The sequence below is a fragment of the Halomonas sp. ATBC28 genome (genome assembly GCF_005937175.1).
GTDB lineage: Bacteria > Pseudomonadota > Gammaproteobacteria > Pseudomonadales > Halomonadaceae > Vreelandella > Vreelandella titanicae.
Genome location: NZ_VCQL01000010.1, coordinates 1 through 57,671, shown reverse-complemented (window position 1 = coordinate 57,671; position 57,671 = coordinate 1). Strand labels below are relative to the sequence as shown.

At 55.6% G+C, this 57,671-nt stretch carries 48 protein-coding genes and 3 tRNA genes (1 of these 51 running past the window's edge); 25 read left to right on the top strand and 26 right to left on the bottom strand.

The annotated features are described in order from the left end of the window. Together E0L35_RS13005 and E0L35_RS13000 are read left to right on the top strand one after the other, a co-directional pair. A protein-coding gene (locus E0L35_RS13005) for a cryptochrome/photolyase family protein (protein ID WP_138800492.1) crosses the window boundary here: on the top strand, window positions 1-1,263 show its 3' portion. It extends 327 nt beyond the left edge of the window; 1,263 of the gene's 1,590 nt are visible here — the last part of the coding sequence; the start codon falls outside the window, past its left edge; its stop codon occupies window positions 1,261-1,263. Beyond that, the gene (locus E0L35_RS13000; RefSeq protein ID WP_138800491.1) at window positions 1,260-1,658 is read left to right on the top strand and encodes a DUF393 domain-containing protein; all 399 of its coding nucleotides are present in this window, start codon (window positions 1,260-1,262) and stop codon (window positions 1,656-1,658) included. Before E0L35_RS13005 ends, E0L35_RS13000 begins: the two co-directional genes overlap by 4 nt. A 15-nt stretch (window positions 1,659-1,673) precedes the next feature. On the opposite strand, the gene E0L35_RS12995 is transcribed toward E0L35_RS13000, so the two are convergent. The 9 genes from E0L35_RS12995 to rnr form a co-directional block, all read right to left on the bottom strand. Next, on the bottom strand, window positions 1,674-1,976 hold the full coding sequence (locus E0L35_RS12995) for a DUF6482 family protein (protein ID WP_022522726.1): 303 nt from the start codon (window positions 1,974-1,976) through the stop codon (window positions 1,674-1,676). Window positions 1,977-2,161: 185 nt separating this feature from the next. After that, a complete protein-coding gene (locus tag E0L35_RS12990) occupies window positions 2,162-2,455 on the bottom strand; it encodes a hypothetical protein (RefSeq protein WP_022522725.1) in 294 nt (97 codons plus the stop codon). Window positions 2,456-2,562: 107 nt separating this feature from the next. Beyond that, on the bottom strand, window positions 2,563-3,951 hold the full coding sequence (gene dnaB / locus E0L35_RS12985; protein ID WP_009287667.1) for a replicative DNA helicase: 1,389 nt from the start codon (window positions 3,949-3,951) through the stop codon (window positions 2,563-2,565). A gap of 276 nt (window positions 3,952-4,227) precedes the next feature. Beyond that, the gene (rplI, locus tag E0L35_RS12980) at window positions 4,228-4,674 is read right to left on the bottom strand and encodes a 50S ribosomal protein L9 (protein ID WP_022522724.1); all 447 of its coding nucleotides are present in this window, start codon (window positions 4,672-4,674) and stop codon (window positions 4,228-4,230) included. Between the two features lie 15 nt (window positions 4,675-4,689). Further along, entirely contained in the window at window positions 4,690-5,541 is an 852-nt protein-coding gene (locus tag E0L35_RS12975) for a hypothetical protein (RefSeq protein ID WP_133730237.1), read from the bottom strand. Between the two features lie 12 nt (window positions 5,542-5,553). Further along, window positions 5,554-5,781 (bottom strand): 30S ribosomal protein S18, encoded by a 228-nt coding sequence (rpsR, locus tag E0L35_RS12970; protein WP_008958980.1) that lies wholly within the window; start codon window positions 5,779-5,781, stop codon window positions 5,554-5,556. A 33-nt stretch (window positions 5,782-5,814) separates the two neighbouring features. Next, complete coding sequence (rpsF, locus tag E0L35_RS12965; protein WP_007113338.1) at window positions 5,815-6,192, bottom strand: 30S ribosomal protein S6; 378 nt, start codon at window positions 6,190-6,192, stop codon at window positions 5,815-5,817. A gap of 219 nt (window positions 6,193-6,411) precedes the next feature. Further along, complete coding sequence (gene rlmB, locus E0L35_RS12960; RefSeq protein ID WP_009287665.1) at window positions 6,412-7,197, bottom strand: 23S rRNA (guanosine(2251)-2'-O)-methyltransferase RlmB; 786 nt, start codon at window positions 7,195-7,197, stop codon at window positions 6,412-6,414. 2 nt (window positions 7,198-7,199) lie between these two features. Next, on the bottom strand, window positions 7,200-9,617 hold the full coding sequence (rnr, locus tag E0L35_RS12955; protein WP_138800490.1) for a ribonuclease R: 2,418 nt from the start codon (window positions 9,615-9,617) through the stop codon (window positions 7,200-7,202). A 249-nt stretch (window positions 9,618-9,866) separates the two neighbouring features. Between rnr and E0L35_RS12950 the strand changes: the two genes are divergently transcribed. The 6 genes from E0L35_RS12950 to E0L35_RS12925 all read left to right on the top strand — a co-directional run bounded on the left by E0L35_RS12950 (window position 9,867) and on the right by E0L35_RS12925 (window position 15,117). After that, a tRNA-Leu gene (locus E0L35_RS12950) sits at window positions 9,867-9,953 on the top strand. Window positions 9,954-10,017: 64 nt separating this feature from the next. Beyond that, window positions 10,018-10,104 (top strand) — tRNA-Leu (locus E0L35_RS12945). Window positions 10,105-10,149: 45 nt separating this feature from the next. Continuing rightward, a tRNA-Leu gene (locus E0L35_RS12940) sits at window positions 10,150-10,236 on the top strand. Window positions 10,237-10,556: 320 nt separating this feature from the next. Continuing rightward, on the top strand, window positions 10,557-12,107 hold the full coding sequence (locus E0L35_RS12935; protein WP_249362138.1) for a BCCT family transporter: 1,551 nt from the start codon (window positions 10,557-10,559) through the stop codon (window positions 12,105-12,107). After that, complete coding sequence (locus tag E0L35_RS12930) at window positions 12,104-14,128, top strand: CocE/NonD family hydrolase (protein WP_138800489.1); 2,025 nt, start codon at window positions 12,104-12,106, stop codon at window positions 14,126-14,128. The genes E0L35_RS12935 and E0L35_RS12930 overlap by 4 nt, the downstream gene beginning before the upstream one ends. Before the next feature lie 83 nt (window positions 14,129-14,211). Continuing rightward, window positions 14,212-15,117, top strand: coding sequence for a LysR substrate-binding domain-containing protein (locus tag E0L35_RS12925; RefSeq protein ID WP_138800488.1), 906 nt, complete (start codon window positions 14,212-14,214; stop codon window positions 15,115-15,117). A gap of 35 nt (window positions 15,118-15,152) precedes the next feature. On the opposite strand, the gene E0L35_RS12920 is transcribed toward E0L35_RS12925, so the two are convergent. Further along, a complete protein-coding gene (locus E0L35_RS12920) occupies window positions 15,153-15,998 on the bottom strand; it encodes a DNA/RNA non-specific endonuclease (protein ID WP_138800487.1) in 846 nt (281 codons plus the stop codon). 105 nt (window positions 15,999-16,103) lie between these two features. Beyond that, window positions 16,104-16,379, bottom strand: coding sequence for an Lrp/AsnC ligand binding domain-containing protein (locus E0L35_RS12915; RefSeq protein ID WP_008958975.1), 276 nt, complete (start codon window positions 16,377-16,379; stop codon window positions 16,104-16,106). A 348-nt stretch (window positions 16,380-16,727) separates the two neighbouring features. Between E0L35_RS12915 and E0L35_RS12910 the strand changes: the two genes are divergently transcribed. Further along, window positions 16,728-17,042, top strand: coding sequence for a high-potential iron-sulfur protein (locus E0L35_RS12910; RefSeq protein WP_022522716.1), 315 nt, complete (start codon window positions 16,728-16,730; stop codon window positions 17,040-17,042). An 80-nt stretch (window positions 17,043-17,122) separates the two neighbouring features. Here E0L35_RS12910 and E0L35_RS12905 read toward each other — a convergent pair whose 3' ends face one another. The 5 genes from E0L35_RS12905 to E0L35_RS12885 all read right to left on the bottom strand — a co-directional run bounded on the left by E0L35_RS12905 (window position 17,123) and on the right by E0L35_RS12885 (window position 25,702). Further along, window positions 17,123-18,691 (bottom strand): SpoVR family protein, encoded by a 1,569-nt coding sequence (locus E0L35_RS12905; protein ID WP_009287656.1) that lies wholly within the window; start codon window positions 18,689-18,691, stop codon window positions 17,123-17,125. 44 nt (window positions 18,692-18,735) lie between these two features. After that, window positions 18,736-20,022, bottom strand: coding sequence for a YeaH/YhbH family protein (locus E0L35_RS12900; RefSeq protein WP_138800486.1), 1,287 nt, complete (start codon window positions 20,020-20,022; stop codon window positions 18,736-18,738). Between the two features lie 38 nt (window positions 20,023-20,060). Continuing rightward, the gene (locus E0L35_RS12895) at window positions 20,061-21,983 is read right to left on the bottom strand and encodes a PrkA family serine protein kinase (RefSeq protein WP_009287654.1); all 1,923 of its coding nucleotides are present in this window, start codon (window positions 21,981-21,983) and stop codon (window positions 20,061-20,063) included. 293 nt (window positions 21,984-22,276) lie between these two features. Further along, the gene (locus E0L35_RS12890) at window positions 22,277-23,323 is read right to left on the bottom strand and encodes a low specificity L-threonine aldolase (RefSeq protein ID WP_027960137.1); all 1,047 of its coding nucleotides are present in this window, start codon (window positions 23,321-23,323) and stop codon (window positions 22,277-22,279) included. Between the two features lie 357 nt (window positions 23,324-23,680). Continuing rightward, complete coding sequence (locus E0L35_RS12885; RefSeq protein ID WP_138800485.1) at window positions 23,681-25,702, bottom strand: NADPH-dependent 2,4-dienoyl-CoA reductase; 2,022 nt, start codon at window positions 25,700-25,702, stop codon at window positions 23,681-23,683. Window positions 25,703-25,882: 180 nt separating this feature from the next. Between E0L35_RS12885 and E0L35_RS12880 the strand changes: the two genes are divergently transcribed. Both E0L35_RS12880 and E0L35_RS12875 read left to right on the top strand, forming a co-directional pair. Further along, window positions 25,883-26,797 carry a DMT family transporter gene (locus tag E0L35_RS12880; protein WP_138800484.1) on the top strand — a complete coding sequence of 305 codons (915 nt, stop codon included), beginning with the start codon at window positions 25,883-25,885 and terminating at the stop codon, window positions 26,795-26,797. Between the two features lie 42 nt (window positions 26,798-26,839). Continuing rightward, a complete protein-coding gene (locus E0L35_RS12875; RefSeq protein WP_022522713.1) occupies window positions 26,840-28,408 on the top strand; it encodes a bifunctional GNAT family N-acetyltransferase/carbon-nitrogen hydrolase family protein in 1,569 nt (522 codons plus the stop codon). Window positions 28,409-28,625: 217 nt separating this feature from the next. Here the strand turns inward: E0L35_RS12875 and E0L35_RS12870 are convergent, their stop codons facing one another. The 4 genes from E0L35_RS12870 to E0L35_RS12855 form a co-directional block, all read right to left on the bottom strand. Further along, window positions 28,626-28,925 carry an MGMT family protein gene (locus E0L35_RS12870; RefSeq protein WP_022522712.1) on the bottom strand — a complete coding sequence of 100 codons (300 nt, stop codon included), beginning with the start codon at window positions 28,923-28,925 and terminating at the stop codon, window positions 28,626-28,628. A gap of 41 nt (window positions 28,926-28,966) precedes the next feature. Then, complete coding sequence (locus E0L35_RS12865) at window positions 28,967-29,575, bottom strand: NAD(P)H-dependent oxidoreductase (RefSeq protein WP_022522711.1); 609 nt, start codon at window positions 29,573-29,575, stop codon at window positions 28,967-28,969. 202 nt (window positions 29,576-29,777) lie between these two features. Further along, window positions 29,778-31,226: a sodium:alanine symporter family protein gene (locus E0L35_RS12860; RefSeq protein ID WP_022522710.1), complete on the bottom strand. Its 1,449-nt coding sequence runs from the start codon at window positions 31,224-31,226 to the stop codon at window positions 29,778-29,780. 104 nt (window positions 31,227-31,330) lie between these two features. After that, complete coding sequence (locus tag E0L35_RS12855) at window positions 31,331-32,194, bottom strand: LysR substrate-binding domain-containing protein (RefSeq protein ID WP_022522709.1); 864 nt, start codon at window positions 32,192-32,194, stop codon at window positions 31,331-31,333. A 137-nt stretch (window positions 32,195-32,331) separates the two neighbouring features. Between E0L35_RS12855 and E0L35_RS12850 the strand changes: the two genes are divergently transcribed. The 3 genes from E0L35_RS12850 to E0L35_RS12840 all read left to right on the top strand — a co-directional run bounded on the left by E0L35_RS12850 (window position 32,332) and on the right by E0L35_RS12840 (window position 35,317). Further along, a complete protein-coding gene (locus E0L35_RS12850) occupies window positions 32,332-33,513 on the top strand; it encodes a TauD/TfdA family dioxygenase (RefSeq protein ID WP_022522708.1) in 1,182 nt (393 codons plus the stop codon). 63 nt (window positions 33,514-33,576) lie between these two features. Then, window positions 33,577-34,515, top strand: a complete 939-nt coding sequence (locus E0L35_RS12845) for an ABC transporter substrate-binding protein (RefSeq protein ID WP_138800483.1) — start codon at window positions 33,577-33,579, stop codon at window positions 34,513-34,515. A 97-nt stretch (window positions 34,516-34,612) separates the two neighbouring features. Next, the gene (locus E0L35_RS12840; RefSeq protein ID WP_171051150.1) at window positions 34,613-35,317 is read left to right on the top strand and encodes a TVP38/TMEM64 family protein; all 705 of its coding nucleotides are present in this window, start codon (window positions 34,613-34,615) and stop codon (window positions 35,315-35,317) included. Here the strand turns inward: E0L35_RS12840 and E0L35_RS12835 are convergent. Both E0L35_RS12835 and E0L35_RS12830 read right to left on the bottom strand, forming a co-directional pair. Next, window positions 35,299-37,545, bottom strand: coding sequence for a glycosyltransferase (locus E0L35_RS12835; RefSeq protein WP_138800481.1), 2,247 nt, complete (start codon window positions 37,543-37,545; stop codon window positions 35,299-35,301). The genes E0L35_RS12840 and E0L35_RS12835 overlap by 19 nt on opposite strands. A gap of 77 nt (window positions 37,546-37,622) precedes the next feature. Further along, the gene (locus tag E0L35_RS12830) at window positions 37,623-38,051 is read right to left on the bottom strand and encodes a secondary thiamine-phosphate synthase enzyme YjbQ (RefSeq protein ID WP_022522705.1); all 429 of its coding nucleotides are present in this window, start codon (window positions 38,049-38,051) and stop codon (window positions 37,623-37,625) included. A 162-nt stretch (window positions 38,052-38,213) separates the two neighbouring features. Between E0L35_RS12830 and E0L35_RS12825 the strand changes: the two genes are divergently transcribed. Then, window positions 38,214-38,717, top strand: a complete 504-nt coding sequence (locus E0L35_RS12825) for a lipocalin family protein (protein WP_249362141.1) — start codon at window positions 38,214-38,216, stop codon at window positions 38,715-38,717. An 11-nt stretch (window positions 38,718-38,728) separates the two neighbouring features. On the opposite strand, the gene E0L35_RS12820 is transcribed toward E0L35_RS12825, so the two are convergent. Continuing rightward, entirely contained in the window at window positions 38,729-39,670 is a 942-nt protein-coding gene (locus E0L35_RS12820) for a LysR family transcriptional regulator (protein ID WP_138800479.1), read from the bottom strand. Between the two features lie 170 nt (window positions 39,671-39,840). Here E0L35_RS12820 and E0L35_RS12815 point away from each other — a divergent pair, with 170 nt between their 5' ends. After that, a complete protein-coding gene (locus E0L35_RS12815) occupies window positions 39,841-40,914 on the top strand; it encodes a tartrate dehydrogenase (RefSeq protein WP_138800478.1) in 1,074 nt (357 codons plus the stop codon). 160 nt (window positions 40,915-41,074) lie between these two features. Beyond that, entirely contained in the window at window positions 41,075-42,103 is a 1,029-nt protein-coding gene (locus E0L35_RS12810) for an SMP-30/gluconolactonase/LRE family protein (protein ID WP_138800477.1), read from the top strand. Window positions 42,104-42,213: 110 nt separating this feature from the next. On the opposite strand, the gene wrbA is transcribed toward E0L35_RS12810, so the two are convergent. Then, window positions 42,214-42,813: an NAD(P)H:quinone oxidoreductase gene (gene wrbA / locus E0L35_RS12805; protein ID WP_041158170.1), complete on the bottom strand. Its 600-nt coding sequence runs from the start codon at window positions 42,811-42,813 to the stop codon at window positions 42,214-42,216. Window positions 42,814-43,044: 231 nt separating this feature from the next. On the opposite strand from wrbA, the gene E0L35_RS12800 reads away from it, so the two are divergent. The 7 genes from E0L35_RS12800 (at window position 43,045) to E0L35_RS12770 (ending at window position 49,015) form a co-directional block, all read left to right on the top strand. Further along, window positions 43,045-43,485: a hemerythrin domain-containing protein gene (locus tag E0L35_RS12800; protein ID WP_138800476.1), complete on the top strand. Its 441-nt coding sequence runs from the start codon at window positions 43,045-43,047 to the stop codon at window positions 43,483-43,485. Window positions 43,486-43,718: 233 nt separating this feature from the next. Beyond that, the gene (locus E0L35_RS12795; RefSeq protein WP_022522699.1) at window positions 43,719-44,696 is read left to right on the top strand and encodes a succinylglutamate desuccinylase; all 978 of its coding nucleotides are present in this window, start codon (window positions 43,719-43,721) and stop codon (window positions 44,694-44,696) included. A gap of 211 nt (window positions 44,697-44,907) precedes the next feature. Next, window positions 44,908-45,678: an ATP-binding cassette domain-containing protein gene (locus E0L35_RS12790; RefSeq protein WP_022522698.1), complete on the top strand. Its 771-nt coding sequence runs from the start codon at window positions 44,908-44,910 to the stop codon at window positions 45,676-45,678. 15 nt (window positions 45,679-45,693) lie between these two features. Next, window positions 45,694-46,398: an ABC transporter permease gene (locus E0L35_RS12785; RefSeq protein ID WP_027960125.1), complete on the top strand. Its 705-nt coding sequence runs from the start codon at window positions 45,694-45,696 to the stop codon at window positions 46,396-46,398. Further along, entirely contained in the window at window positions 46,398-47,129 is a 732-nt protein-coding gene (locus E0L35_RS12780) for an ABC transporter permease (protein WP_022522697.1), read from the top strand. Before E0L35_RS12785 ends, E0L35_RS12780 begins: the two co-directional genes overlap by 1 nt. A 176-nt stretch (window positions 47,130-47,305) precedes the next feature. Beyond that, the gene (locus tag E0L35_RS12775; RefSeq protein WP_138800475.1) at window positions 47,306-48,073 is read left to right on the top strand and encodes a transporter substrate-binding domain-containing protein; all 768 of its coding nucleotides are present in this window, start codon (window positions 47,306-47,308) and stop codon (window positions 48,071-48,073) included. 138 nt (window positions 48,074-48,211) lie between these two features. After that, window positions 48,212-49,015, top strand: a complete 804-nt coding sequence (locus tag E0L35_RS12770; protein ID WP_138800474.1) for a TraX family protein — start codon at window positions 48,212-48,214, stop codon at window positions 49,013-49,015. Between the two features lie 124 nt (window positions 49,016-49,139). Here E0L35_RS12770 and E0L35_RS12765 read toward each other — a convergent pair whose 3' ends face one another. Continuing rightward, window positions 49,140-50,972, bottom strand: coding sequence for a hybrid sensor histidine kinase/response regulator (locus E0L35_RS12765; protein WP_138800473.1), 1,833 nt, complete (start codon window positions 50,970-50,972; stop codon window positions 49,140-49,142). Continuing rightward, entirely contained in the window at window positions 50,969-51,562 is a 594-nt protein-coding gene (locus E0L35_RS12760) for a response regulator transcription factor (RefSeq protein WP_138800472.1), read from the bottom strand. Before E0L35_RS12760 ends, E0L35_RS12765 begins: the two co-directional genes overlap by 4 nt. Window positions 51,563-51,912: 350 nt before the next feature. On the opposite strand from E0L35_RS12760, the gene E0L35_RS12755 reads away from it, so the two are divergent. Beyond that, window positions 51,913-57,671 (top strand): GLUG motif-containing protein (locus E0L35_RS12755; RefSeq protein WP_171051149.1); only part of this gene is annotated, 5,759 nt, incomplete at its 3' end.

Below are 57,671 nucleotides of genomic sequence, written 5' to 3'. Positions count from 1 at the left end.
TGGGAGAAGATGCAGCAGCGCGAAAACGCAACGATTCCGTGGCGACTTCTTGAGGACGAGCGCTTTTTCACTACACCCGATGACTTTAGCCAATGGGCAAGCGGCCGCAAACAGCTACGCCTTGAGTACTTTTACCGGGAACAGCGCAAGCGCACCGGGTACTTGATGGAGGGCGACGAACCCGTTGGCGGCAAATGGAATTTTGACCACGACAATCGCCAGCCTATCAAAGCCGCACTGGATTTCCCTGAGCTACCTCAACATCGCCAGGATGCACTGACAAAAGCCGCTCTGGCTGATGCCGAGCGCCACTTTAGCGATCATATGGGCACATTGGCGAACTTTAACCTTCCGGTGACACGGCGGCAGGCATTAGTGGATCTAAAGCATTTTATAGACCATGGACTGGCTGATTTTGGCCGCTATCAGGATGCGATTAGCGATTCAGCGCCCTATCTATATCACTCGCGGCTCTCAGCCGCGATGAACATCGGCCTGCTGTCGCCCCATGAAGTCTGCGAAGCCGCCGAGCAGCGCTACTATGACGGAGATGTGCCGATCAACGCCGTCGAAGGGTTTATCCGCCAGATACTTGGCTGGCGCGAGTACGTGCGAGGGCTCTACTGGACACAGATGCCTAGCTACAAAAGCGCTAATCAATTAGGTTTTGAGCGCGATCTGCCCGCGTTTTACTGGGACGCGGATACCGATATGCGCTGCCTACAGCGCGCTATTCAGATGACCATCGACAATAGCTACGCCCACCATATTCAACGACTGATGGTGACAGGCAATTTCGCCTTACTATGCGGAGTTAAACCTGAGGCGCTATGCGACTGGTACTTGGCGGTTTATGCCGATGCCAGTGAGTGGGTAGAGTTGCCTAATACGCTGGGGATGGTGCTCCATGCCGACGGCGGCTTAATGGGCTCGAAGCCCTACTGTGCGTCGGGCAAGTATATCGACAAAATGTCCGACCATTGTCAGCACTGCCGTTACTCACCCAAGCAGGTCACGGGGCCAAAAGCCTGCCCTTTCAACAGCCTTTACTGGCACTTTCTCGAAACCAACGCTGAGCGCCTGAGTAAGAACCCTCGTATGAAGCTGATTTACGGCTCCCTCAACCGCATGGCCGATGAGAAGCGCGAGGCTATCCGCCAACAGGCTGAGCACTTTTTGGATCAATTGGAAACATCGCCTGACTACGGGCAGCCCTGCCACACAGCAGGTTATTCGGCCAATACCAACCAGGAGTCACCATGAGCCGCTACACGCCACTACATGCTGCACCGCCAGTTATGCTATTTCACGATGGTCACTGCCCCTTTTGCCAACAGGAAGTCGCGTGGCTGGAAAAGCATCGCCATCGGGAACACATCGCGTTGGTAGATATCCAGGCCCGTGATTTTAACGCTCAGGCGTATGGGCAAGAATTTAACGCCATGATGGGCCAGTTGCACCTACGTGATAGTCAAGGGAGATGGTACATCGGCATGGATGCCAGCCGTGCCCTCTATGCAGTGTTGGGCTATCGGCGGCTGGTGAGGTTTTCGTGCTTACCGGGAGTACACGGCATAATGAATGCCGGTTACCGATTTTTTGCCCGTCGCCGAATTCGGCTTGGGCAGTGGTGGGAAAAGCGTCAGGCTAAACGTTGATGGGTGAGAGCAGCGTTAAAAAACAAGCGGCATACGCGATGTGAGCGGCTCACTATAGTGCGCGTCGCGGCCTATCACTTCATCGTGGGGCACATGCTGTACCAGGTAAGCGCGATGAATCCCGGCGCGCTTGAGATCCATATAGGCATCATCCAGCGAGCGAAACAGCATCGGCTTGGTACGCTGCGTCAGCATATGGCGCTCGCCTTCAACGTCTTCCAGCTCAATCTGATAAAAACGGCTGCCCGAATGGGTAATCACGCGAATTTCAAAATTGTCGTGATTGGCGACAAATTGCTTAAGATCCTTAAGTTCCATGGTTCCCTCCTATTATTTGGCTATTTCATACGTTATGTCATCAGGGCACAGCATGACTGCGCCCCATGACACTTCTATTGCCCTGTCATTGCAATGTAATGACAATAAGCAATAACTAGACATTAATAGCTAGGAGGTCAATATCGCAGGAGAGTTCCTGACCGGCAGGTCAAGATATCAATCGATCATTGATATTCAGAGGGGTCGATCGCTTTGCCAAGCGAATTGCGGTCAATCCAGTTGCCGCCTTTAGTCTCTTTGTAGCGGAACACGACCTTATCTCCCACCGTCACAGGCAGCTCACCATCTTCAGTCTGGTAACTATACTTCTCGCCTGCGACCACTAAATGGTAGCGATAAAGATCCGGCATACCTAGCCACTCTTTAAAAGGGCCTTCGCGCTCTATCGCCTCTAGCTCACCGCGACCTTCTAACTTAGGAAGACGCTGCCGGTTACCGCGCCGAAATCCACCTGCCATTTGCTGCTCCCGTTTTTACATATCGTGGGTGAGGCATTATACGAACTCGCCCCCCATCCTCAAGCTACTTATCACTAGCCTGTCATCACAAACCAGTCATCATTAACTTAGTCGCCGAACGCTTGGCCGTAACTATCCGGGGCCAAATCCTCAAAGCGGGTATATTTGCCGATAAAGGCCATATGCACCGTGCCAATAGGACCATTACGCTGCTTACCGATAATTAACTCAGCAATCCCCTGATTGTCGGGATTATCTGGATTATAGACCTCATCGCGATAAACGAAGGCAATGACGTCGGCATCCTGCTCGATCGCACCAGATTCCCTCAGATCCGACATAACCGGGCGTTTGTTGGGGCGCTGCTCCAAGGAGCGGTTCAACTGAGAAAGAGCTACCACAGGGCAGTTAAACTCTTTCGCCAACCCCTTCAAGGAGCGCGAAATCTCGGAAATCTCACCGGTGCGGTTTTCGCTAAAGCCAGGGATCTGCATCAACTGAAGATAATCGATCATGACCAGTGCGATATTGCCATGTTCACGCACCACACGGCGCAACCTTGAGCGCATTTCGTTAGGCGACAAGGCCGCGGTGTCGTCGATAAACAGCTGTTTGTCTTTGAGCAGATTAACCGCTGAGGTTAAACGCGGCCAATCCTCGTCCTCCAGTTGCCCGGTACGCACACGGGTTTGATCGATTCGGCCCAGGGAAGACAGCATCCTCAGCATGAGCGACTCTGCGGGCATCTCCATGGAGAACACCATGACTGGCTTGTCGCTGGAAATCACCGCATGTTCAACCAGGTTCATAGCGAAGGTCGTTTTACCCATCGAGGGTCGACCGGCGATGACCACCATATCGGATGGCTGCAACCCGGTGGTCATTTCATCCAGATCACGAAAACCAGTGGAAAGCCCGGTCATTTCACCTTTCAGATTAAACAGCTCATCAATACGATCCACCGCCTTGGTCAATAGATCGCTCATGCCAATGGGGCCGCCCGTTTTGGGGCGCTCCTCGGCAATCTGGAACACTAACCGCTCGGCTTCGTTAAGCAATTCATCAGCCGGGCGCCCCTGGGGAGTAAAGGCACTATCGGCAATTTGATTAGCCGCACGGATCAGCTTGCGCAGCGTTGCCCGCTCACGCACGATATCAGCATAGGCGCGAATATTACTGGCAGAGGGCGTGTTACGAGCAAGCTCTGCCAAAAACGCCAGGCCGCCTACGGTATCCAAGTGATCACGCGCTTCCAGCGCTTCAGAAAGCGTCACCACATCCAGCGGCTGACCGGCTTCAGCCAGATGAATCATCACGTTGAACACCAAACGGTGCTCATAGCGGTAGAAGTCATCAGCGACCAACCGCTCTGAAACGTTATCCCAGGCCTGGTTGTCTAGCATGAGCCCGCCTAGTACCGACTGCTCCGCCTCTAATGAATGCGGCGGCAGTTTTAGCGCTGCCGTTTCTGTATCAGCAGAAGGCTGGTCCTGCATAGCGAGCTCCTTTAAACACTACTGCGTAGCCGGTGAAGATGCTTATCTTAGCCGCATGCGGTGCGACTACCAACATGATCAAGGCGTTGTCTTAAAATACCCAGCGGGGGATGGGCTGGATAGTTTTGGCAACGCCCAAAAAATAGCGAATATCCAGAACTAGCGGATACCCGGAAAAACAAAAGGCGCGGGAGAAACCCCGCGCCTTTTGAGGCAGCTGTATTAGCTGCCGTTAGTAACGACTTTACGTCGTTACTAACTTAACTACTCGCTCAATTACTCTGCAACTACCACTACGCGTACAACGGCATCCACTTCAGCGTGCAAGTGAAGAGTGATGTCGTATTCGCCAGTTTGACGAATTGGGCCATTTGGCATGCGGACTTCGCTTTTGGCAATATCGATGCCAGCAGAGGAAATCGCGTCGGCCAGGTCACGCGGACCAATAGAACCAAACAGCTTGCCTTCATCGCCTGCTTTGGAAACCAAAGACAGTTCGATGTCGTTTAGCTGCTCAGCGCGCGCTTCGGCTTCTGCCTTACGCTCAGCGGCTTGCGCTTCGAGCTCAGCACGCTGTGCTTCAAACGCTTCGATGTTGTCTTTGGTGGCCGGTACGGCTAAGCCGTAAGGCACCAAGTAGTTACGACCATAACCAGGCTTCACGGTGACCTTGTCACCCAGGCCGCCCAGCTTACCAATGTTGTCGAGCAGAATGACTTCCATCTCGTAAACCTCTTGTCAGTTGCTGCGGGCAAGGCGTGCGCGAACGTTCGCGAATGTATCAATCAGCCCCAACAGCAGCACAATGAGAATCGTGGGCCAGGTCGTGATCAGTAGCACATAAAATGCTACCAGCCACAGCCCGTTCATCCCCTTTATTCCAATAAACCCGTGCACTAACGCAACGCCAGCTACCAACAGCGGAATCCAACCAAGCATCGCCAGCGCATGAGCGCCTAGCAGCATACCTATCACCCCAATGACGACCAGCACGGCTAGCTCTTTAGGGGTCAAGCGCAGTGCGTGAAACTCTTCGCGAAAGCCACCTGGGTTGTACAACCCAGCTTGCCAACTCCGCGCAAGTGCCAAGCACACTATGGCTGCCAACAGCACCACAAGCCCGGTTACTCCACCCACCACCAGTGCGGCAATGGTTTGAGTATCGTAGCCTTGATTGGCAAATTCCGTGAGCATGCGATCCACTTCTTCTGAACCTTCTCGCAACTGCTCAAGCATTAGCTCAGTGCCACCTGGCGGACTGAAGATGCCGAGTTGAACCATGACGGCGGCGACCAACGTCCCCACAATCAAGGTTTCCCCCCAACGCATCCTCTCGCGCAGGATAACGGCCATCAGCGTAACCAGCAGTAAGCTGGCAAGCGGAATCACATCACCCTGAGCCCACCACCAACCGGCTGGTAGTGCTGCGGCGATGATGACCGGTAGCGCAGGGGCAAAACCTCTGCGCAGCGTCATCAACGCAGCGATGGCTGCTCCTAACCAGAACAGCCAAGGCACTAGCGTTGCCAAGGCCGCCCCGCCTGCAGCGTAAGGCGTGCCCCGCATTAGCCATCGGGCTAGTGCCAGCATCACGTTAAACGCTTACTGGTGGCTATCGGAGTAGGGCAGCAGTGCCAGATAACGCGAACGCTTGATAGCGGTCGCCAACTGACGCTGATAGCGTGCTTTGGTGCCGGTAATACGGCTTGGAACGATCTTGCCGGTTTCGGTGATGTAAGCCTTCAGCGTGTCCAGATCTTTGTAATCGATCTGCTTGATGCCTTCAGCGGTGAAGCGGCAAAACTTACGGCGACGGAAAAAACGTGCCATGGACTAGCTCCTTAAAACGTGCAGTGAATAAAATCAGGCAGTTTCTTCTTCTTCAGCGCGCGGTTTTTCTTCGCGACGCGGACGTTTTTCTTCTGCCGGTTTCATCATCGGGGAAGCTTCAGTAACAGCTTCTTTGCAGCGAACAACCAGGCTGCGGATAATGGCGTCGTTGTAACGGAAGATGTTCTCGATCTCGTCGAGAGTCTCGCCGCTACATTCAACGTTCATCAGCACGTAGTGGGCTTTGTGGATCTTGTTGATTGGGTAAGCCAAGTGACGACGGCCCCAATCTTCTAGACGATGCACAGTGCCGCTGTTTTCGGTAACGATGCTGGTGTAGCGCTCGACCATTGCCGGCACCTGCTCGCTTTGATCCGGGTGGACCATAAACACGATTTCGTAATGACGCATGGGATCTCCTTGCGGTTTGACAGCTTCCTTTGTGTGCCATTGCTTAACGCAATAAACGACGACAGGGAAGCAAGGAGTTAACTGAAGTGCTCCGCCACCGCGCTAGGCGGCCACAGGGGCATCAAACAGAACTTTTCATTTCAGCAAAAGCTAATACTTCAACGACAGCTAACACCCGCTTGCAGACAAACGGGCGCGTGTATCTTAGTAGCACGGCGGTTAACTTGCAAGCTGGCGCTGACGGACAGCCTCGAACAGGCAAATACCAGTAGCCACCGAGACATTAAGGCTAGAGACCTCCCCCGCCATGGGAAGCTTGGCAAGATTATCGCAGGCTTCGCGAGTCAAGCGCCGCATGCCCTTGCCTTCCGCCCCCATCACCAGCGCGGTGGGGCCGGTCATATCAATGTCAAAAACGCTGGCCTCAGCTTCACCAGCCGTACCGGTTATCCAGACACCGGCATCTTTTAGCTTGGCCAGGGTGCGAGCCAGGTTAGTCACTTGATAAACCGGCACCACTTCGGCGGCGCCACAAGCGACTTTACGCACCGTTGCATTGAGCGGTGCGGCTTTATCTTTCGCCACAATCACGCCGTGGGCACCGGCGGCATCCGCGCTACGCAGGCAGGCACCAAAGTTATGCACATCCGTCACGCCATCCAAAATCAGCAACAGCGGTGGTGTATTCGAGGGCCAGGCGCGTAGCTTAAGCCAGAGCGACTCTTCACCTTCAGGAGTTAACGGCGGACAAAACGCCACCACTCCCTGATGAGCCGCCCCCTGGGTTAGCTGATCAAGCAAATCCCGGGGCTGCTCTTTTACTCGAGCACCATGCGCCTGGGCCTGGGTAATCAGCTCTTTTAAGCGGCTCCCTGCCCCCTGCTGCACCCAAAGCTCTCGGGGCGCTTCGCCTCTGTCTAACAAGCTTTGCAATGCATGAACGCCATATACCTGATCCAAACCATCAGGGGTCTTGGGGCCCCGCCGTGAAGACGCCGACTTCATACTCAGCCCTTATTCGGTGATGGTTTGCGTGGGCCATTTCGCGTACGGCGTGGGCCGCGACGCGTAGCAGGCTTCTCGCTATTGGATGGTTTGTTACCAGATGCCTTAGCACCACCACCTTTAGCACCAGCGCCCCCTTCCCCACCGCGGCTCTTACGCGGCTGGCGGCGTGGGCGCGGCTTTTCATCACCCAGCCCAAAGTCAATCTTACGATCGTCCATATCAACACGCGCCACTTGGACGGTAAGACCATCACCCAAGCGGTAGGTCGTGCCGGTGCGCTCACCTTTAAGACGGTGCTTCTCAGCTTCGTAGTGGTAATAATCCGAAGGCAGCGACGTCACGTGAACCAAGCCTTCCACGTAGAACTCATCCAAACGCACAAACAGACCGAACTGAGTGACGGAGGCGATGGTACCTTCGAACATCTCGCCAAGCTTGTCAGACATAAACTCACACTTCAGCCAACTCTCTACATCACGGGTGGCTTCATCGGCGCGGCGTTCAGTCATTGAGCAGTGTTCACCCAGTTCAAGCATCTGCTCGAAGGTATACGGACACCACTTGCTGGGCGGCTCAACCGGCGCACCCTCCACGCGCAACACCGTGTTGGTCTGGCGCGGACCGCGGATCACCGAACGAATAGCACGGTGTACCAGCAGATCGGGATAGCGGCGAATCGGCGAAGTAAAATGAGCGTAGGCTTGATAAGCTAGGCCAAAGTGACCTTCATTCTGTGGCGAATAGACCGCCTGATTCATCGAACGCAGCATGACTGTTTGGATGATATCGAAGTCAGGGCGATCAGCAATCGCCTCACGCAGCGCCTGATAATCCTGTGGCGTCGGCATATCACCACCGCCAACAGAAAGCCCCAGCTCGTTTAAGAAGAGGCGCAGCTTGTCTAGGCGTTCTGGCGTTGGCCGCTCATGAATTCGGTAGAGCGCAGGCAAATCATGTTTATCCAGAAAGCGAGCAGTCGCCACGTTGGCCGCCAGCATGCACTCTTCAATAAGCTTATGAGCATTGTTACGGCTACGTGGAACGATTTTTTCGATTTTGCGCTCGTCGTTGAAGATGATCGCCGTTTCAGTAGTATCAAAATCAATTGCGCCACGCTCAACACGCGCTTCTCGTAACAAATAGTAAAGCTCTTCCAGATTTTTCAGCGGCTTAACAAGCTCGCTGTGTTCTGCCCGAAGCGCTTCACCCTCTTCGCTCTCCTCATCAAGAATGGCGGCCACCTTGTTATAGGTCAGGCGAGCATGGGAGTTCATCACAGCTTCGTAGAAGCGGTAGCGGCTAATCGCGCCGGTTTGCGAGATATTCATCTCGCAAACCATGACCAAGCGATCCACATGAGGGTTAAGCGAACAGAGCCCGTTGGAGAGCAGCTCCGGCAGCATGGGCACCACTTGACCGGGGAAATAAACCGAGTTGCCCCGAGTCCGCGCCTCATCGTCAAGAGCCGTACCGGGGCGTACATAGTGGGAAACATCCGCGATGGCGACGAGCAGCTTCCAACTGCCGGATTTGGTTTTCCAAGCACACACGGCGTCATCAAAGTCTTTGGCAGACTCATCGTCGATGGTAACCAGCGGTACATCACGCAAATCAACGCGGTGTTGCTTATCCCCTTCTAACACTTCTGCCGAAATACCGGCGGTCTGATCAAGCACTTCAGGCGGGAATTCTGCAGGAATATCGTAACTGCGAATCGCAATATCAATTTCCATACCGGGGTCCATACGCTCACCCAGCACTTCGATCACTTCACCCACCGGCTGTACACGGGTGGCCGGCTGCTGAACGATTTTGGCCGAGATCACCTGACCATCTTTAGCGCCACCGCAGGCACTATGAGGAATAATCACTTCCTGAGTAATACGCGGATTTTCCGGTATTAGAATGCCAAACTCAGGAGTATTACTACGGTAAACGCCGACGATAGTTTGCGTGTTGCGTGCAATCACATCGGCAATGGTCGCCTCATCACGACCACGGCGATCGCGTCCGCTAATGCGCGCCAGCACGTGGTCACCGTGAAAAACGCGGCGCATTTGGCGCGGGGGCAATACCAAGTCTGGCTTTTTGCCATCATCGCGAAGTAAAAAGCCAAATCCGTCTCGATGACCAAGGACTTTACCTTTGATTAGATCGAGCTTGTCGATCAGCGCATAGGCGCCACGACGGTCACGCAGCACCTGACCGTCGCGTTCCATCGCCGCCAAGCGGCGCCTGACGGCTTCTATAAGTTCTTCGTCTTCCAGCCCCAGCATGCGGCTCATATTTTCGTGGGTGATCGGCTTGCCATAGCTTTCTAAGGCTGCAAGCAAATACTCCCGGCTTGGCGCTGGGTTGCCATATTTATGCGCCTCGCGCTCGGCGTGCGGATCATCACTTAACGTCCAATACTTCATGCGATCAACATCCTTGAAGGCGTCATTTGCGAGAGGCATAAAAAAGGCGCAAACGCGTTGCGTTGCGGGCTGGATATTTCAACGCTTGATAGGCTGAAATGAATAGGGTTTTGTTTAGTCATAGGCGCAGTATAGCGCTGCACGTTCAATCACCCAACCGTCTTAGACGTTGTTTATACAATTTGCGTTATAAAAAGCACGTTAGGGGTCTTGCATTTAACCATCACCCCGGTATTATACGCGCCACTTGCCCAGATGGCGGAATTGGTAGACGCGCTAGCTTCAGGTGCTAGTGTCCGTATGGACGTGGAGGTTCAAGTCCTCTTCTGGGCACCAAACTGCTTTTATGCTATCTATTGGTATGAGCAGTACGGTGTTAAGCAAGGCAAGGTTTGTGTTCGCCCAGGTGGCGGAATTGGTAGACGCGCTAGCTTCAGGTGCTAGTGTCTGTATGGACGTGGAGGTTCAAGTCCTCTCCTGGGCACCATACGAACACAAACAGTAAGTAGTTAATCCAAGCGTTAGATGATGCGCCCAGGTGGCGGAATTGGTAGACGCGCTAGCTTCAGGTGCTAGTGTCCGTATGGACGTGGAGGTTCAAGTCCTCTCCTGGGCACCATGACTTACATGGGCCGTGTCCGCATCATCATAGTATCTTCAGATTTTCTGCCACTCTCACTACCCCCCTTTTTTATCCCCTATACATCCCTTTATCTCCACCGGATTTAAGTCGCCTCAAATCCTGGCTTCCTGATCGCGCATATCTTAGATTTTAACTCCAAGCGTTTGCTGTCTTTAATGACCTGCTAATCCATCGGCGGCCCATGCATTCAGCGCATACCCCCATTCCGAGTCTTCGCTTTATGTCAGGACTGGAATGGCGTTAGGTTGTTATGCCATGAAATTCATGCATAGCAATAACGATAAAGGGAAAACGGTATGCCGATGAAATCGCTGCGACCGTTGGTCTTCTGGCCAACATTTCTTGTTCTATTTGCTGCAGTCATTGCCAGCTATATCAATTTAGAGGCCTTTCTAGCCGTTGCGAGTGTACTAAATGAAGCAATCCTGAATAATTTTTCATGGCTGTTCAGTCTAGGTAGCCTTTACCTTCTCGTTATGGCGGTTATCGTTTATTTCTCTCCAATCGGCCATGTTCGTATTGGGGGTTCTTCCGCAAAGCCTCTTTTATCACCTTTACGCTGGTTCTCGATCACCCTTTGCACCACCTTGGCCGTCGGCGTTCTATTTTGGACCACCGCCGAACCGCTTTATCATTTCATGAGCCCTCCCAGCTTAAGTGGGCTGGAAGCTGGTTCAAGCGATGCCATGGTGTTTGCGATGTCGACCATGTTTTTACATTGGACGTTCACGCCTTACGCTATTTATGCCGTACCTGCATTGATCTTTGCCCTAGCGTTTTACAACCTGCGTCTTCGCTTCTCTATTTCCAGCATGTTGGAGCCGCTTTTCGGCCCAGGAATCAGACGCTTTGCAGGACTTATTGATGCGGTTTCTCTCTACGCCCTGGTAGCCGGCATGGCTTCTTCGCTGGGCACCGGCGCCCTGACACTTTCGGGTGGCGTAGGCCAATACATGGGTGGCGAAACCAGCCCTCTTCGGCTTGGCGTTATCGTTGCCATTATCGTGACCACGTTCGTTCTTTCTGCCGCCAGCGGGCTGCAAAAAGGCATTGCTCGATTTTCATCACTTAATGCTGTCCTGCTGCTTATTCTGGGTGTGTTCGCTTTCATCGCAGGCCCCACCATTTTCAGTCTGGCTCTCGGGGTAGAGTCGTTTGGTGTGTTCATCGATAACTTTTTCACTAAGAGTCTGTTTACCGGCACGGCGGGGGAAGATCAGTGGCCACAATGGTGGTCAATATTTTATTGGGCCGTTTGGTTCTCCTGGGCTCCCGTCGCCGCCCTGTTTCTCGGTAAGATATCCTGCGGCTACACCGTGCGAGAGTTTCTTCGCGTCAACCTACTCTACCCCGCACTATTCGCCAGCGTCTGGATTCTAATCTTTTCTGGAACTGCGCTTTACTATCAAGCCCACACCGGGGTCGATCTTTACACCATCCTCAATGACCGCGGGGTGGAAAACGTTCTTTATGAGCTGTTCCAGCAGCTACCCCTTTCAGGGCTATGGATACCAGTACTGCTGTTCATTGCGTATATCTCTTATGTGACGGCTGCCGACTCTCAAACCGATGCCATTGGCAATCTCTGCACCCGTGGGCTGACAGCTGATTCAGACCTCAATGCAGGTATTACCATGAAAGTAACCTGGGGGGTGATTGTCGGTATCGTCGCCTGGGTGATGGTGAGTTTTGTCGGCATTGATGGCGTCAAGATGCTGTCTAACCTGGGCGGACTTCCTGCACTTTTCATCGTGCTGATAGCAACCGGCTCGCTTTGGGTCTGGCTAAAAAATCCGGACCAACTTAGTCGTGTTCCAACACTCACCAGCAACAAGCGTGACTCATGATTATCAAGCAGGATTTTCCGCATCGCACCCGCGAAATAGACAACATTTGGATCCCACTGGCTGACGGCACACGCTTAGCTGCACGCATCTGGTTACCGGTTGATGCTGAAGCACACCCCGTTCCAGCCATCCTGGAATATCTCCCTTACCGAAAACGCGATGGCACCGCAATTCGCGATGAACTAACCCATCCCTACTTCGCTGGCCACGGCTATGCCTGCGTTCGAGTAGACATGCGTGGAAACGGCGAATCAGATGGCCTGATGGAAGATGAGTACGCCCCTCAAGAGCAGGCAGATGCCCTTGAAGTGATCGAGTGGATTGCCAGCCAGCCTTGGTGTAACGGCCAGCTCGGCATGATGGGAATATCCTGGGGTGGTTTTAACAGCCTGCAAGTAGCCGCCCTGCGCCCCGAACCGCTCAAAGCCATCATCACGCTCTGCTCAACCGATGACCGCTACGCTGATGATATTCATTACAAGGGCGGCAATATGTTGCTGGAGAACCTAGGCTGGGCGGCCACTATGCTAAGTTTTTCTGCGGCGGTGCCAGACCCCGCACTGGTTGGCGACAAATGGCGCGATATGTGGATGTCTCGCCTCGATAATATGCCGCTGCTAGCTGAAACTTGGCTCTCTCACCAGCATCGTGATGAGTATTGGAAGCATGGCTCTATCTGCGAGGAGTATGCCGACATCGAAGCGGCCGTTTACATGATAAGCGGCTGGGGCGACTCCTATATCAATACGATCCCTAGAATGATGGAGCATCTTCAATGCCCGAAAAAAGCGCTACTGGGCCCTTGGATGCACAAGTATCCACACTTTGCACTGCCTGATCCGGCGATTGGCTTTCTGCAAGAAGCGCTGCGCTGGTGGGATTACTGGCTCAAAGGTATTGAGACCGGCGTAATGGACGAACCTACCTGCACCTTTTACCTTCAGGATGGCGTTCCGCCCGCTCCAAAGTATAAGGAGCGGCCGGGACAGTGGGTTCGCACTCATGGCTGGCCAGTCCCGGACGACGAGAGTGAATCCATTACCCTAACCATGGGTGACCATGGCCTTTTACCCAGCACCCGCCTCAGCCAGGATCAACTGATTGCATCGCCACTTACTACTGGCGCACTGCAGGGAGAGTACATTCCGCTCTGGTTTGGAGCCGACTTCCCACCCGACCAGCGCCGAGACGATGCGCTGTCACTGACATTTGACTCCGAACCTTATGCACATGGGCTCGATATCCTGGGGCAGCCTTGCGTTTCACTGACGCTGGCAAGTAGCGAGGCGTGCGGCCAACTGCACGCACGCCTATGCGACGTATCACCTAGCGGTGAAAGTGCCTTGATCACCTACGGGACACTTAACCTAAACTTGCGCGACGACGCGGGCACAGTTACCCCTCCCATACCTGGTGACCCCATGCAGGTAAGGCTTGCCATGGACCTTATTGGCTATCGGTTGCCCAAAGGCCACCGTTTGAGGGTTGCTCTCTCCAGCGCCAGCTTCCCATTAGTGTGGTCGCCTAAAAAGCGCGCAGATCTGACCCTCAAGGCAGGTACGCCTAGCCTAGAGCTACCGCGATCCAAAGCGCCCTATATTTCCATGCCTTTCGAGCCGCCAGAAAGCGCCCCTCCCTGCCCTGTGAAGACACTGCGTACCGGCCATCCCAAGCGCACGATCAGCGAAGATGTGGGCAGCGGCGAAGTCAGCGTCATCATTGAAGATGACATGGGAGATATTCAGTTTCTTGAACACGGCTTGCAGGTTGAACAGTACGCCAAGGAGACTTATACCAGTCATCCTGACGATGCTACCCGGACACGTGCAGATATCGAGTGGGTGTACCGCGCTCGCCGTGAAGGAGAAAAAAACAGCTTTGCCGTCACCGTATTTAGCCGCTATCACCTGCGCTGCGATGAACACATGTTTTACCTGAATGCCGAACAGCACGCTTATGAAGACGATAAGCTGGTGAGCGATAAATCGTGGCAGCGAGAGATTCCTCGTACGGCCGTCTAGCCTCTGCAACCCGGCCGGGCAGCAGCCGCCGCTCGGCAGTGGTATGCTTGAAATCACTGACTCCCTGTTTTAAGGCTTGATTCATGCGTGATGCTTTACCGCCGCTATCTTGCCTGCGCGCCTTTGAAGTTGCCGCACGATACTGCAGTTTTACGCAGGCGGGAAACGAGCTAAATCTTTCGCAAAGCGCCGTGAGCCGACAGATCAAGCGCCTTGAGCATGACCTAGGGCGGCTTCTTTTTGAACGCCATCCTGAAGGACTGCGACTCACCCCAACCGGCGAGCGATACTTTCGTATTGTGCAACGACTATTGCGCGATCTGGGCGATGAAACTGCACGCCTGAGGCGCCGCGGAGATGACAGACAGCTGACCCTCGCCTCAAGCCCGACCATTGCTTCGATCTGGTTGGCACGCCAGTTGCCCGACTTTCAGCGCGCTTACCCTAATATCGAAATTCGCATATTGACGGTAGAAGATCCACACCGCCTTGATCTGGCGGAGTTTGACCTGGGTATTTATTACCATGTACCCAATGAAGTCGATCCTCCAGGTCTTTTAGCAGATGCTATTTTTGACCATGAAATGGTAGCCGCCGTTTGTAGCCCCATTTACCTGGAACGCCATGGCAATGGCATTGAACCTGAGCAACTGCCTACGAATCACACGCTTATGGTGGTGGAAGACCATTACCATGACTGGCTAAGCTGGGAAATATGGTTCCGTGAACTTGGCCTGAAGTGGCAGACCCCGCTGCATACGCTGCGCGCCAACAGCTTCCAACTACTGATGAATGCTACTTTGGCTGGCCAGGGAGTGACTTTAGGCTGGATGCGGCTTTTAGATGCCGAACTTCGACAAGGGAACCTTGTTCAGGCACTGCCACTCAGCATACCCAGCAGGGGAAAACTATCGCTTTTGACGCCACAGCACCGACACCTGACAGAGCCCATGCGCGCCTTCCGCCATTGGGTGTTGGATACAAGCTAAATCCCAGGCATGCCAGCCACTATGTACTTAAACGGCTATTGATACCGCCCCGGGCGCCTTGCCACCTCGTCAAGTGCCCACCCCTGTGTACGCAACTCCCCTTCCAATACAGACTCTACTTCCGTTGCTAACTCTGGGAAGAAGTTAAGCCCTGTGCGTGCCTCAATCTCATCAATGGTCACCAAATAGTCATCCAGCGGCTCATTTCCCCGAACGTCTTGTGGCATGATGAACGCCAACGCCAATGGTGCCTCGCTGTGGGGCGCCACTATGATCTTGTAAAAAGCCGAAGGCACTTCGACCAGCCCCACCCGGTTGAACACGTTATCCATAAAGTGTTCTGGGTAAATGGGGCCGGTAATCACCTGCAACCTGTCAAAGCGTGGCGCAAAGTGATCCATCACCGCTTCTTCTAACCGCTGCCAGAGCTGTCGGTTCAGATTGGGCCGTTGCGGAGACATATTGCTCATTAGGAAGGTATCGACCTGAGCGCTGCGCCCATGCACCGCTGCAATGGCGTAGTTTGGTGCTAAATGGCCTCGGTCGTAACCGCTACCGGCGTAGCTGTCGGTGCCTACCGGCCATAGCGTGCGCCAATCGGCTTGAAAATTTGGCCTTGGGCCGATGCTCGAGTCGTCTACTGCTTCAACCTGATAACTTACCCATAGCGGATTGACCCGCACATCGGACCAGCCTACCAAGTAGCCATCATTGCGCAGCACTCGGTGCATCGTAGTGGGGCGAAACTCCTCCCACGTTGGCACCCCCATCCAGGTGTAAGCATCTTTATGCTGGCGCTCCTGAAACTCCCACAGCCCTGTGCCAACTACCACAAAAAGCACAGCAATGCCCAGGCGTCGCCCCTGTCGACGCCAGCTCAAAAGCGATGTTCCCAACAGACTTTCCCCTTGTTAAATGCTTACATTAGCGCTTTTTCATTTTCACTGCGTTCGTGAACGCTTTGTGTGTAACCAAATAATAAAGGGCTACCAACCCAAAGAGAACATGGTTTCAAGATCGTGGCGGGAGTGAACCTGCATGGCATTCAGGGTTTCTGTATCGCTGATACCTTCTACGGCGTTCAGGCGCTCAGTCACCAATTCAGCCAAGCTTTCAAAATCACGGGTGCGAGCAATGGCCACTAAGTCGTAGCGGCCGCAGGTGGAGTACACCTCGCTAATGCCCTCTACATCGGCCAAGCGCTCGGCCACGGCCTTGACCTGGCCTTTATCGGTATTGATTAAAATGACTGCGTTTTGCATGGCGCGCCCCTTAAGAGAAAATGGTCATAAAAGTAGTGTCAAAGCTGGGCAGAGTATAGCAGCGACAAGGAAGCGAGCGCAGCACCCGGCGACAGCGTGACCAATTGTCGCTATTCCAGCAGCACTATTCGCACAACCCTTATACATCCGCTAGCATGTAGTTTAAGAATAGGGTTGAAAACGGCTGGCCTAAATTGTAGTAGGTTGAAAAAAATAGTAGGTCGAAAATACAACTGATTGAAAGATGTAGCAGAGAGCTCCGGCTTATAAGACTACGCGGAGCACAAAGAGGTGGATAACCACCCAACAACGTGACCAAACGTCAGACCGTGACGATAAGGAGAAATCATGGCTAATAAGAGCCGTCGTGACTTTATGCGCAACAGCATGTTGGGTCTTGCAGCCCTTCCACTGGGAGCTGGCATTCTTTCTAAAACTGCTTTCGCCCAAGAGCTGCCGCGCCTTGATCCTTCCGCAAGCAACGCCCAAGCGCTTAACTATGTAGAAGACGCCAGTGAAGCCAGCGATCATCCCGCTTATGAAGAGGGCGAACGCTGCGATAACTGCATGTTCTTTAATGCAGACACTGAGGGTTGCCAGCTATTTCCAGAGAATAGCGTAGCACCCGCTGGCTGGTGCCAATCCTGGACTGCCCAAGCTTAAGCATTTAAAACTTGATAGCCGTATAAGCACCTCTACCCCGCCATTTGGGCGGGGTAGTTTTGTTTAAGACACGCTAGCAGCTAAGAAGCCGGGCTTTCATCCTCTACCGGCCAATGAAAACGCCGCGTTACCCGTCCTTCTTCCAAAGAGACAAGATGAACAGGGAAGCCCCATAGCTGCTGTAGATGGCGAATCACCGGATAAACACTGCGGCCTAATGGGCGGCGACTATCCTGCACGTGATGGAGTGTTAGCGAGCGATCCCCACGAATGGCCGCTTCAACCACTTGAATATTGGGTTCGCGGACAGAGAGCGCGTACTGAGTGGCAAGCGCTTCCCGAACCTGGCGGTAGCCCTGTTCGTTATGAATCGCTGCGACTTCAAGGGTCTCCACCTGATCGTCATCCACCACCAAAAACAGCTTATGGTCACGCATCACCTTCGGTGATAAAAACTGCTGAATAAACGACTCATCCTTGAAGTTGCGCATCGCAAACTCCAGCGTTTCCCGCCACGGAGTGCCTGCAATATCAGGGAACCACTCGCGATCCTCATCGGTGGGTGCGTCGCAGATCCGCTTAATATCCATAAAGATTGCGAAGCCAAGAGCATAGGGGTTAATCCCACTGAAGTGAGGATTATCAAACGCTGGCTGGTTAATGACCGCCGCGTGAGACTGCAGAAACTCCAGCATTAATCCCTCATCGACATTGCCATCGTCGTAGAGCCGGTTCATCAGCGTGTAGTGCCAAAAGCACGCCCAGCCCTCATTCATTACCTGGGTCTGCCGCTGAGGATAAAAATACTGCGCCAACTTGCGCACAATCCGCACGATTTCACGCTGCCAGGGCGCCAGCAGCGGCGCATTTTTTTCAATAAAGTAGAGCAGGTTCTCTTGAGGTTCCGGAGGATAGTGGCCGCCGCTGTGCAAGCCCAATGGGTCATCGTCAGCATGCAGGCCCCCCGTTGACAGCGGTGAATCGCTGATAGGTGCCTCAGGAATGGTACGCCAGAGCATATTCACCTGGGTTTGCAGGTAGCTTTCACGCTCCTCCTGGCGCTTCGCTTCTTCCTCGGCAGAGATCGGCGAGGGCCGCTTGTAACGGTCGACCCCATAGTTTTGTAGCGCATGGCAAGCATCCAGTAACTGCTCAACGGCCTGCACGCCGTGGCGTTCTTCACACTTGGCGATATATTTACGCGCAAACACCAGGTAATCAACAATTGAAGAGGCATCGGTCCAGGTGCGAAACAGGTAGTTCCCCTTAAAAAAGGAGTTGTGGCCGTAGCAGGCGTGAGCCATCACCAACACCTGCATCATCAGCGTATTCTCCTCCATTAAATAAGCGATGCAGGGGTCGGAATTGATCACCAGTTCATAGGCTAAGCCCATCTGGCCACGCTTGTACGCCTGCTCGACGGCTAGAAACTGCTTGCCGAACGACCAGTGGTGATAGCCCACCGGCATGCCTACACTCGCATAGGCATCCATCATCTGCTCGGTAGTGATGACTTCTATCTGATTAGGATAGGTATCTAGCCGATACTCATCAGCGAGCCTGGCCAGCTCCGCATCAAAACGCTCCAGTACACTGAAGTTCCAATCGGAGCCGGTGGCAATCGGCTTACGCTTGCGGGTCGCACTCATAGCCCCCTCCTCTACACGCGGTCACTAACCTGTATACAAGGTCACTAGGACTGGCTTAAGCGGCGCTTAAACAGTTCACGAAAGACCGGATAAATATCGCCCGCCTCCACAATTTGGCGCATGGCAAAGCGCTCGGGGAACTCTTTCACCACACTTTCGTACTCATGCCACAGTGACTGATGGTCATGGGGCGTGATCTCAACGTAGGCGTAGTATTGCAGCTGCGGCATCAACTGTTTGACCAGTAAATCGCGGCAAATATTCGAGTCATCATCCCAGTTATCACCATCGGACGCCTGGGCCACATACAGATTCCATTGGCCAACGGGATAGCGCTTTTCGATGATTTTATTCACCAGGTTCAGCGCACTGGAAACAATCGTACCGCCGGTTTCCCGCGAGTAGAAAAACTCCTCTTCACTGACTTCCCGAGCAGCCGTATGGTGGCGCACAAAAACCAACTCGACCTTCTCGTAGTGCTTCTCCAAGAACAGATAGAGCAGCAGGAAAAACCGCTTGGCGATGTCTTTGTGGTTTTGGGTCATCGAGCCGGAGACATCCATAACGCAAAACATCACCGCTTGATTGGAAGGCTGAGGCTGTGCACTTAGTTGGTGGTAGCGCAGGTCGTAGGTGTCAATAAACGGTACGCCCGCGATGCGCTTCTCCAGGCGCTCAATTTCGGCTTTCAGCTCGGCAATGCGGGTGGGATTACGCAGCACCGTGTCCTTGCGTTCTTCGGCCTCCAGGGCATCAATCGCCTCTCTTAACGCCCGTTTAATCGGCGCGCGCATAGCAATGCGCCGAGCATAGGCTTCGCGCATAGAGCGGGTAATGCTAATCCGCGACGGCACACCGTCCCGGGAGAGCCCCGCCCGCACCATTTTGACCTCTTCAAGCGATTTCAACGGTTTGCGCTGCAAATGGGGCAGCTCTAAACCGTCAAAAACAAACTCCAAAAACTCTTCGCGGCTCAGCGTAAAAGCGAACTCATCGACGCCTTCACCCTGATTAGAGGGGCCGCCCTCGCCTGCGCCACCACCGCCCCCCTGCCCACTGGGGCGGCGGATTTTATCACCGGCGATAAACTCTTTATTACCGGGTGAAACGATATTACGCGCCCCACCCGGGCCATGCTGGAAGACCGGTTCGGAGATATCCTTTGCCGGTATCGAAACGTTCTCACCACGCTCCATATCCGTAATCGAGCGGCGGTTAACGGCCTCTTCAACCGAGCGCTTGATATGCTTACGGTAGCGCTCCAAAAAGCGCTGCCGGTTCACCGCGCTTTTATGTTTCGCGTTCGGCCTTCGATCAATAAAGTAGGTCATACGACCTCCTTAAACGCTCATCTTAAGCACACCATCCATTACTGGGACTTGCGCACGCGCAGATACCACTCGGATAGCAACCGCACCTGTTTTTCGGTGTAGCCGCGATCGACCATCCGCGCCACAAAGTCTTCGTGCTTTTTCTGATCCGAGCGAGAAGCCTTGGCATTGAACGAAATAACCGGCAACAGCTCTTCGGTATTGGCGAACATTTTGTGCTCGATAACGCCCTTGAGCTTTTCATAGGACTGCCAGCTCGGGTTCATACCATTGTTTTGCGCCCGCGCCCGCAGCACAAAATTGACCACCTCGTGGCGGAAGTCTTTGGGATTCGAGATACCCGCAGGTTTTTCAATTTTCTCCAGCTCTTCGTTGAGCGCCTGGCGGTCTAGCAACTCGCCGGTTTCGTGATCGCGGTACTCCTGATCCTGAATCCAGAAATCTGCGTAGGTTACGTAGCGGTCAAAGATATTCTGGCCATACTCGCTATAGGATTCGAGGTAAGCGGTCTGGATCTCCTTACCAATAAAGTCCACGTAACGAGGCGCCATATACTCTTTGATAAAGCCCAAGTAGCGCTCAAACACTTCCGATGGCAGCTGCTCACGCTCCAACGCCTGCTCAAGCACATAAAGTAAATGGACTGGGTTAGCGGCCACCTCGGTGCTGTCGAAGTTAAATACCTTAGAAAGAATCTTGAATGCAAAGCGGGTGGAAAGCCCCTGCATACCCTCGTCAACGCCTGCGGCGTCGCGGTACTCCTGAATCGACTTGGCGCGAGGGTCGGTGTCTTTCAGATTTTCACCGTCGTAAACGCGCATTTTCGAGTAAATATTGGAGTTTTCCGGCGCTTTTAGCCGTGACAGTACCGAGAACTGGGCCAGCATGCGCAGCGTGTCCGGTGCGCAGGGCGCGGCGTTAAGCGAGGAGTCTTCGAGCAGTTTTTGATAGATCTTGATCTCTTCGGTAACCCGCAAACAATAAGGCACCTTGACGATATAAACCCGGTCAAGGAACGCTTCGTTGTTGCGGTTATTGCGAAACGCCTGCCATTCCGACTCGTTGGAGTGGGCCAGAATCACGCCATCAAAGGGAATCGCCCCCATGCCTTCGGTGGGGTTGTAGTTACCCTCTTGCGTCGCGGTAAGCAGTGGATGCAGCACCTTGATCGGCGCTTTGAACATCTCCACAAACTCCATCAGCCCCTGGTTAGCACGGCATAAACCGCCGGAGAAGCTGTAGGCATCCGGATCATCCTGGGAGTAAAGCTCCAATTGGCGAATATCGACTTTACCCACCAGCGACGAGATATCCTGGTTGTTCTCATCCCCTGGCTCGGTTTTGGAAATAGCGATCTGGTTAAGCCGTGATGGGTACAAACGCACTACCCGGAACTGGGAGATATCGCCGCCGTACTCATTCAGCCGTTTTGCCGCCCAGGGCGACATTACGCTGCGCAAATAGCGCTGTGGGATACCGTACTCTTTCTCGAGCAGTTCGCCGTCCTCTTCGGGTGAGAACAAGCCAAGCGGCGACTCGTAGACCGGCGAGCCTTTAATGGCATAGAACGGAATCCGCTCCATCAGCAGCTTAAGACGCTCTGCCAGCGACGACTTACCGCCGCCCACAGGGCCAAGCAGATAGAGAATCTGTTTGCGCTCTTCAAGCCCTTGAGCCGCATGGCGGAAGTAGGAGACGATTTGCTCAATGGCCTCCTCCATACCGTGAAACTCGGCAAAGGCTGGATAGCGACGAATCACTTTATTGGAAAAAATACGTGATAGACGCGGGTCTTTCGCCGTGTCGATCACTTCAGGCTCGCCTACGGCTTCCAGCATGCGCTCGGCGGCGCTGGCATAAACCTTCGGATCACGGCGACAAAGCGCCAGGTACTCCTCCAGGCTCATGTCCTCTTGCTGAACGCGGGAAAAACGGTCTTGAACGTGATCAAAGATGCTCATGAAACTCTCCTGTGGCCCATCCCCAGGCAGTCACCGTCAAGCCAAATGTTACGCAACGGCGTGCCAAACGAGGTGTCGCTTTTTTAGCGTAGTCAGCATTAGCAAAAAGTGATGACTAAAACCTTCAACGCAGCAGCGATATAGATAAGAGAATTATTCAGACGAATAGTTGCGTTAGTCCAAGCATCTCAAATAAACGCAAAGCGCTAAAGCAGTGATGTCGCTGCTTTAGGCAGCGACATCACTAGGTCAAAAGCGCCCAACAGCGGCAAAAAAGAGAGTAACTGACGGCTTTAACGCTCAAGTACCGCGCTAATATCGGCCAATAGACCATCCAGCAATTCAACGGTGGTGTTCCACGCACATACAAAACGCGCGCCACCTGCGCCAATAAAGGTATAGAAGGTCCAGCCTTTAGCTTTCAACGCTTCAATAGCGTGGGGCGGCAATTCAACGAACACGCTATTGGCTTGGGTAGGGAACATGAGCGATACGCCGGGTAGCGCTTGCAGCCCTTCCGATAGGTAGCGCGCCATCTCGTTGGCGTGCTGTGCGTTAGTTAACCAGGCACCGCTTTCTAGTAGCCCTAACCAGGGTGCTGAGACAAAGCGCATCTTGGAAGCCAACTGCCCTGCCTGCTTGCAGCGGTAGGAAAAATCCTCAGCTAATTCGCGGTTAAAAAATAGAATCGCTTCGCCAAACGCTAAGCCGTTTTTGGTACCCGAAAAACACAGCGCATCCACTCCCACCTGCCAGGTAATTTCTGCCGGAGTGGCATTTAGGCTGGCGCAAGCGTTGGCAAAGCGGGCGCCGTCCATGTGCAGGCGCAAGTCATGTTTATCAGCAATGGCGCGAATAGCCATGAGCTCTTCCCGTGAGTAGAGCGTGCCCACTTCGGTGGCTTGCGTGAGCGATACCACTTTAGGTTTTGGGTAGTGAATATCGCTGCGCTTGGTGACCAGCGCCTCAATGCCTTCCGGAGTTAGCTTGCCATTGGCACCCGGAGAGGTCAGCAGCTTCGCTCCGTTAGAGAAGAACTCTGGACCGCCGCACTCGTCGGTTTCGATATGCGCCAGCTCGTGGCAAATAACGCTGTGGTAGCTGCGTCCCATTGCAGAGAGTGCCAGGGAGTTAGCGGCGGTGCCGTTGAAAACGAAGAAGACATCACAGTCGTAGTCAAACATCTCGCGAAAGCGATCCGCGGCACGGGCTGTCCAGAGATCGTTACCGTAGGCCAAGTCATCGCAACGATTGGCTTCTAGTAGATATTCCATCGCCTCCGGGCAGATACCGGAGGTGTTATCACTGGCTAAAAAACGCGGGCTACACTCCGAGGTCATGACGACAGTCCTTTTATCTGGCAATCGAACGGCGCGAGCTGGGTGCCACTCGCGCCTTTAATATCTAGCTATTCTTAATAACTAGATTAGTCATTTAGTCTATCGCCATTTATGGGCTAACGTCACCCGCTCAACTCACCTACACAGAACTATCTCGGGACACGTCGGTGGCCGAGGGCAGGTTTCCGCGAGGGCGCTGTGAATCCGTCCATGGACGCTACTTTCGCCATCTGACCGCCATGGATGGCGGAAATGCCGGAATTGTCAGGAACATTTTCCGGCCATGGCGAAAGACCCTCGCTTCAACCTGCCCTCGAACATGGTGAATGGGGATTTATGAAATTTACTCTATCCAGCCTATAGGCTAGCGGCCAATCGAGTGCCCTGCTCAATTGCCCGCTTGGCATCCAGCTCGCTGGCTTCATCCGCGCCGCCGATTATATGTACCGCCGCCCGCGAACGCTCCAGCGGCGCCAGCAGATCACGCACTGACTCCTGCCCGGCGCATACCACCACGCTATCCACGGCAAGTACTTGGTCAACGCCATCGCGGCGAATATGCAGCCCTTCGTCGTCGATTTTGAGGTATTCGCAGCCGGTGAGGGTTTTCACCCCCCGCTGCTTAAGCGATGCGCGGTGAACCCAGCCGGTGGTTTTCCCCAGGTACTTGCCGGGCTTGGAGGTTTTGCGCTGGAGCATGACAATTTCGCGGGGAACCACGGGCGCCGTCGGCGCTTTTAAACCGCCCCGCTCGCCGACGGCCAAATCAACGCCCCACTCGTCGCACCAGTCGGCAATGTCCAAGGCTGGGTGGCCTTGGTGGGCCAGCAGTTCGGAGACATCAAAACCAATACCTCCCGCGCCAATCACCGCTATTTTACGCCCAACACGCTCAGGGGATTCAATCGCTTCGGCGTAGCTCAGCACCTTGCCGTGGTCGTGACCTGGAAGATTGAGTTCCCGGGGCTTAACGCCGGTGGCCATGACCACCTCATCGAAATCGGCGAGGGTTTCTGCGCTTGCCGTAGTATTTAGACGTACTTCTACCGCATATTTCTCCAGCATCACCCGGTAGTAGCGCAGGGTTTCATTAAACTCCTCTTTGCCGGGAATCTTACGCGCGTAGTTAAACTGCCCGCCCAGCTCACTGCGCTGTTCGAACAGCACCACGTTGTGTCCGCGGCTAGCAGCTGTCACGGCCGTTGCCAACCCAGCCGGCCCACCGCCCACCACGGCGACGCGTTTAGGGGTTTGCGCGGGCTCTATCACCAGTTCGGTTTCATGACAGGCACGGGGGTTGACCAAACAGGAGGTCAGCTTTCCGGCAAAGGTGTGATCCAGGCAGGCCTGGTTACAGGCGATACAGGTATTGATCTCTTCTGCCAGCCCCTCTTCGGCTTTGCGTATCCAGGCGGGATCTGCCAGGAAAGGCCGCGCCATGGAGACCATATCCGCGTGGCCCGCCGCCAGTACGCGCTCGGCTACCTCAGGCATATTGATGCGGTTGGTGGTAATCAACGGAATCGATAGTGCTGATTTGATCCGCCGGGTCACCTCGGTAAAGGCAGCGCGGGGCACGCTGGTCACAATGGTGGGCACCCGCGCTTCGTGCCAACCGATACCAGTGTTGATCACGTTCGCCCCGGCGGCTTCGATCGCCTGGCCCAGCGTGACGACCTCTTCCCAGGTGCTGCCCTCTTCGACCAAATCAATCATCGAGAGGCGGAAGATAATCACAAATCGTTCACCCACCGCTTCGCGAACACGGCGCACGATCTCAACGGCAAAACGCATCCGGTTTTCAAACGCCCCGCCCCACTCATCGTCACGCTGGTTGGTACGCTGACAGATAAACTGATTGATCAGATAACCTTCTGACCCCATGATCTCAACGCCATCGTAGCCCGCCTGTTTGGCTAAGCTTGCGCAGCGAACGTAGTCAGCAATTTGTTGCTCAACCTCATCGCTAGAAAGTGCTCTAGGCATAAAGGGATTGATCGGCGCCTGGATAGCCGAAGGTGCTACCAAATCCGGCGAGTAGGCGTAGCGCCCGGCATGAAGAATCTGCATGCACAGATGACCGCCCTCAGCATGCACCGCGTCTGCCACTTGGCGGTGTTCTGGCAACTGCGCCTCATCAACGAGCGCGTGGGCGCCCTGGAATACGGCGCCTTCCGCATTAGGGGCAATACCGCCGGTGACGATCAGGCTAACCCCCTCCCGCGCACGCTCGGCATAAAATGCCGCTAAGCGTTCAAAGCCATTGGGCGCCTCTTCCAAATTGGTATGCATAGAGCCCATCAAAACGCGGTTGGGCAGCGTCAAATGGCCAATGGTCAGCGGGCGAAAAAGGTGCGGATAGGCGGGCGCACGGGTCATCACGGTACTCCTTGGTATTATTAGTAACAGTGTTAAAACGCATTCAAACAAGCGTATGACATACTCGCCGCAACGTACAGACCTTTACCTATCTGAATATTGCCAGGTTTGCCGTTCTCCCCCTTGCCCAGTGTGCAAATTCGCGTCACATTACCCGGCTAACGATAAGGAACCGTTGCTATGCCCTTGATGTATTTTTTGCCGCCACTCGCCACCGTGCTTATCTGGTCGGGCAATATGACCATTAATCAGCTTAGCGTAGGCGCCATCGCGCCAAGCAGTATCGCTTTTTTACGCTGGCTGCTTGCCCTTGCGGTGATGACCCCGTTTGTACTCCCTGCATCGTTACGCCACCGCGACGAAATTCGCCGCCAGTGGCCCAAGCTAGCGCTGCTTGGACTACTCGGCATGGGCCTATGGCAAGGGCTGGCCTATGTGGCGGCAGAAACGACGACCGCTACCAACATGGGGATTCTCGCCGCCATGGTGCCGTTGTTAACGGTACTGCTGAGCGCGCTGATTCTTCGCGAGCCGCCGACCCTGGGTGGCATCGTGGGCGGCGTGCTGGCCTTCGTGGGGGTTACCGTTCTGCTAGGGCGTGGTAATCCGCTCTCGCTGCTACAGCTAGAGGTTGCCCTTGGTGATGCGCTGATGGTGGTAGCAGCCACTTGCTACGCGCTATATGGGGTGATGCTCAAACGCTGGTCGATGAATTTACCGCCCTGGGTGATGCTTTACGCCCAAGTCTGTTTTGCGGTGCTGTTCTTGTTACCGCCTTATTTGATGGGGCCAATGACACCTATTGATAGTCAGAATATCGGCCTGATTGTCTACGCGGGCATTCCTGCCTCGATCATCACCACCTTTTTGTGGATGCGCGCAGTTCGCCAGATCGGTGCCAATCAATCAAGTATTTTCATCAACCTAATGCCACTGTTTAGCGCACTGATTGCGATGGCCTTCTTGGGTGAACAAGTGGCAGGGTTCCACTTTACCGGTGGGCTGCTGATTCTGGCGGGTGTCATCATGGCGCAAACGCTGACACGCCCGTTAGCACGTGGTTTAACCTCGGATAAGCCGAGCAGCGCCCGATAATGCTAGAATGGCCGTCGATTTCTAACGCTGGGAAGCCCTGATATGTCCCTGGAAGAACTGCATCTTAATCTGCGCAACCTAATGAGTGATGACTACGATCAGCTCAAGGCATTGATGGACGCCGTCTATCACGATATCGGCGGGTCATGGCCGAAGCACACCATCGACAAATTAATTCAGGAATTCCCCGACGGCCAAATCGCCATTGAAGACGATGGCCTTCTGGTGGGCGTAGCACTCACCGTTCAGGTGGATTACGACGAATTTTCCAACCCGCATAAGTACGATGACCTGATTGGCCATCGCGAGATCATCCTCAATGACGAGGATGGCGACGCCATGTACGGGCTGGATGTACTGATTCACCCAGATTACCGCGGTTATCGCCTGGGCCGCCGCCTTTACGAAGCGCGTAAAGAGCTATGTCGCTCAATGAACCTACGGGCGATTTTAGCCGGTGGGCGTATTCCTGAGTATCACCAGCACGCCGATGAACTCACGCCTGCCCAATACATCGATAAAGTCTCGCGCAAAGAGATCTACGACCCGATTCTCTCTTTCCAGCAGGCCAACGATTTTCAGGTAAAGCGCCTACTGCGCAAATACCTGCCTGAAGATGAGCAGTCTCGCGGTTACGCCACCCTGTTGGAGTGGAACAACATTTTGTTTGAGCCCGCTGCCAGTGTGCTCGACAACAAACCGACCCAAGTACGGGTGGGTGCGGTGCAGTGGCAGATGCGTGAGTTTTCATCGGTGGAAGCCGCGCTTCAGCAGATCGAGTACTTCGTAGACGCGCTCTCCGACTATCAAAGTGACTTTGCCGTTTTCCCTGAGCTATTCAACGCGCCGTTGATGGGCCTCCAAGACCGCGCCGCCCAGCAGGATCAAATGGGCGCGATTCGCTTTTTGGCCGGTTTCACCGAGCGCTTTAAGTCTGAACTGTCGCGTATGGCGGTCTCTTACAATATCAATATTGTCGGCGGCTCGATGATTGAAGTGGGTGACGATGACCGACTCTACAACATCGCCTACCTCTTCCACCGTGACGGCACCGTTGAGCGCCAGGCCAAGCTGCATATTACGCCTCAAGAGCGTCGCGACTGGGTGATCGAGGGCGGCGATGAGCTACAGGTGTTCGATACCGACGCTGGCCGCGTGGGCATACTGATCTGCTACGACGTGGAGTTTCCGGAACTTGGCCGACTGCTGGCCGACCAGGACATGGACATTCTGTTTGTGCCCTTCTGGACCGACACCAAAAACGGTTACCTGCGCGTGCGCCATTGCAGTCAAGCGCGGGCGATCGAAAATGAGTGCTACGTGGTGCTCTGCGGCAGCGTCGGCAACCTGCCTTCGATTGAAAACCTGGATATCCAGTACGCCCAATCAGCGGTGTTCTCGCCATCTGACTTCGCGTTCCCCCACGATGCAGTGCTGGCGGAAACCACGCCCAATACCGAGATGATCTTCTTCTCGGATCTGGATCTCACTCGCCTAACGGTGGTACGTGCCGAAGGTTCGGTGACCAACCTTAAAGACCGCCGCAAGGATCTGTTTGACCTACGCTGGCGCGACTGGTCGTGGAAATCGGGTGCTAATTTGGAGGATTGAATGGTGAATGGTGAATCGCGAGAAGGCTCACCAACGCAATTCATAAATACAACCACGCCGCCCAAATTGGGCGGCGTGGTTGTGTTCGCGTCAGATTCCGCTAATGTCATTGCGAACGCACCCTCACATGTCATTGCGAGCGAAGCGAAGCAATCTCGGGGTTATGGCCACATCTGCCTAGATTGCTTCGTCGCAAGCTCCTCGCAATGACAGCAGCTTAATCAGGCCAGACGAGGTGCGCGGGCACTCGGCCTTTGGCATCAAACAACACCCCTTCATCGCGTAGCTTACGATGCTGGCGTTCGGCGCCACCGTGATCGGCAAGCTTCAAAGACGATGCGATCACGCGATGCCAAGGCAACTGGTGGCCATCCGGCAGGTGGCGCATTGCCGAACCTACCATGCGTGGGGTAGCACCTTCGGTCATGGCGGCAATGCGGCCATAGGTCGTCACCCGGCCCGGCGGAATTTGATCGACAATAGTGTAAATCTGTTCGAGTAATTCCGGCCGAGCCATGTGACTATCCTTTTATTTCTTGAGGGCACTTCTGAATGTGCTTAAAGCCCCTCAACCAGTTGATCGATCGCTTGGAAAGCTTCTTTTATTGCAGCTTCGCGCTGCTGCTCACCCAAATTCAGCCCTTCAGCATAGACCACGTCAACCTCTTTAATTCCCATCAGCCCCAGCATGGCTTTCAGGTGTGGTGTTTGGCTGTCAAATTCCGTACCCGCGTACTGACCACCCCGCGCTGCCAGAATAATCGCTCGCTTGCCTTCTACCAACCCTTGCGGGCCGTTTTCGGTATAGCGGAACGTTTCACCGGCACGCAGAACACGGTCAAACCACGCCTTCAGCTGTGAAGGAATACCCAGGTTGTACATCGGTACCGCAATGACCAGCACATCATTGGTGCGCAGCTCAGTCAGCAGTTCGTCCGAGCGCGCGGCTAACGCCTGCTGCTCAGCGGTACGCTCTGCGGCCGCCACCTGCCAAGCCCCCAGTTCGCTAATATCCAGGTGAGGGAGCGAGGTTTTCACCACGTCACGCTGAGTAACGTTTACATCGTTGCGGGCGCTCGCCTGCTCGATAAAGCGATTAGCCAACGCAATGGATTGGCCGTTTTCAGCCAGAATAGAAGAGGTAATTACCAGGGCACGAGTCGTCATTGAAAGCTCCAAAATGTACACGGAAGGATTGGAAGCTATTCTACGGCGCTTTCTAATAAGCAAAAGCGCAACGTTTTCCGACTTATATTCGATTAAATCGAATCATGCGACGGCCAATAAAATAAAAAGCCCCGCGACGCAAAATGCGAAGCGGGGCACAGCCAGTGGATTAGATGACTATAGCTCGTTTTCTTAAGCTTGATTACTTCTTGGGCCAGGCCTTGGGATCGACTTTATTAACCAGCTTGGGAAAAAGGCTGGGATCAAACACAGGCTCTTTGCCCGCTTTCAACTGCGCTTCGTAGTCGCGGAAGAGTGCGAAAGCTACTGGCGAGAGAAGCAGAATAGCGACCAGGTTAATAATAGCCATCATACCCATAGAGAGGTCGGCGAAGTTCCAAATCGCCCCCAGGCTTGCCACCGAACCAATCATAATCATCGCCAGCACCGCTAAGCGGTAAATAAACACGGCAACCGGGGCGCGGCGCCCGGCCAGGTACTCAATGTTTGACTCGCCGTAGGAGTAGTTGGCAATCACCGAGGTAAACGCAAACAGCAGAATCGCCACCGCGATAAACATACCACCCCAATCGCCCACATGGCTGGAAAGCGCCATTTGGGTCAACTGAATGCCGTTGTTCTCATCGCCCGCCATCAGCTCCGGCCCCGCCATAATGATGATCGCCGCCGTGGCCGTACAGATCACTAGGGTATCCAGAAACACCCCGAGCATCTGAATAAAGCCCTGGGCAGCAGGATGATCTGGCCGCGTAGAGGCCGTGGCCGCGGCATTGGGCGCTGAGCCCATCCCCGCTTCATTGGAAAACAGCCCGCGCTGAATGCCGTTCATAATCGCCTGGGATACCGCGTAGCCTACTGCCCCACCGGCCGCCTGCTCAAAGCCAAATGCACTGCGCACAATGGTCATGATCGCTGCGGGCAAGTCACTGATATTCAACCCGACTACCACCAGCGCCAGAATTAAGTAGAGCAGCGCCATAAGCGGAACCACCAGTTCAGCCACCTTGGCAATCGACTTCAAACCGCCGAAGATGATCGGCGCCACAACAGCCATCAAAACTAACCCCATGGCCCAGGTGGGAATGGCGAACGCCTGTTCCATGGCCTGGGCGATAGAGTTGGCCTGAACGCTGTTGAACGCTAACCCAAAGGCAATGATCAAACAGATAGAGAACAGCACAGCCAGCCAGCGCAAGCCCAAACCACGCTCAATATAACGCGCAGGGCCGCCGCGGAAGGTGTTGTCGCCGTGGTCTGTTTTGTACGCCTGAGCCAGGGTGGACTCCACAAAACTGGTCGCCATCCCAACCATTGCGGTCATCCACATCCAGAAAATGGCCCCAGGGCCACCAAAATAAATAGCCACCGCGACACCCGCCAGGTTACCGGTACCGACTCGGGCCGCCAGACTGGTTGAGAGCGCTTGAAACGAAGAGATACCGCCGTTTGATTGTCGGGAGCTGCCCAGCAGCTTAAACATATGGCCGAAATAGCGCAGCTGAATACCGCGTGTCATCACAGTAAAATAGAGACCCGCGCCAATCAGCAGATAAATCAGCACGCTGCCCCAGAGCAAGCCGTTGCCGCGATCCACCAGCGATGTCAGCAACGGAGGGAGAGTAAAGTCCATGAAGATCACGCCTTTTTAAACAATGAAAGCGCATCATTTTTCACGGCTGCACCAAAATGGCAAGGAAATTGGTGAAAAGACTTTAAAACAGCAATAACCACTTATCACATTGAATCGCAAAGCCCCCGCCATACCAGCTCGGATTCGTCGCTAACGTGGCGCCGGCTAGGGCGAACCAACCAGAAGCGCTCATCGCTGGGCACACTGAGCTCAAAAGGCGCCACCAAATCGCTACGCTGCTCCATTAAGCGTCGATGAGTTAACGCAACGCCACCGCCCTGGCTAGCAAGCGCCAGTGTCATCACCTGGTTATCGCAAGTGAGCGACCAGCACTGCGCTTCCAGGTGAGCAACCCCCGCTTCCTGCAGCCACCCCGGCCACCCCACGCCAAAACCGACAGCGTGCAGCAGCGTATGCCCAGCCAGATCGCTCGGCGCAGTAAGCGTGTCCGCTAACGCCTGCGAGCAAACGGGCAGCAGTTGCTCTTCGCCTAGCGGCTGCATTTCAACGCCCGTCCACTCCCCTTTGCCATAGCGAATCTCGATATCCGCCCCTTCGGGGCCAAAGTCATCGGGCCAGATAGCACTTACTACACGAATCGACACCTGGGGATGAGCTCGGTGGAAGGCAATTAAACGCGGCGCCAGCCACGACTGCTGAATAACCGGCGTGGCACGCAGCGTCACTGGCTGCTCAGAGGTGCTGCCAAAGACCTCCAGGGTGCCCTCACTAATACGCACAAACGCATCGTGAATGCTGGGCAGCCACGCCTGCCCAGCGGGGGTAAGCGTTAAGCTGCGTGCATGACGAACAAAGAGCTTTTGCCCCACCCGGTCTTCCAGCAGCCTGACGCGCTGGCTGATGGCCGCTTGGGTAACCCCAAGCTCATTGCCTGCAGCGGTAAAGCTTAAGGTACGCGCCGCAGATTCAAAGGCTTGTAGCCATAACAATGGCGGTAATTGGCTCATGAAAAAGAGACCTATAAATTAAATGATGTCTTAGGGGTCAGATTAATCGTTTGTCACTGCTGCGGCTACTCCGCATCCTGGTTGGCACAAACGCACACCCCTACGTAATGCCACAGAGGGAGCGAATCGGAGTTTTAATGAACAGCACAGCAGAGACCACCTTAACGCCCCCCCATGCAAACACCCCTGAGATGGGCGAATTAAGTCCTTATCAAGCGGGCCCGGTACTCACTCAAGCGACGCTTGCCCACAATGGCATTGCCCTTGAGTGGCTAGATGGTCAAAAAACCACTCTGCCCCTGCTCTGGCTGCGCGACCACTGCGCCTGCCCGGCCTGCCGGCATCCGCAGACCCGGGAAAGGCTCTACCTGCCGCTTGAACCCATCACTGAGCCACCCAGCGTTGCTCTGCTAGATGGGCACTTACACCTGCAATGGCAAGATGGTCATGTCAGTGCCTTTCATAGCGGCTGGCTTTACCAGCGCCGCCCGGAAGCCGAGCTGACTTCTGCGGTACCCAACGCTAAGCCTTGGGTCGATAACTTCACTCCCGAGCACATCAGCCATAGTGATTTTTTAACCCCTCTAGGCGAGAAAGCCTGGCTAACCGCCATGCTACGCGACGGGCTGGCACTGATTACCGACGGCCCATTGGTAGAAGAGGAAGTAAGCCGCTTAGCTGAACGTATTGGCCCCCTGCGCGCCACCAACTTTGGCGCCCGCTTTGATGTGCGCTCCAAACCCAATCCCAACAACGCGGCTTATACCGCGGTAGGGTTGCCATTGCATATCGATTTACCCAACTGGCGCCAACCGCCAGACATTCAGTTGCTCTACTGCCTGCAAAACGGTGCCAGCGGCGGCGAATCGTTATTTGCTGATGGCGCTCGGGTCGTAGAAGCTCTGCGCCAGGAGTCTCCAGAAGCGCTGACGATTCTTAGCGAAACACCGATTGATTTTCGCTTTCAGGATGAAACCCACGATATTTCAATGCGGGCACCGGTGATCACTCTGGATAGCGCAGGCAATCTGGTTGAGATGCGCCTGAATAACTGGATTCGCGATGCCCTTCACCTACCAGTAGAGCAGATGGACGCCTGGTACAGCGCCTACGCTCTATTGTGGAAGCTGTTCCACAGCGAAGCGCACCAGCTAGAGTTCACCCTTCGCCCTGGTCAAATGGTCGCTTTTGATAATCGTCGCGTACTCCACGGACGGCGCGAGTTCGACCCTAACAGCGGCGCACGCCATTTACAGGGCACCTATTTAGACCGCGATATGCTGGCTTCACGCCTCCGCGTGCTGGCCCGTAACGTTTAGCGGTATTCAATATCACTGTTTAACAACAACACCTATTAGACAAAAACCTAGCAAGGAGATCCTATGACACACCTCAAGCCTCTCGCCTCAGGCATTGCCCTCGCCACTACCGCGCTATTTGCCTCGGCGGCTCACACCGACGACCAAACCCTCGATTTCGGTGTGCCCGCCTGGCCCGGCATTACAGTAAAAACGGCTATCGCCGAACAGCTATTAAACCCACTCGGCTACGAAACCAGCACCCAGGAAATCGGCCTACAGGTGATTTACCAGGGTATCGAAAGCGGCGATATCGACGCCTTTCTAGGGGCTTGGCTGCCCGCCCAGCGTGAGATGTTCAATCCCCGCAAGGAGTCGGGTGTACTGATTGACGTGGCGAATAACGTCGATGGTGCGCAAATGACCCTGGCGGTGCCGGAATATCTGTATGAGAGTGGCATTCAGAGTTTTGCTGATTTAGACGAAAATCGCGAGCAGTTCGAGGGTGAAATCTATGGCTTCGGCGCAGGCTCTGCTGCCAGTGAGATTCTTCACAATGCCATTGACAATGACACCTGGGGGTTAGGTGACTGGCAGGTAGTCGATACCAGTGAAGTGGGCATGCTTTCCGCTGCACGTGATGCCATCTCCCGTGAGGAACCGATTGTCTGGGTAGGCTGGACGCCCCACTGGATGAACCTTGAACTGCCCATGCGCTACCTGGAAGATCCTGAAGATCTGTTCGGTGAGAACAACGGTGAAAGCGATGTGTTGACGCTGCTGCGCAGTGGCTACGCTGAAGCCACCCCTAACGTAGTGACGTTCTTTGAGCAGTTTACCTTTTCGGCTGAAGAGCAGAGCTGGATGATTCAGGCGTTTGGCCAGGAAGAGCAGGATCTTACCGACGTCGCCGAACAGTGGATCAACGACCACCCAGAACGCATTGAAGCAATGTTGGCAGACGTCACCACCACTGACGGCGACCCCGCTTGGCCGGTCATTGAAGCCCAGCTCAACAACTAATAAACCGCTGATTAACAACTGCACTTAATGGAAAAGCGCCTTCATCCCATTGGACGGCTAGCGTATGCTAGCGCTTTTTTAGCCGATGGGAGTGGGCATGTCGCGGACATTGGGTAAGGGCGTAGGCCTGCTGGTAATCGTCGTGCTGCTGGGCGTCATGTGGCAGGTACTGCAGCGCTACGACCTACTCACCCAGGCGCGCCTTAGCGAGTTTATCGCTTACATTCGCCAGTGGCGTACCGCGCCCTGGATGTTTGCTGCGGTAATGGCCACTTATGCCAGTGCCTTGCTGGTGATGTTTCCACTTAGCCTACTGGTGGTGGTGACTGGCTTACTGTTTGGCCCGATATGGGGGCTGGTGTACGCCACGCTAGGCACATTGACCTCCTCGATTGTGTCTTACTGGGTAGGCCACTGGTTAGGCCGTGAGGCGCTTATGCGTTATGGCGGGCGTCATCTGCGTGGCCTATCGGGTTACTTATCCAAGCGCGGCATTCGCACCATGACGGTGATTAACCTGCTGCCACTCGCCCCGTTCACGCTCACCAATATGCTGGCGGGCGCTTTTCACCTTAAGTTTCGCGACTATATGATCGGCTCCACCCTGGGCATCGTACCGGGGCTGGCAGCGGTGATCTTATTGGGCAGCCAGCTAGGCGCACTGTTCACCGCTGCCTCGACCAAAGAAATCATCTTAGCGGCTGTCGGGCTAGTGGCTGGCGTTAGCTTGTTAATAGGCCTTAAGCGCTATGCTAACCGCCGCCAAGCGGCAAAAAAACAGCCTCACCGCGAAGGCGAGTGATATTTGGCCAGCACTTCGGCGTAAAAGCCCGCCACCGCTGAGGCAAAGTTGTCAATATCAAACTCCTCAGCAAAGTGGCTGGCCTGCTTACCCAACTCCCGGCGTCGCTCAGCGTTATCTTTTAACTCAACCACCCTTTGCCCCCAGGCCTGACGATTTTGCGGTGTTTTGAACCCATTGCCCCCTTGGCGCACCACATCATCGATACCGCTGGAGCGCACCGCCACGACGGGCAACCCCGCCGACATTGCTTCAAGAATCACCATACCCTGGGTTTCTGAGGTCGAAGCAAACACAAATATATCGCCTAGATGGTAATAAAGCGCCATGCGCTCCGGCGGCACCGCTCCGACCAGGGTGACCTGCGAGGTCAGTTTCAAAGTATCGATTTGGTTTTGAATCGCCTCCCGGTCTGGCCCATCACCAATCAGTAGCAGATGAAGATCATCATGCCCCTGTGACTGAAGTTCGGCGAGGGCCTCCAGCATAAAGCCAATGTTTTTCTCCTTACTAATCCGCGAGACGCTGATCAATATTTTACTTGCAGGGTCGATAGTTAATTGCTCGCGCAGCGCTTCCAACTCACTCTCCTCAACGTGAGAAAAGCGTGCCACATCAATGCCTGTGGGCTGCACCAGCGAAGGTGTTTTCACTCCAATCATGCGCAGATACTCCTCGGCGGAGTAAGTCGGCACAATCACTCCTTGGCAGCGATTAGAAAAGCGCTTAATCAGGGTATGGGAAATCAAATTACGAAACAGCGCACCGGGCAGCGGCACGAAGTGGGCATAGTGCTCCAGGCGGGTGTGATAGGTGTAGATCACTGGCACCTTGAGCCGACGCCCCATAAACAGGCCCATGGAGCCGAGCCAAAAGGGATGATGAACGTGAATAACATCCGGCTTAAACCCACGCAGGCAGCGGCGGAAACGCGCACTGAACGGATTGGTTAACCGGAACTCACCCTTCTGCCCAAATGCCATTAGCGTGGGGATGCGTTTTATTGAACTGTCGTCCTGCCACGTTTCTCGGTAGCGCGGCACTAACAGTTGGATGGTGTGGCCTAGATCGCATAAGCCATTGCGCAGGCGATCCACCGAGACCGATACCCCCGATACAAAAGGAAAGTAGTTATTAGAGATCATCGCTACGCGCAGAGATTTACCCAGGAAAGGCGTTGGGTCGATATCAAAATCAGGATAGTAGTCGCGATCTTCGAAAATTAGCCGATATAAGCGCAGTGCGAGCAGCGTCAACATACCCACAATCAGCAAAAACCGCGTATAGCTAACGTAGAAAAATGCATACACCGTGGAAGCCACACTACTCACCATCCGCCACCAGCCAGGGCTATCCACATTTAACCGCACCGGCGCAATAGCGACATTCTCACCCTCTACATTGACGATGACGTAGTGGTGAAAGCTGCTATCGGCATCGATGAGGATGCCTCCCGCGCCTCCGGTGGTCACGTAATCCACGCCATTAATCGTCTGCTGGGAAAAGAGCGTTAAGTTGGCGGAAAATACGGTGTCAACGTCATGTTCCTCTGCCAGCGCCATAATGCCATCGGCTAAGCGAGAATCATTGAGATAATTGTCCGCTTCAAACAGAGGCGCGTCGCGCACTACGTTGTGCAGCGGCAAACCAACAAATAGAAACCGATGCTGTGTTTCTGAGGCCGTAAGCTCACGCTCCAACCAATCAAGCTGCCAAGAGGTAGAGGACTTGCCGGTACCGTCAAGAAAGATAAAGTGGCTATTGCCCGCTACAAACGAGTAAAAGTGCGGCCCAAAATATTCGTAAAACAGATAGCTACCGAAATCGCTATCTTCATTTTCACCGTAGGTGAGTAAGTAAGGGACATTGAGCTGCTCCAGACTCTGATAAATCGCCTGGTAGCTCTCCTGCTGCCCACTATTGACGGCATTCCCAGCGGAAATCAGGAAGTCGATGCCGCTCTGATTGATGAGCGGCACAATCTCCTTTTGAAACACGCTCACCGAGTTATTGATATTGCCCACCACCGCAAAGCGATAGTCGGTTCGCTCCTTCAACACCTCGCGAATATTCGCCACCTCAAGGGTATGCACCGACTCAAATTTGGGTTCTGCTACATACAACCAAATTTGGTGAGCAATTAGCCCAGTCACCAGAGCAAGATTAAGAAAAAAGAACAGCCGCAACCTGCGCTGTCGGGAAAGGCGAAGAAAGGAGCGTCGTGGCATTTAAAAGCGCTTTTTCAAAGATAATATGAGGTTATTAACCACTATACAGCAACGCTGAGTCGAGGTGGCGCGCCAAGCTAGCGCGCTTCACACCCGTTTAGGGTGGCCAGTAATCGACGTGGCCCAGCCTGATTGCGGTGTTCTCCCAGCCATATGCCCTGCCAGGTACCTAAAGCCAGGCGTCCATCGCGCACCGCCAGAGTTAGCTGTGTACCCAGCAGGCTGGCGGCTACATGGGCGGGCATATCATCAGGCCCTTCCAGGGTGTGGCGGAAATAGGGTAAATCTTCGGGCACCAGTCGACGCAGAAAAGCATCTAAATCGTGGCGCACATCCGGATCAGTGTTCTCATTGAGCGTTAACGAGGCAGAAGTGTGCATCAGCTGTAAATGCAGCATGCCAGCCTGGCAGTCACTTAAACAAGGCAGTGCGCGGGCCACATCATCCGTAATCAAATGAAAGCCGCGCGCCATTTCGGGCAAATGAATCTCTTGTTGGCACCACATACACACTCCTTTATTTGTTATGTAAACGAAAACACTCCATCACCGCCTTCTCCTGCTGTATGGCAAAATAGCAACAGATAGCACTAACCATAGTCGATCACCCGCGAATCATCGCCAAGGAGCGCGTTAATGAAAACCCTGCTAGGAAGCAACATCGTTAGTATGACCCTACTCACCGGCTGCACTGGCATTCCGGATGGCACGCAGCCAGTAGCAGACTTTGAGCTAGACCGCTACCTGGGTCAGTGGTTCGAAATTGCCCGCCTGGATCACTCCTTTGAACGCGGTCTTGATTGCGTGACCGCTACTTACAGCCTGCGCGATGATGGCGGTGTTCGAGTAATCAACCGTGGTTACAACCTTGAAGAGCAAGAGTGGGATGAGGCTGAAGGCCGCGCCTACTTTATTGACGATGAAAGCGTTGGGCGCTTAAAGGTAAGCTTCTTTGGCCCCTTTTACGGCGGCTATAACGTCCTTGAGCTGGATGAGGAGTACCAGTGGGCGTTAGTGGCAGGCCCTAACCGCGACTACCTGTGGATACTTTCACGTACAGCGGAAATGGATAGCGCGACAGAAGGACGCCTGCGTCAGCGAGCAGCCGAGCTGGAGTTCCCTACTGAAGAGCTGATTGATGTTAACCAAAGCGAGGCTTGTCCTAGCCGATAAGCAGCGTCTGATTAGCTCCCTTCAGGCAATATTGGTACCCGCCCCGCTATCTCTCGCTGAACATAGTCAATAAAAGCGCGCAGCCGGGCGGGCACATGGCGACGTTGTTCAAACACCGCATAAAAATCTGCCCGCACCCCCTGCCAGCCTGGCAACAGCGCTACCAATGCGCCACTGGCAAGGTGCTCGTTAACGTCCCACCAGGAGCGCAGCATGACACCGTGGCCGTCCAAGGCCAGGCGGGTAATGACCTCTCCATCGTTGCTGGCTAATCGACCGCTGACCTTTATCGACTGTGTCTGCCCAGGCAGTCCTTTGGCAGACTGAGCGACTTGTTCAAAGCGCCAGAGGGGGAAATCACTGTCGTTCTCGCGAATCACCAAACAAGCGTGCTGCTGTAAATCTGCCGGTACTTGCAAAGACGGCGCCTGGGCAATGTAGGCAGGCGACGCACAGAGCACCCGCCGATTGGCCAGAATACGCCGAGCGACCAAGCGCGACTCCGGTGGCTCGCCCACGCGAATACCAATATCAAAGCCGTGATCGCTCAGATTGAGCGGAAAATTGGTTAACTCCAACCACCCCTCCACCTCGGGGTGATCGGCACAAAAGCGGGACAGCAGTGGCGCAATATGGCGGCGCCCAAAGCCAAAAGTGGCGTTTACCCGCAAACGTCCGCTAAGCGCCTGATCGACTCCCTCACCCAGTGAATTTTCCAGCTCATCCAACTCATCTAAAATCAGCGCGCCACGGACCAAGTAGCGCTCACCCTCTGCGGTCAGCGTCAACCGCCGCGTAGTGCGAGCAGCTAGCTCTACCCCCAGGCGCGCCTCCAACTGTTTTAGCCGCTTGCTTACAGCCGAGAGCGATAGCCCCAGCTCGCGAGCAGTCGCCGTCAGGCTTCCCGCCCGCGCCAAGTGCTGAAAAAACGCCAAATCATCCAGGTGCGCCATATCGCTCCTCAGTCATTCTGCACTTTCACGCAACAATAACTTGAATGGTAGCCTGATTATCTCCACCAAAATAGCCGCTACACTCTATTTACTATTCACGACTCACGACTCACGACTCACGACTCACGACTCACAAGCATAAAAAGTAACTAACAAGGTAAGGAACCACTATGACCCACCGTATTGCCATTATCGCCGGTGACGGCATCGGCACCGAAGTCATGCCTGAAGGCATCCGCGCCCTCGAAGCGACCGCCAAGCGCTTTAATATTGATCTTGAGTTCACCACCTTTGAGTTTGGCAGCTGCGACTACTACCTGGAACACGGCAAAATGCTGCCGGATGATTGGTTTGAGCAGTTAAAAGGCTTCGATGCGCTGTTTTATGGCGCGGTGGGCTGGCCCGAAAAAGTCCCCGACCATATTTCCCTGTGGGGCTCACTGCTGCAATTCCGGCGCCGCTTTGATCAGTACATCAACCTGCGCCCCTGCAAGCTCATGCCCGGCATTAAAAGCCCGCTAGCAGGCCGTAAACCCGGCGATATAGACTTTTACGTGGTGCGTGAGAACACTGAAGGCGAGTACTCAAGCGTTGGTGGCAAAATGTTTGAAGGCACCGACCGTGAAGTGGTCATTCAAGACACGGTCATGACCCGCACCGGCGTAGACCGCGTATTGAAATACGCCTTTGAACTGGCCCAAACTCGCCCGCGTAAAAAGCTCACCTCCGCGACCAAGTCCAACGGCATCTCAATCACTATGCCGTATTGGGATGAACGTGTGGTCGAAATGGCGAAGGGCTACCCTGAAATCGCGGTGGATAAATTTCATATCGATATTCTTACCGCCAACTTCGTTCTCCACCCGGATTGGTTTGATGTCGTCGTGGGCAGCAATCTGTTTGGCGATATTCTTTCTGATCTCGGCCCCGCCTGCACCGGCACGATAGGCATTGCCCCTTCAGCCAACATCAACCCAGAAGGCAACTTTCCGAGCTTGTTCGAGCCAGTACACGGCAGCGCGCCGGATATCGCCGGTAAGGGTATTGCCAACCCTATCGGTCAAATTTGGTCAGGCGCCATGATGCTGGAGCACCTCGGTTACAAAGAAGCCGGTGACGCAATAGTCACGGCCATTGAGGAAGTATTGAGCGAAGGGGATGCCACAGTACTTACCCGCGATGTGGGTGGAGAAGGCACCACTGCAAGCCTAGGCAAGGCGGTTGCCAACGCTATTTCGCACTGACACACATATGGCATAAAGATTGGCTGTCTGGTTGAATCCAACCGGGCAGCCAATGTATGTTTTTTAATCGCTTATGTTCTACATTTGTCCTGAGGGTGGAAGAAACATCAGTTTCACTTCGCTCATAACAACATCAACAAACAACCATCAGGACAATGCTATGAAACTTGGACGCCGTCAGTTCCTTTCGGCATCGGCCGCCCTGGCCGCTGTTGGCACATCGCCCCAGCTTTTTGCTTTGCAGAGCTCACAAGGTTCCACCCCGGAACGATACCCAATCGATGCCTGGAAAGTCGAAGATTCCCGCTTTAGTGATTACATGATTTTTAACAGTCCTCTAGAACGCCACTGGAGTGGAGGTCTGTGGACAGAGGGGCCAGCATGGAACGCCGTAGGTCGTTATGTTGTTTTCAGCGACATACCTCGTGCCAAGCAGATGCGCTGGGACGAATCCACTGGTCAAGTCAGCGTATTGAGAGACAATGTCGGCCACTCTAACGGTAATACCTTCGATCATCAGGGGCGGCTAATTGCTTGCGAGCACTATCCCTCACGCGTTTTACGCTACGAGTGGGACGGCAGCACAACGGTGCTCGCCGAGCGCTATCAGGGCAAACCGCTCAATGCCCCTAATGACGTGGTGGCACTGCCCTCGGGTGGAGTGATCTTCACCGATCCAGGCTATGGAGCTCACTTCGACTACGAGGGCAAAAAACGAGACCTGGAGCTAGAAACGGCCATCTATTACGTCGATGACAGCCTGGATGAGCCCATCATGCTGACCGACGATATTTATAAGCCAAACGGCATTGTATTAACGCCGGATGGCGAAGGGTTCTACGCCAGTGACAGTGCCCCCACCCATTTCGACGAACCCGCGCGAATTATTCGCTGGTCGCTGGGTGAAGATGGTCGCAGTGTCAGCGACCGGCAAGTTATCGTGACCAGCGAAGACACTATTTTCGACGGCATGGCCTGTGACGTGAATGGCAATATCTGGTCAAGTGCCAATGGTGGTGAAGGTATCGACGGAGTAGTGGTTTTCTCACCGGAAGGCACCTTGCTGGGCCGAGTATTGCTACCTGAAGTCTGCTCGAACGTGTGTTTTGCGGGCAAGAGCCGCAATCGACTATTTATGACGGCCAGTCAATCCGTCTACACAATTTACACGGCGGCACGCGGAGCATAGTAAAACTATAATCCCAGCCACAATATCCCAACCCCAAAAAAAGCCTCGCCGGATATATCCGGCGAGGCTTTTACTTGGCTGACTCGTATATGTCTTAGCTAGTAAACTAATTAACTGGCCAGTTTAGCCGCCGTTTTTGCGACCAACTCGCCTTGGAAACGGGCGATTTTCAGCTCACGCTCGTCAGGTTGGCGTGAGCCATCACCACCAGCAATGGTTGCGGCGCCGTAAGGCGTACCGCCGCTGACTTTGGAAATATCAAACTGCTCTTCGAGACCGTAACCAATCGGCACGATGATCATGCCGTGGTGGGCCAGCGTGGTCCAAGTAGAGGTGATGGTCATCTCATCACCGCCGCCAGTACCGGTAGAAGTGAACACGCTAGCGACTTTGCCACGCAGAGCACCGTTCGCCCACAGGCCACCGGTCTGATCCAGGAAGGTACGCATTTGACCGGCCATATTCCCAAAGCGGGTGGGCGTACCGAAAATGATCGCATCGTAATCGGCAAGCTCTTGAGGCGTCGCTTCCGGCGTGTCGTAATCCTGCTTACCGCCTGCATTCTTGAACGCCTCTTCAGGCATGGTTTCAGGAACGCGTTTCACCGCCACCTCAACACCGCTCACACCCTTTGCGCCTTCTGCCACGGCCTGAGCCAGCGTATCAATATGGCCATACATGGAATAATAAAGTACCAGTACCTTTGTCATTACTATCTCCTTCACTTATGAATAGTGCAGTTATGAGTAGTGCAGTGAGCGTCGCCTAAAGTGGGCGTCGCCTAATAAGTAGTAAACACAACATAGCGCACTCAAGCATAGAAAAAAGCGAATGTTTTCGTCCGTGGGCGTCGATTTCATCGACGAACGCCATCTTGCACTTTACGCCAACCACCACTAGCTTTTGACTTGCCTACATCAAACGTATCCAAGGAGTCTGGAATGACGATTTTTGAAGCCCTGCGCAAGGATCACGATATTCAGCGCGACCTGCTCGCCCGCTTAGTTGAAACACATGGAGACAGCGATGAGCGAGATAAACTGTATCAGCAGGTACGAGCAGAGCTGCATTATCACGCCGCTGCCGAAGAGCGGACGCTCTATATCCCAATGATGTCAATCGACCTGACTCAGGAAAAAGCCCGCCATAGCGTTGCCGAACATCATGAAATTGATGAGCTTTTAGAACTGCTTGATGAAACTGACTACAGTGCAACCCACTGGTTGACCCACGCCAAACAGCTCCAGGATTTAGTCACTCACCACCTGGATGAAGAAGAGCAAGAGGTTTTCCAGCTGGCGGGCCGTGGCCTGCAAGATAAACAAAAGACATCGCTTGCTAGCGAGTACCAGGAAGAAATGCAGCGCCAGCGTTCAGCGTAACGTGATGAACAAATTGAAAAACGCTCATGCACCCCATGGGCGTTTTTTGCTGTTAGCGATTAAATAAAGCCACTTTTCAGCTTCCGCGTGTTTCATGAAGACGCTTTTTCACGAATACGCTAGGCTTTTACACGCGAACGACCTGCGGGCTTGTGGCATACGCCCAGCGTGGTAAACCTAAGCTCGCTTTTATACTGACCACGATACTCAAAACAGTTAACTGAGGAGCGACAATGCTAGGCCAATGGCTCGACTGGTCGCTTGATGGGCAACTCCCCACCGCCAGCCAAGGCGTCTTCGCCAGCGGCACTTATCATTTGCATGCGCCTGGTATTTTGGAGCTCACCCCTAACACGGTAAGCCAAAGCGCCCACACGTGCATTTTTTCAGCGGCGATCCATGGCAATGAAACCGCACCGGTTGAACTGGTGGGTGAATGGTTAAGCGGCGTAGAAGCGGGCAGCATATCGCTCGGCGCTCCTGTGCTGGTGATTTTAGGCAACCTGCCCGCGCTTAAGGCGCAGCAGCGTTTCCTTACCACCAATTTAAACCGGCTGTTTAGCCGCGAACTAGCCGCCAAGGGCGAGGAGCCAGATCGCGCCAGGCAATTAATGGCCGCGGTGGATAGTTTTTATGCCCGCCATGCCGGGCGCCCCAAACTGCACTACGACCTACATACCGCAATTCGGGATAGCCGCTACCCCCGTTTTGTAGTGGAGCCTTTTGCCGAATCCTCCACCGATGCTGAGCAGTGGGGCTGGCTGGCGGCGGCGGGTATGCAGGCGGTGCTGCACCAACATCAGCACAGCTGGACATTCTCCCACTACAGCAAGCACTATCACGCCGCTCAGGCATTTACCTTTGAGCTAGGGCGGGTAGCGCCTTTTGGCCACAACGATATGGCATCATTACAACCGATGCGTACACTACTCACCGCGCTTAGTGAAGGACATACGCCACCCAATCAGCCCGCCACGCAAATGCAGTTTTTCCAGGTTCAACACGAATTAATGCGTCACTCGGAGGACTTTACACTCTGTTTTGCCGAGGACACAGCCAACTTCAGCCGCTTTGAGCCCGGCACTCTGCTGGCCCAAGACGGTAAGTCGGGTGAGTTTCGGGTAGGCGATACGCCCCTTCATGTGGTGTTTCCTAACGCACAAGTAGAGGTGGGCGCCCGTGCCGCGCTGTTGGTAGCGCCTATCGTTTAACCCCCCAAGCAGGATCTACTTTAGCCAAGACAATAACAATGGTGAGGCGACAACAGGACCCTCGACGTCGATACGACTATCGTCGAGTGCATAATGTTAGAAGGAAAGCGCGCATAATGCGCCCAGCCTGATAGAATCGCCCCTTTTTCGCGCCAGCCGCATCAAACAAACCCACTTGTTGCTGCGGCAACTCTGTACTGGAGCCAATGATATGGCCGCTACGCCTACTCCCCTTGAAGTGCGTAATATTAAAAAACGCTTTGGCGATACGGAAGTTCTGAAAGGTCTTTCATTACAAGCCCAAAAGGGCGATGTGATTACCCTGATTGGTGCCTCTGGATCGGGTAAAAGTACTTTTTTGCGCTGCATGAACTTGCTTGAACAGCCCGACGATGGCGACCTCATTGTCCATGGCGAACCCATTCGCTTTAAGACCACGAAGCACGGCCGCGAACCTGAAGATTGGAAGCAGGTGGTACAAATGCGCGCCAAGCTCTCCATGGTGTTCCAGAGCTTTAACCTGTGGGCCCACATGACGCTGCTCGAAAACATCATCGAAGCGCCGATTCATGTGCTGAAAAAACCCAAAAAAGAAGCCTTGGAGCACGCCCATGCACTGCTCGATCGGGTTGGCTTAACGGCCCGCGCCAACGCCTACCCAGCACAGATGTCCGGCGGCCAACAGCAGCGCGGCGCTATTGCCCGCGCACTGGCGATGGATCCAGAAGTGATGCTGTTTGACGAACCCACCTCCGCCCTTGACCCGGAATTGGTCGGTGACGTATTGAAAGTCATGCACGACCTCGCTGAAGAGGGGCGCACCATGGTCGTGGTGACTCACGAGATGGGGTTTGCCCGTGATGTCTCTAGCCAAGTGATTTACCTTCACCAGGGCCTGGTGGAAGAGGCTGGCCCGCCCGATCAAGTGTTAGGCAACCCGCAATCACCGCGCCTGCAGCAATTCCTGGCACCTAATTACTGATCCGCGAGGCTGACCATGATTGATTTACAAGGGTATGGCCCCCGGCTGATCGAAGGGGCTGGCGTCACCATCCAATTAGCGGTGTTGTCGCTGATTTTAGCGATTATTTTAGGGCTCCTGACCGCCAGCGCGAAGATGTCGCGCAACTGGTTAGCTCATCGTCTTGCCACGCTTTACACCACACTTATTCGCGGTGTGCCCGACCTCGTGTTGATGATGCTGTTTTTTTTCGGCGGCCAAATTGGCGTCAACATGATCACCGACTGGATTTACTACTCGTTCGATATCGATATTTTTATCAATATTAATGCCTTCGTCGCGGGCGTTGTCACCATTGGGCTAATCTTCGGGGCCTATATGGGGGAAACCTTTCGCGGCGCTTTTATGGCGGTCGATAATGGGCAAATCGAAGCAGGTAAAGCCTATGGCATGAGCGATGGGCTGGTTTTTCGTCGCGTCCGTTTTCCGCAGATGATGCGCCATGCACTGCCTGGCCTTTCCAACAACTGGATGGTATTGCTCAAAACCACAGCACTGGTCTCGGTAATCGGGCTTTCTGATATGGTGCGTGTCGCCTCAGAAGCCTCTAAAGCGACGCGCGAACCTTTCACTTTCATGATTATTGTCGCGCTTATCTATCTGCTCATCGCCAGCGTTTCGGAATGGATCTTTGCTCGTCTGCAAAAACGCTACAACATTGGCTATGGGGAGGCAGACTAATGACCGCTTTCATGACATGGCTCGAAAATCAGCTTGCCGAGAACAGTATTTTCACGCTGCAAACGCTTTCCTACTATGGCGATGGGTTGACCACCACGGTGCAACTGGTCTTTTTATCGCTGGTCATTGGCTTAATCGCTGCGGTACCCCTTGCCATTGGGCGTGGTTCAAAACACGCCTGGATTAAGTGGCCTATTTTTGCTTACACCTATGTTTTTCGTGGCACACCGCTACTCATCCAACTCTACCTGATTTATTACGGCGTGGTGTTCGTGGACGGAATCCAAGAAAGTTGGCTATGGGTGATACTTGAAGAACCGTTCGTCCCCGCACTCATTGCATTTACCCTCAACACCGCCGCCTATACGACCGAGATTTTTCGCGGCGCGATTAAGTCTACCTCGAAAGGTGAAATTGAAGCGGCTCGTGCCTATGGCATGTCACCTCAGCAGACCATGCGGCGCATTATTATCCCCAGCGCTTTTCGTCGCGCACTGCCGGCCTACGGCAACGAAGTCATTTTCATGCTACATGCCAGCGCTATTGCCAGCGTAGTGACGATTATGGATCTGACCGGCGCGGCGCGCTTTGTCTATGCGCGTTTTTATGCACCTTTTGACGCATTCTTGTTTGTGGCAGCGATATACCTGTGTTTAACCTTCACCATCCTGTATCTCTTTCGTTATCTAGAGAAAAAGCTGCTCGCACATCTACAGCCACAGAACTCCTAGTGTGAAACAAACGTTGGTTTACGAATCATCAAGCGCTTTTCGTCAACGCCGAGTTAGGATAAGTTATCAATGATCATCACAACGCAACCTGTGACTAACGTGGTCAACGCCCTATAGGCAACGCCATCATTAGGCAGTGGTTGCTTAGATGAACTCTGCTTCCAAGGAGATACATAATGAAAAAACTGCTGTCTGTCTCACTGCTAGGCTTAGCCGTTGCAGCAAGCGCCGCCCAGGCGCAAGAAGACCAACTACGTATCGGGGTTGATGTGCCTTACGAGCCGATGGAATATCGCACGCCGGATGGCGAGCTGACCGGCTTTGATATCGACCTGGGCAACGCCCTCTGCGAGCGTATCGGCGTTGAATGTGAATGGGTTGTACAGGGCTGGGACGGCATTATCCCGGGTCTCATGGCACGTAAATACGACGCTATTATGTCCTCCATGACGATCAATGATGACCGTCGCGAGCAAGTGCTGTTCTCTGACCCCTACATCACCCCACCGTCCGCCTGGTTTGCTCCTGAAGGCACCGACCTTGATGCAACCAATGAAGAGTCGCTCGCCGGCATGACTATCGGCGTTCAGCGCGGCACTCTGCAGGACAATTACGTCACCGACATGTATGGCGATGTCGCCGACATCAACCGCTATTCTACCGCCGATGACATGGTGCTGGACATGGAGTCCGAGCGTTTGGACATCTTGTTCCTCGACTACCCAGTCGGTAAGTCCACGTTACTGGATAGCGAAGAAGGCAACTACGTTGTTGTCGGCGAGATGCTCACCGAACCTAAAGAGTATTTTGGTGATGGCTTTGGTATCGCGTTCCGTCAACGCGACGAAGCACTCGCTGAGCAGTTCAACGAAGCCCTGGCTGAAGTGAAAGAAGACGGCACTTACGACGAGATCTACAACCGTTATTTCGGTGGGAAAGAGTAAGCATCACAGCAAGCCTTAGTGTCCATCACCCCGGCAACCGCCGGGGTGATGCGTTTCTACCTAACGCTGAAAATTCAGTGAACTAGGTAAAGCTACCTCTGTCTGTGTATCATCGAGCATGTTCAACACGGAGGTTTTATGGCTCACCCGACTAGCCCACATGCAGGCACGCTACCTCGCCTCTCTTCTCACTGGACCGGCTGGGGGCAGTGGCTGGCGCTGATCACCATGACCGTGGATCACCTCACTCGCTATGTGCTGCCCGGCGATTGGGATCTAAGCTGGGCCGGGTCTTCCATTGGCCGTATCGCCTTCCCGCTGTTTGCCGCCATGGTGGCCTGGCACGGCCTGTTTAATACCCGCAACCCACTGCGCTACTCGCGCCGAATTCTAATTATCGGCTTGGTTGCCCAACTCCCCTACATGATGATGCCACGCTCATCAGACGCATTTATCCTCAACGTCTGCTTTACCCTGGCCAGTGGTTTAACCTTAGGTGCGCTAGTGCGCCAAGGCTGGCAGCACTACCAGCAGCAAACGTTAGGTTTGCCCTGGTTGTTAGCCGGTGCAGCGGTTGGTGTGACCGCGTGGTACCTGCTCGGTTTTTGGGTGGAGTACGGGCACAACGGACTGCTGCTGATTCCGCTATTAATGTTCGCGATGCATGCCTTGAGCCAAACTGAGAACCATTTCCAAGCTCGCCTATGGGCAGGCCTAGCGGCATTTCCAGCACTCTGGATTGCCGGGCAAATGAATGCCTCTGACATGGCCAAATCGTTTACTGTAGGCACGTGTGTGGTAGTGTTGATCCTTGCCGCTGGCGCTGCCCGGCGAGTCCCTGCCATTAACTTGGCGATGCCGCGGCGTCTATGGCTAGCATGGTATCCCGGCCACTTTGCATTAATCGCGCTATGGCTATTGCTGAGCGGCCAGATTACGTAAAAGCTCTTTCAACGCCGCATCAATGCATGGCATCTCGCATCCACGCCTCAATACCATGCTCGGCGACCTGTTCCGTCAGCGCTTCTTTGCTTGGCACGCCGACTTCCTGCGCTTTAAGTTGGCCTTAGGGTGGTCTGACGTGTGGCGCCACGAGTTCACGCAGGGCAAGGTGCAGCTTCTGTGGTTGCACCGGCTTGTGCAGCAGCGGGATGCCGCTGGTCATGGCCTCGCGCAGCCGGTGGGGGGCCGTGTCACCGGTGATGAGTAGCGCGGGGATATCCCGTCCGAAATGCCTGCGCAACTGGTGGATCGCCTCAGCGCCATTGTGCTCGTCGCGCAGCCGGTAGTCGCAGAGTAAGATATCCGGCACGTTACGGTGATGGGCGATGGCCTCGGTGAGTGACTCCGCAGTCTCGCAGATAGCGCCCCAGCCCTCCAGCAATGCCGCCATGGCGTAGCGAATTATTTCATCATCATCGATGACCAAGACATGCTTCCCGTTTAACGCGGATGGGTCGAACGCAGGCGGTAACGTCTTCGTCGGCGGCTCCTCTCGAGCGATATCCTCGGCGCTTACGACGTGCAGGCGGAAGACGCTTCCCTGGCCGGGTGTGGAGCGAAGCGTGAGCGTATGCTCCAGCGTTCCCGCCAGCCGCTCGGCGGTGGCCAGGCCCAGGCCCAATCCCTTGCGGCGGTCGCGCTCCGGATTGCCCAATTGATGGAACTCACGAAAAATCGCCCGGTGTTGATTCGGGGCGATGCCGATGCCGGTATCGTGCACCTCGATGGCGTACCCGTCTCCCCGCCGGCGGCAGGCCACCAGAACGCCGCCCTGGTCGGTGTAGCGTATCGCGTTGGCGACCAGGTTGCGCAGTATCAGTTCCAGCAACGCCGGGTCCGAGACCACCGTGGCGTCGGTATCCCGTGTCCGGTAGACGAGGCCCTTTTCGTCCGCCATCGGCGCCAGTTCCATTTCCAGTTTGCGGAACAGCTGCTGCAGGCCCAGCGGGCGCGGCCGTGGCTCGATGACACCGGCATCCAGGCGCGAGAAATCGAGCAGCGTATTGAGCATCTCCGACGACGATGTGCTGGCGGCCTGGGCGCTGTCCAGTGTCCGCCGCTGGTGCTCGTCCAGCCGGCTCCAGGAGAGGGTCTCGAGCAGCAGTTGCAGCGCCTGCACCGGTTGGCGCAGGTCGTGGCTGGCGGCGGCCAGAAAGCGGGATTTGTCCTCGTCGGCCTGCTCGGCGGCTTCGCGGGCGGCACTGGCCTCGCGGGTTTCTGTCTTGAGCCGTTCCACCAAGTCGAGATTCTCGAAGCGCAGGCGGATCGCCTCATTGATACTGCCGCCCAGGGTGCGCGCCTGCAGGTACTGGGCAATAACGAACAGCACGCTGAAGCCGGCCATCATCTGGTAGTAGAGATCGTCGATGGTGATGAAGCGGCTCACGGCGAGCACCGTCATCGGCAACATAATGCCGGTATAAAGGCCCAGGATGTTCGAGTATTTGGCCACGCTGTCCGCGTTGCTCGAAGCCAGCAACCCCATCAACAGGGCGGTGGCCCCGGGGGAGGTGTGCTGGTCGATGCCGATCCATATCAACGCGCCCCACAGGGTGCCCTCGAGGCACCGGCTGAGTACCAGTTGCCGTCGGATCGGGGCGACATCAGCGACGCCAAAGCCCTTTTTCAGCGCGCGGCGGGCGCCCCAGGACTGCGCGCCGGAGACCGCCAGCAGAGCGAAATACCACACCAGCAGCGCCGTCGTGGACACCGACGCGGTCCGTATGCCGATGCGCTCACCGCTGATCGCCGAGACCGCGCTGACCACGCTGTCGCTGGAGAAATAAAACACCGCCACCATCAGGCTGGCGACCATCACGCTCATCCCGAAGGCGTGGCGCAAGTGCCGCAACACCAGCGTCAGTCGCTCGATCTGGAAGCGGTCCTCGATACTCAAACGATCCATCCCCGATGGCGGGCATTGAAGGCCGCCTCGCCGCGGCTGGACGCGCCCAGCAGACCAAGCAGCGTCTGCACATGACCGTACTCGGAGAGATGCAGGTGCTGGGCAATCGCCTTGTTGGAGAGTCCACGGCCCAGCAATTCGAGCACCTCCACCTGCCGAGCGGTCAGCGACTCGGAGGCCGACGGCGGCGAATCCGCCGGTTGATTGGGGCCGTGGTCGTCCAGCAGCCGCCGCACCTGGTGAAGCAGCGTGTGGGGTTTGTCGGTCTTGGAAATAAAAGCCACCGCGCCAGCGGCGAGGGCCTCATCGCGCAGCGCCGAAAGATCGAAACCGGAAAGCAGCGCCACCTTCGTCGTCGGCCACTTGCGTCGCAATGCCGCGATACCGGTGACGCCGCTCACGCCCTGCAGCTGCTGGTCGAGCAGGATCAGGGCGGGATTGGCATGGCGCAGTTGCAACGCCTCGGTCAGCGAGCCGGTCTCAAGGATCTTCACCTGCCCGAGCCCCTCTCCCAACACCAGGCTGATGCCGCTCAGGAACAGCGGATGATCGTCGATCAATAGCAGCGTGGATGCGTGCAACGCCTTTCCCCTAGCCCCGTTGTTCCAAGTTCGTCTTGCCCAAGAAGGCAGAATGGTGCGTGTTGGTCGTGCTTGTGAAAACGGTCAATTTTGACTGTTTGCACGCCACCATCCGCACCTTATGCTCATACTAACGTAAGTAAAAAGTATCGTAACTAAAAAGTATCGTAACTAAAAGGCATTAACCCGTGGCATCGCGTCTGCGCGACGGCGGCCCCGGGACGGCCTTTCTCCCACGGGCGTTGCAACGTCACTGGCGCAAGGTTCATCACACAACAGTCAATCATCCAGGGGCGCCCTGCCGCCTCGTGAGAACACAAAGGGGAGCGTTTATGGGGCGGCATGGTGGCATGAATCGGGTCTATCGGGTGGTCTGGAACCGTCGGCGGCGGGTCTGGCAGGCGGCGGCGGAAAACTCTGGGTCGCATCGCGGCGGTGGTGGCACGACGGCCGGTACCCCGCGCGCCATACTGTTCGCACACGACCTACGGCCGCTGGCAGCCGCCCTGCTGAGCGTCATGCCGCTGGCCGTCCAGGCCGGCGAACTGCCCAGCGGCGGCACCGTGGTGGCGGGCCAGGCGAGTATCGCACGCCAGGGCGATACGCTGACCATCGACCAGAGCAGCCACAAAGCCGCCGTCGACTGGCGCCGCTTCTCGGTGGGCGAGGGCAATACCGTTCGCTTTCGCCAGCCCAGTGCCGAGGCTGCCACCCTCAACCGGGTCACCGGCGACCAAGTCTCGTCGATTCGCGGCGCCATCGACGCCAACGGCCGGGTCTTTCTGATCAACCCCAACGGCATCACCTTCTCCCCCAGCGCCCGGGTCGATGTCGGCGCGCTGGTCGCCTCGACGCTGGATATTTCCACCGACGACTTCATGAACGGCGATTACCGCTTCAGCGGCGACAGTGCCAATGCCGTCATTAACCAGGGCAATATCCGCACGGCGAACGGTGGGCTGGTGGCCATGATCGCCGCCAGGATCGTCAACACTGGCACCATCGACACCCCCCGGGGCAGCACCCTGATGGGCGCGGGTAGCCGGGTGACGCTCGACCTGGGAGGCCCGGTCAATATCGAGGTGAAAGAAGCCACGCTGGCGACCCTGATCGAGCAGGGCGGGGCCATCCGCGCCGACGGCGGTCGGGTCTACCTCACCGCCAAGGCCGCTGGCGAGCTGACCGCAAGTGTGATCAACCACAGCGGTATCACCGAAGCACGCACGCTGGCCAGCGGCGAGAACGGCCAAATCATGCTGATGGGCGATATGGAGAGCGGCACGCTGCAGGTGGCCGGCACCCTGGATGCCTCGGCACCCCAGGGCGGCGACGGCGGCTTTATCGAGACCTCGGCGGCCAAAGTCAGTATTGCCGATGAGATCCACGTCACCACCCGCGCCGCCGATGTCCCTGGCAACAGCGGCCAGACCGGTGAATGGCTGATCGACCCGTCCGACTTCACCGTCAGCGCCGGCGATGGCGGACAGACCGACAGCGGCATCGGTGCCGAGACGCTCTCGGCCAGCCTCGCCCAGACTGATGCCACCGTGCAAACCGCGCCATCCGGCAACGGCAACGGCGATATTTTCGTCAACGACGCCGTAAGCTGGAGCAGCGGCTATACGCTAACACTCGACGCCTACCGCGATATCGAAATCAACGCCACCCTCGACGCCGCCCAGGGCAGTGGCGGCAAGCTGGCCCTGGAATACGGCCAGGGCAGCGGCAACGGCCAGATCGGCGGTCGCGCCGCGGAATACCGCGTTAACGCCCCGGTTAATCTGCAGGCGGGCAACAACTTCAGCACCAAGCTCGGTAGCAATGGCGCCACCATCGACTACACCGTGATCACCGCGCTAGGCGCGGAGAACAGCACCACCACCACCGACCTGCAAGGCATGGCGGGCGATCTGGACGGGCACTATGCCCTGGGCGCCAATATCGACGCCAGCGCCACCGCAGGCTGGAACGATGGGGCTGGTTTTGCCCCGATGGGCGATTTCTTTAGCCGCTTCACCGGCACCTTCGATGGCCTGGGCCATACCCTCAGCGATCTGACCATCAACCGCGAGGGTACGGACTACATCGGTCTGTTTGGCCGTGTTGACACGAGCGGCACCCTGCGCCATATCGGGCTGGTCGATGGCAGCGTCACAGGCAGCAACCTCGTCGGCGGGCTGGTGGGCCTCAACGAAGGCATCATCACTAACGCCTATGCCACCGGCGCGGTCAGCGGTGATCAAGATTATGTCGGAGGGCTGGTGGGCTCCAACCGAGGCAGCATCACTAATGCCTATGCCACTGGCGCGGTCAGCGGTAATTTAGTTGTTGGCGGGCTGGCGGGCAGCAACAGCAACAACGGCACCATCACTAACGCCTATGCCACCGGCGCGGTCAGCGGTAATGGATATGTCGGCGGGCTGGTGGGCTACAACATCGGCACCCTCACCGACGCCTACTGGAATACCGAGACCACCGGGCAGGATAGTAGTTCGGGCGGCGGTACGGGCTTGACGACCGCGCAGATGTTCGAGGCCAGCAACCTGGAAGGTTTCGATTTCGACACGGTCTGGGGCAACAGCGGCGACCAGACCACGCCCTGGCTGCGAGGCCTGGCCGGCAACCGGGTGTTCAACAAAAACGACCTGCCGTCCGGGATGATCAATGCGACCAACCGCCCCGACCTCTATACCGCCCTCCTGGATGTCGACCAACTTCAGGCGATGCAAAACGACCTCGCGGGCCGCTATCTGCTGGGCATGGATATCGACGCCAGCGCCACCGCAGGCTGGAACAGTGAGGCTGGTTTTGCCCCGATAGGCGATGCCTCTAGCCGCTTCACCGGCACCTTCGATGGCCTGGGCCATACCGTCAGCGATCTGACCATCAACCGCCCGGGTACGAGCTTCGTCGGTCTGTTTGGCTATGTCGGCGCCGGCGGCACCCTGCGCCATATCGGGCTGGTCGATGGCAGCGTCAAAGGCAGTACCATCGTCGGCGGGCTGGTGGGCGGCAACGACAACGGCACCATCACCCACGCCTATGCCACCGGCGCGGTCAGCGGTAATCAATATGTCGGCGGGCTGGTGGGCTTCAACCAAGGCAGCATCACCAGCGCCTATGCCACCGGCGCGGTCAGCGGTAATCAATATGTCGGCGGGCTGGTTGGCTTCAACAGCGGCAGCAGCATCACCCACGCCTACGCCACCGGCGCGGTCAGCGGTAATCAATTAGTCGGCGGGCTGGTGGGCGACAACAACGGTACCCTCACCGACGCCTATTGGAATACCGAGACCACCGGGCAGGATAGTAGTTCGGGTGGCGGTACGGGCTTGACGACCGCGCAGATGTTCGAGGCCAGCAACCTGGAAGGTTTCGATTTCGACACGGTCTGGGGCAACAGCGGCGACCAGACCACGCCCTGGCTGCGTGGCCTGGCCGGCAACCGGGTGTTCAACAAAAACGATCTGCCGTCGGGGACGATCAATGCGACCAACCGCCCCGAACTCTATACCGCCCTCCTGAATATCGACCAACTTCAGGCGATGCAAAACGACCTCGCGGGCCGCTATCTGCTGGGCCTGGATATCGACGCCAGCGCCACCAAAGACTGGAACGAGGGGGCGGGGTTTGACCCGGTAGGCGATGCCTTTACCCACTTCACCGGCACCTTCGATGGCCTGGGCCATACCCTCAGTGATCTGACCATCAACCGCCCGAATGCGGATCAAATCGGTCTGTTTGGCTATGTTGACCGGGGCGGCACCCTGCGCCATATCGGGCTGGTCGATGGCAGCGTCACAGGCCGTGACATCGTCGGCGGGCTGGTAGGCAGGAACAACGGCAGCATCAAGCGCGCCTATGCCACCGGCGCGGTCAGCGGTAATGGATATATCGGCGGGCTGGTGGGCTACAACCCTTCTGGCACCATCACCGACGCCTATGCCACCGGTGCGACCAGCGGTGATCAAACTGTCGGCGGGCTGGTGGGCATCAACAGTAGTGGCACCATCGCCAACGCCTATGCCACCGGCGCGGTCAGCGGTAATGACTATGTCGGCGGGCTGGTGGGCATCAACAACAGCACCATCGCCAACGCCTATGCCACCGGCGCGGTCAGCGGTAATGACTCTGTCGGCGGGCTGGTGGGCTGGAACGAAGGCACCATCACCGACGCCTACTGGAATACCGAGACCACCGGGCAGGCTATTAGTGCGGGTGGCGGTACGGGCTTGACGACCGCGCAGATGTTCGAGGCCAGCAACCTGGAAGGTTTCGATTTCGACACGGTCTGGGGCAACAGTGACAACCAGACCACGCCCTGGCTGCGTGGCCTGGCCGGCAACCGGGTGTTCAACAAAAACGATCTGCCGTCCGGGACGATTGATGCGACCAACCGCCCCGACCTCTATACCGCCCTCCTGAATATCGACCAACTTCAGGCGATGCAAAACGACCTCGCGGGCCGCTATCTGCTGGGCATGGATATCGACGCCAGCGCCACCGCAGGCTGGAACGGTGGGGCTGGTTTTGCCCCGGTGGGCAACAACAATAACCGCTTCACCGGCACCTTCGACGGCCTGGGCCATACCCTCAGCGATCTGACCATCAACCGCCCGGGTACGGACTACATCGGTCTGTTTGGCTATGTTGGCGCGGGCGGCACCCTGCGCCATGTCGGGCTGGTCGATGGCAACGTCACAGGCAAGGACTACGTCGGCGGGCTGGTGGGCTGGAACCAAGGCAGCCCCATCACCCACGCCTATGCCACCGGCGCGGTCAGCGGTAATCAATATGTCGGCGGGCTGGTGGGCATCAACAACGGCACCATCACCCACGCCTATGCCACCGGCGCGGTCAGCGGTAATCAAACTGTCGGCGGGCTGGTGGGCAGCAGCAACGGCACCATCACCCACGCCTATGCCACCGGCGCGGTCAGCGGTGATCAAGATTATGTCGGCGGGCTGGTGGGCAGCAACCAAGGCACCATCACCCACGCCTATGCCACCGGCGCGGTCAGCGGTAATCAAAATGTCGGCGGGCTGGTGGGCAGTAAGTTCAGCAGCAACATCAACAACGCCTACTGGAATACCGAGACCACCGGGCAGGCTATTAGTGCGGGTGGCGGTACGGGCTTGACGACCGCGCAGATGTTCGAGGCCAGCAACCTGGAAGGTTTCGATTTCGACACGGTCTGGGGCAACAGTGACAACCAGACCACGCCCTGGCTGCGAGGCCTGGCCGGCAACCAGGTGTTCAACAAAAACGATCTGCCGTCCGGGACGATTGATGCGACCAACCGCCCCGAACTCTATACCGCCCTCCTGAATATCGACCAACTTCAGGCGATGCAAAACGACGTCGCGGGCCACTATCTGCTGGGCATGGATATCGACGCCAGCGCCACCGCAGGCTGGAACGATGGGGCTGGTTTTGCCCCGATAGGCGTTGAACCGTTAGGCGATAGCGCTAGCTCCTTCACCGGCATCTTCGATGGCCTGGGCCATACCGTCAGCGATCTGACCATCGATCGCCCGGGGACGGACCACGTCGGTCTGTTTGGCTTTGTTGGCACGGGCGGCACCCTGGGCCATATCGGGCTGGTCGATGGCAACGTCACAGGCAAGAACTACGTCGGCGGGCTGGTGGGCTGGAACGACGGCAGCATCTCCAACGCCTATGCCACCGGCGCGGTCAGCGGTGATCAAACTGTCGGCGGGCTGGTGGGCAGCAACCAAGGTACCATCACCCACGCCTATGCCACCGGCACGGTCAGTGGTCAAGATGCCGGCGGGTTGGTGGGCAGGAACTTCAGCGGCAGCATCACCCACGCCTATGCCACCGGCGCGGTCAGTGGTCAAGATGCCGGCGGGTTGGTGGGCAACAACCACAGCGGCACCATCACCGACGCCTACTGGAATACCGAGACCACCGGGCAGGCTATTAGTGCGGGTGGCGGTACGGGCTTGACGACCGCGCAGATGTTCGAGGCCAGCAACCTGGAAGGTTTCGATTTCGACACGGTCTGGGGCAACAGTGACAACCAGACCACGCCCTGGCTGCGAGGCCTGGCCGGCAACCAGGTGTTCAACAAAAACGATCTGCCGTC

What these genes read in the sequence shown, in the direction of transcription:
- E0L35_RS13000 (WP_138800491.1), top strand. Translation starts at nt 1,260, where the DNA reads ATGAGCCGCTACACGCCACTACATGCTGCACCGCCAGTTATGCTATTT.
- E0L35_RS12995 (WP_022522726.1), bottom strand. Translation starts at nt 1,976, where the DNA reads ATGGAACTTAAGGATCTTAAGCAATTTGTCGCCAATCACGACAATTTT.
- E0L35_RS12990 (WP_022522725.1), bottom strand. Translation starts at nt 2,455, where the DNA reads ATGGCAGGTGGATTTCGGCGCGGTAACCGGCAGCGTCTTCCTAAGTTA.
- dnaB (WP_009287667.1), bottom strand. Translation starts at nt 3,951, where the DNA reads ATGCAGGACCAGCCTTCTGCTGATACAGAAACGGCAGCGCTAAAACTG.
- rplI (WP_022522724.1), bottom strand. Translation starts at nt 4,674, where the DNA reads ATGGAAGTCATTCTGCTCGACAACATTGGTAAGCTGGGCGGCCTGGGT.
- E0L35_RS12975 (WP_133730237.1), bottom strand. Translation starts at nt 5,541, where the DNA reads ATGCTGGCACTAGCCCGATGGCTAATGCGGGGCACGCCTTACGCTGCA.
- rpsR (WP_008958980.1), bottom strand. Translation starts at nt 5,781, where the DNA reads ATGGCACGTTTTTTCCGTCGCCGTAAGTTTTGCCGCTTCACCGCTGAA.
- rpsF (WP_007113338.1), bottom strand. Translation starts at nt 6,192, where the DNA reads ATGCGTCATTACGAAATCGTGTTTATGGTCCACCCGGATCAAAGCGAG.
- rlmB (WP_009287665.1), bottom strand. Translation starts at nt 7,197, where the DNA reads ATGAAGTCGGCGTCTTCACGGCGGGGCCCCAAGACCCCTGATGGTTTG.
- rnr (WP_138800490.1), bottom strand. Translation starts at nt 9,617, where the DNA reads ATGAAGTATTGGACGTTAAGTGATGATCCGCACGCCGAGCGCGAGGCG.
- E0L35_RS12935 (WP_249362138.1), top strand. Translation starts at nt 10,557, where the DNA reads ATGCCGATGAAATCGCTGCGACCGTTGGTCTTCTGGCCAACATTTCTT.
- E0L35_RS12930 (WP_138800489.1), top strand. Translation starts at nt 12,104, where the DNA reads ATGATTATCAAGCAGGATTTTCCGCATCGCACCCGCGAAATAGACAAC.
- E0L35_RS12925 (WP_138800488.1), top strand. Translation starts at nt 14,212, where the DNA reads ATGCGTGATGCTTTACCGCCGCTATCTTGCCTGCGCGCCTTTGAAGTT.
- E0L35_RS12915 (WP_008958975.1), bottom strand. Translation starts at nt 16,379, where the DNA reads ATGCAAAACGCAGTCATTTTAATCAATACCGATAAAGGCCAGGTCAAG.
- E0L35_RS12910 (WP_022522716.1), top strand. Translation starts at nt 16,728, where the DNA reads ATGGCTAATAAGAGCCGTCGTGACTTTATGCGCAACAGCATGTTGGGT.
- E0L35_RS12905 (WP_009287656.1), bottom strand. Translation starts at nt 18,691, where the DNA reads ATGAGTGCGACCCGCAAGCGTAAGCCGATTGCCACCGGCTCCGATTGG.
- E0L35_RS12900 (WP_138800486.1), bottom strand. Translation starts at nt 20,022, where the DNA reads ATGACCTACTTTATTGATCGAAGGCCGAACGCGAAACATAAAAGCGCG.
- E0L35_RS12895 (WP_009287654.1), bottom strand. Translation starts at nt 21,983, where the DNA reads ATGAGCATCTTTGATCACGTTCAAGACCGTTTTTCCCGCGTTCAGCAA.
- E0L35_RS12890 (WP_027960137.1), bottom strand. Translation starts at nt 23,323, where the DNA reads ATGACCTCGGAGTGTAGCCCGCGTTTTTTAGCCAGTGATAACACCTCC.
- E0L35_RS12885 (WP_138800485.1), bottom strand. Translation starts at nt 25,702, where the DNA reads ATGACCCGTGCGCCCGCCTATCCGCACCTTTTTCGCCCGCTGACCATT.
- E0L35_RS12880 (WP_138800484.1), top strand. Translation starts at nt 25,883, where the DNA reads ATGCCCTTGATGTATTTTTTGCCGCCACTCGCCACCGTGCTTATCTGG.
- E0L35_RS12875 (WP_022522713.1), top strand. Translation starts at nt 26,840, where the DNA reads ATGTCCCTGGAAGAACTGCATCTTAATCTGCGCAACCTAATGAGTGAT.
- E0L35_RS12870 (WP_022522712.1), bottom strand. Translation starts at nt 28,925, where the DNA reads ATGGCTCGGCCGGAATTACTCGAACAGATTTACACTATTGTCGATCAA.
- E0L35_RS12865 (WP_022522711.1), bottom strand. Translation starts at nt 29,575, where the DNA reads ATGACGACTCGTGCCCTGGTAATTACCTCTTCTATTCTGGCTGAAAAC.
- E0L35_RS12860 (WP_022522710.1), bottom strand. Translation starts at nt 31,226, where the DNA reads ATGGACTTTACTCTCCCTCCGTTGCTGACATCGCTGGTGGATCGCGGC.
- E0L35_RS12855 (WP_022522709.1), bottom strand. Translation starts at nt 32,194, where the DNA reads ATGAGCCAATTACCGCCATTGTTATGGCTACAAGCCTTTGAATCTGCG.
- E0L35_RS12850 (WP_022522708.1), top strand. Translation starts at nt 32,332, where the DNA reads ATGAACAGCACAGCAGAGACCACCTTAACGCCCCCCCATGCAAACACC.
- E0L35_RS12845 (WP_138800483.1), top strand. Translation starts at nt 33,577, where the DNA reads ATGACACACCTCAAGCCTCTCGCCTCAGGCATTGCCCTCGCCACTACC.
- E0L35_RS12840 (WP_171051150.1), top strand. Translation starts at nt 34,613, where the DNA reads ATGTCGCGGACATTGGGTAAGGGCGTAGGCCTGCTGGTAATCGTCGTG.
- E0L35_RS12835 (WP_138800481.1), bottom strand. Translation starts at nt 37,545, where the DNA reads ATGCCACGACGCTCCTTTCTTCGCCTTTCCCGACAGCGCAGGTTGCGG.
- E0L35_RS12830 (WP_022522705.1), bottom strand. Translation starts at nt 38,051, where the DNA reads ATGTGGTGCCAACAAGAGATTCATTTGCCCGAAATGGCGCGCGGCTTT.
- E0L35_RS12825 (WP_249362141.1), top strand. Translation starts at nt 38,214, where the DNA reads ATGACCCTACTCACCGGCTGCACTGGCATTCCGGATGGCACGCAGCCA.
- E0L35_RS12820 (WP_138800479.1), bottom strand. Translation starts at nt 39,670, where the DNA reads ATGGCGCACCTGGATGATTTGGCGTTTTTTCAGCACTTGGCGCGGGCG.
- E0L35_RS12815 (WP_138800478.1), top strand. Translation starts at nt 39,841, where the DNA reads ATGACCCACCGTATTGCCATTATCGCCGGTGACGGCATCGGCACCGAA.
- E0L35_RS12810 (WP_138800477.1), top strand. Translation starts at nt 41,075, where the DNA reads ATGAAACTTGGACGCCGTCAGTTCCTTTCGGCATCGGCCGCCCTGGCC.
- wrbA (WP_041158170.1), bottom strand. Translation starts at nt 42,813, where the DNA reads ATGACAAAGGTACTGGTACTTTATTATTCCATGTATGGCCATATTGAT.
- E0L35_RS12800 (WP_138800476.1), top strand. Translation starts at nt 43,045, where the DNA reads ATGACGATTTTTGAAGCCCTGCGCAAGGATCACGATATTCAGCGCGAC.
- E0L35_RS12795 (WP_022522699.1), top strand. Translation starts at nt 43,719, where the DNA reads ATGCTAGGCCAATGGCTCGACTGGTCGCTTGATGGGCAACTCCCCACC.
- E0L35_RS12790 (WP_022522698.1), top strand. Translation starts at nt 44,908, where the DNA reads ATGGCCGCTACGCCTACTCCCCTTGAAGTGCGTAATATTAAAAAACGC.
- E0L35_RS12785 (WP_027960125.1), top strand. Translation starts at nt 45,694, where the DNA reads ATGATTGATTTACAAGGGTATGGCCCCCGGCTGATCGAAGGGGCTGGC.
- E0L35_RS12780 (WP_022522697.1), top strand. Translation starts at nt 46,398, where the DNA reads ATGACCGCTTTCATGACATGGCTCGAAAATCAGCTTGCCGAGAACAGT.
- E0L35_RS12775 (WP_138800475.1), top strand. Translation starts at nt 47,306, where the DNA reads ATGAAAAAACTGCTGTCTGTCTCACTGCTAGGCTTAGCCGTTGCAGCA.
- E0L35_RS12770 (WP_138800474.1), top strand. Translation starts at nt 48,212, where the DNA reads ATGGCTCACCCGACTAGCCCACATGCAGGCACGCTACCTCGCCTCTCT.